The following is a 56,031-nucleotide window of genomic DNA, read 5'->3' as shown; positions in this document are numbered from 1 at the left end:
CGCGCAGGGTCGCACGGTCACGATCGCGACCCTGTTCTGGCACGCCGCCGAGAACGGCTGGCGCCGTCAGGGGCGATCCGGTGCGGCCAAGCAGAGTCGCGCGGAGCGCCAGGCTCGGCCTGATCCGAGCGCGGATCCGCAGGAGGATGCCCGCCCCATCGTGCGCTTCATCGCCGGGCAGGTGCCGGCGGCCGTCGACCGGATGGAGGCGCTGCTGCTCGACTCGCCCGTCGAGATTTTCAACCGGGCCGGCGCACTCGTCCGGCCGGTGCTGGAGGACGTGCCGGCCGCGAAAGGGCGCACCACGACCGTCGCCCGGATGTCTCCGCTCACGACGGTCAGCCTCGCCGATGCAGCCTCCCGCATCATGAACTTCCAGCGCTTCGACGCGCGGGCGCGGGACTGGCTCGATATCAATCCGCCGGTCGAGATGACCGCCACCCTGCTCGCCCGCGAGGGTCAGTGGCGCCTGCCGCCGGTCGCCGGGATCATAACGACGCCGACGCTCCGATCCGATGGCACACTGCTCGCGCGTGCTGGCTACGATCCCGCAACGCGGCTCTACCTCGCCCTCGATCCGAACTTCACCCTGCCGACACTGCCCGAGCGGCCGGGCATGCGAGAGGCCGGCGCCGCCCTGGCGCTGGTCGAGGACCTGCTCAGCGGCTTCCCGTTCGTTGGGCCGGTCGACCGGGCCGTAGCGCTGTCTGGCGTGATGACCGCGCTGGTGCGGGGCACGCTGCCGGTAGCGCCGATGCACGCGATCCGGGCGCACAGCCCAGGCACAGGCAAGAGCTACCTCGTCGACCTGACTTCCGCGGTCGCAACCGGCCGTCGCTGCCCCGTCATTGCGGCCGGCAAGACCGAGGAGGAGACCGAGAAGCGGCTCGGCGCCCTGCTGCGTGCTGCTGTGCCGGTCGTGTCGATCGACAACGTGAACGGCGAACTCGGCGGCGAAATGCTCTGCCAACTGACGGAGCGCCCGCTCGTGCAGGTGCGAATCCTGGGCAAGAGCGAGGCGCCGGAGCTCGAGGTGCGGTCAACGGTCTTTGCGACGGGCAACAACCTGACGCTGGTCGGCGACATGACCCGGCGCGCCCTGGTCTGCTCGCTCGACGCTGAGATCGAGCGGCCCGAGCTCCGCGGCTTCGACTTCGATCCGATCGCCCGCGTCCTGGCCGATCGCGGCGCCTACGTCGCTGCCATCCTGACAATGATCCATGCCTACCGCGTCGCCGGCATGCCGAAGGTCTGCGGCCCTATCGGCAGCTACGAGGAATGGTCCGATATGGTTCGCGCTCCGCTGATCTGGCTCGGCCACGCCGATCCGGTCTCGAGCATGGAGCAGGCCCGAGAGGAGGATCCAGAACTCTCCGCGATCCGAGAGCTGTTCGGCCACTGGCGCGAGCATCTGAGCCTTTCCTCCGGCTACACGACGAACGCCATCATCAAGACCGCTGTCGAGAAGCGGCCGGGCACCAGCTTTGACTACAGCGTACAGGACTTCGTAGCGCCGGAGTTCCGCGACCTGCTGCTGCGCCAGGCCGGCGACGGTGGAGCGGTGAACAGCCGACGGCTGGGCAAGTGGCTGGCCCGGATCAAGGGGCGCGTCGTCGACGGCCACAAGATCGAGATGCGCGAGGATGGAAGCCACGGCAACCGCTTCACGCTGTGCTCCACGGCGGCAAGTCGCGCTGGGGCGCAGTTCTGATGGCACCTCTCCGCACGCTCCGGATGGGGGTTTCGCGGGTTTCGGGGGTTTGTTTTCAGCCAACGCGGCAAACTGTCAGTGAACTCGTACAACGAGTGTGTGTGACGCGCAGGCGAGCGCACGCGACAGTTCATAGGGTGCGGCTGAAACGAACCCCCAATACCCCCCAAACCCCCATGATGTTCGGCCGGAGGTGCGCCTATGCGTCAGCTGAGCGCCAGCCCCTCAGCGGCACGCTTGGCTCTGGCCTAGTGGGCGAACTCGTTCAGCGGCTTTGCGGGCGGCAAGGGAGTCTCATCGATCAATGCGCCCGTCTTGTCGAATATGCCTTCCCAGCCGGCCTGCTCGGTTCGCACGGTCACCCGCGCTCTACCCTCGTCGATCCCAGACCCGGGTTCGATACGGACGATGACGAGACCAAGCTCGTCCAGCCGACGCAACTCTTTCGCATTCGAGCCGAGCTTCGCAGCAAGCTCGTGCGGGTCCACGATCCATTTGTCGTGAAGATCGAATTTCAGGCGCATCTTGATGCCCTCCGTCAGCTCGGCAGCAGAGGCGGGCTGAGACTGACCGTATCACCTTCTGATCAGGTGCAGTCGGAAAGTTATTCCACCACGGAGCGCGCCCATGGCGCCGTCTGAGCACCAAGCCCTGGAGGATGCCCGGCCGTCTTCCGACATCGCCGACCCAGTGCTGGCCGGTCTGCTCGACGAGTTGCGCGACGTGAACGACCGGCTGCAGCGCTACCTCGCCGGCGGCTTGGTGCTCACCCCGCCACCGTCCCACGCCGACCTGATCTGGCCGGACTGCGCGGACGATGAGCGGTTGCTGACTGTCGGGGCGGCTGCCGAACGCGCGGGATGCTCGCCGGATACCGTTCGTCGGTGGTGCAGGGTGGATGGCATCGGACGTCTCTACGGCGCCCGGTGGCGCGTCTCGCGCAGACGGCTGTCAGAGCGGATCGGCGTCTAAAAATCCTTCTCCGTGCACGAGATGCACGAAATGCACGCTTGCTCGTGCACGTTTCGGCTGGCGCAATCACCTCACTCGGGGCGCCATGCGACGGCTCCCGCGGCCGGTCGAACAACGGGAAGTGCACCTCCAGGCCCCAGTCGGTTTCGAGCTGGTCAAGGTGCACGAGGCCGCGATCAATTCAGGGTGGTTCATGGGCGCAAAGCTGAAGCCGAAGCAGATGTCCTCCGCCGACGTTCAGGCGGAACTCGACCGCCTAGAGGCCGAGCGCGTCGCCGCGCTGGCCGAGCACCTGCGCCTCGTCGACGAGCGCGAGGCGGTCCTGCTCGACGGCACCGATGAGGATCTGCGCTGCCACGACGAGGCAATGAACGCGGCCAAGAACCGAGCCGAGCGTGCCGCGCTGAGGCGCGAGCGCCTGCTGCCGCTCTTGGACACGGCCGAGTACGAGGAAGAGCAGGCACGGCGTACCGGCATCTATGAGGCTGCTCGGAAGAAGCGCGACGATGCCGTAAAGGCCGTCGAGGAGTACGAGGAAGCCGCAAGGGCCCTCGCCAAGATCGCGCTGCGGATCACGGCCGGGAACTTCGCGGTGAGCGAAGCCAACCGCGAGTTGCCCGACGGCCGCGAGCCTCTTGCTCCGCCGGAGCCAGACAACGGCAAGCCAGCGACAGGTGTCGAGTACGCGGACGAGCGGATCCAAGTCGCCATCGACACGCGCACCGGCAAAGAGGTCAACGGCTACAACCCGAACGACCCCAACATCGTCCGCAAGTGGCGCAGCACTGGTCGCCAGACCATCGTGAGCCTGCCCTCGCCGGCTGTGCCTCACCGATCCTTCATGCACGGCCTCTGCATCCCGAGCCGGGAGCCCGGCAAGCACCATTACTGAGGATTCCACGATGCACGACAGATCCGAGATGCGAGCGGGCCTCGAATGGGCGCAGCGCACGCTGGGCAGGACGCCCTACGCAGAGACTCCGGAAGCCCGGAAGGCTGCGATCCGCGAAGAGGTCGAGGCTGAGGTCGCCGGCTGGGATGCCGAGCGCAAAGCTAAAGCAGAGCGCGAGGAGGGTCAGCGCATGGCCGAGACTGCCCTGCGCCATGCCCACGCAGTCGAGCGACCCCGCGATACCCGCCCGCAGGAGCCGGTCGGCACTGAACGCCGCGCCCACGACGGCACGGTTTGGGTCCGCAAGGCATGAACGTCGAGCTGAACAGCCCGCATGCCATCTCAAAGCCGCCGGTCGATCCCGGTGATGCCGGAGGCGTCGGTAACGGCACCGAGCGCGAAATTGCGCCGGGCACTCTGCACGAGGCCGCGACTGATGTTGCCGCCCGCGAGGCGGCTGCTCGGCAAGCCGGTCAGCGTGCCGGCCGAGCCAATTTGTGGGGGTGAGCGTGCAGACTTACCGCCGCTCATCATCCCGCATCGGTGGTCCTTTGCCCGCCTTCATGAACCGGCCGAGCAGCAGGCCGAAGACGACCGAGAGCGCGAACCATCGGCTGAGGAACTTGAGCAAGGGGCGCTCTCCTAGGTGCTGGTCAGGGTGTTCGACCCTGTTCCGCCGCCTCTTTCAGGACGCCATCGGCAGCCAGGAGCGAGACGCCAGCGAAATCGCCTCGCCGCCACGCGCGTCGAACCCGACACGTCAGGTCGCGACCGGCGACCATAAGGTCGAAGTATTCGGGCAGGCGAAAGCGACGCGCCACGCTGAGCTTGGCCCCGCTCACCGACATATCCCGGATCACGCATGGGATCTGCTCGCCATCCTCCAGCACGATGGTGGCCAAGCGCAGCGTCTCGTGACGCTCGCCACCGAGCCGCTTGTCGGGGGCCGCGGGTGCGGCGCCATTAGGTTGGGTCATTGGAAGCCGAGGGTAGTGCGCGCGAGATCGGTCGCCCACAACCTATCTCAGACCGCTTTCCAGAGCGTGAAGCGGGTCAGCATGCGATTCCCAGGGTCCTTCCCAAGGGGGGAGAGGCCCGAGGGTCAGCGCGAGGTCGATAGGTCAGTAGCCCTGACGCATCAAAACCCGGCAACAGGCAACACGGCAACAGGCAACCCATGGCAACGGAAACCAAAGCAGCCTTCGCCCGTCGCCACCGCGTGAACCGCTCGACGATCCAGAAGTGGGAGGCGCGCGGTCACCTCGTGATGACGGCAGATGCACGCGTGGACATCGAAGCGTCCGAGCGACTGCTGAGCGAGCGCCCGGCGGTTTACCGAGGCGGGATGGCGAAGGGCAACGTTCCGGCCCAGACCGCAGCTCGTCACCAGCCGGCCGAGGCGAGCAGCGACGGCAACCCCTTCGACATCGCGGTTTGGCGCACGGTGCTCTACCTGCTGCGTCCGCACGCGGACATCGTCGCCGCGGCCGTGCTGGAGGCCGGCGGCTCGCTTGAGGTGGCCTACGCTGCGGCTCGCCTCGCGCATTCGCCTTTCATTGAGGCGGCCGGGCTGACGCTGCAGGCGATGCGCCATCCCGACTTTCAGGGCGACGAGCACGATCTCCGCGCACCCTCTGGCTGGCTCACCGAGCCGAACTGGCAGGCCTACGCTGAGGCGGCAGGCGTCCGTTTCGAGCCGGACGCCCTCGAACAGCACCTCGACGCCAATCCCGTGTGGAATGCCCGCTTCGACGACGATCCGCGGCGCTTCCAGCGGGATCTCGCCCTATCCGACATCACCGGCACAGGAGGCTCGCGTGGCTGATCCCGAACTCATCTGCGAAGTCCGGACCAAGGGCGGCGTCTACCGCAACTGGATCTCCGTCGAGGTGCAACAGGACTTCCGCACTGAGGGATGGCTCCGCCGCTTACGCTTGGTCTGCGCGGAGCCCAGCGCGATCAAGGAGCTGCGGCTTGCCCCGGGCGATCGGGTCGACATCGTCTTGGCTGGCTACAACGTCATCGAGAGAGGCTACATCCGCGACCGGCAGGCGGCTTACGACGCCAACCGGCACGCGGTGCAGCTCGTCGGCTACGGCAAGGCCGGCCTCATCACCGAGGCCAGCATCAACGGCGGGACGGGCCAGTACCGAGGTTACAAGCTCGACGCCATCGCAAACGCAGTGCTGAAGCCCTACGGCCTGAGCTTCCGGGTGCAGAACGGCCCTGACGGCTGGGATCAGCCCTTCCCGAACGTCATGGTTCGCTACGGTGAGACGCCCTTCGATCTGATCGCGCGGCTCTGCAAGCAGCGCGGTCTGTTCTTCTATGCCGATGCCAAGGGCAACCTCGTGGCCGGGCCGAAGACCGCCGACAAGGTCGCGCGCTTTGTCGAAGGCGAGAACATCCTCGCAGCGACCTGCCAGCTGCGCCATCTTGCGGTTGAGGCGCTTATCATCGGCGCTCAGCAGCCCGGTTCCGACAGCCTATCCGGCAAGAAGGCCTCCGAGGTACAGGCGAAGGCCACGGTCCCCGGCGGCACCCCTGGCGCGGTCCAGAAGATCATCGCCGAGATGCCATTGGACGAGCGCGGCGCGCAGCTGCGGACGAATTGGGAGGCTCAGGTCCTGCAATCTTTCGCTCTGCAGCTCAGCCTCACCTACAAGGGCTGGCTACGCCCTGGGATCGGCGGGCTCTGGGAGCCGAGCGACGCTGTGTCGGTGAAGAGCCCCATGCTGTTCCCGACCGAGAGCGGGACCGAGGTGCTGAAGCTGGCGGCCTACACGTACATGCAGGATGCGAACGCTGGCACCGTCACGACGATCGAGATGGTGAACCGGCTGGCCTGGGAGCAGCGCTACGCAAACGCCAAGGAGAACGACGGCTTCTACGACCTCGGCGCGAGCCAGGCGAAGCCGGAGGCGGTGACGTGAAGGGCCATTCGGCCGGCATCCTCGACCTGGGATTTTCGGTGGTGAGCCCTATCCTCGCGGCATGACTACGAAGGCACCGCCCCGCCGTATCACCAGCTACACCGTGAGCGAGTTGCGCGAGATCGCTGACCGCGCGGAGGAAGGGCGTCTGGAAGGCTTCATCGTGCCTCCCGGCGCGGTGGATCTGTACGCCGAAGCGCTGAGAGCGCTGGCAAGGGAGCGACAGCGTGGCTGAGCAACCCACAATCGGCGATCTGGTGAAAGAGAACACCCTCTCCGACGATGCGGTAAGCGCCGCTGTCGATGCCTACATGGCCGATCCGGCAACGACCCTCTTCGCCTTTGGAGAGAGTCACGAGCTCGATCTTGCCGTCGCGATCAGCAGCAATCGATGGGCCTCGGACGTGCTGGCGGACAGCTCGGCAAGCGATGGCTTGAAGCGGTCCGCGGTGCGAACTGCAATCTGGTTGGCCCGGCCGGAGAAGCGGTGATGCTGCCGCTCCACCAAAGCCCGTTTGGCGCGATCGTCATCGCTGGCGCTGTCGCAATCACCGTGATGGGCCTCGTCGTCGCTCTGGAAACTTGCGTTCCGCAATGACCGAGCTGGCCCGGCCGGAGACTCGGTGAAGGATCTGAACGTCAAGCGGGATGCAGGGTTGATCCCGCTCAGGGCGATCATTTTGGCCGCTCTGTCTCTCAGCGGTATGATGTTGTTCTGGCTGCGCCTATGACCGACCCAATCCGCTTTGTACCGCCCTGGCGCGTCGTCGAACTCGAGGATGCCTACCGCATCGAGGATGCGAACGGCCTCGCTATCGGGCACCTGTTCTTCACCGAGGATCCTGATCAGATCGCCCACACCGGCCGTCTGTCGAGAAACGAGGCGCGGCTTGCGGCGGCCAGGGTCGTTGAGATCTCAGACTTCGAGCTAGCTCTGATGCAGCTTCGTGCAGAGCGCGACGAGGCGCAGGGCACGGCGCCCTAGGCGAAGTGGTGAGGCCATGCGCGCGATCGGCAGAGGTCCATCCGTCCCGCGCCGCCTCCGCAACCCGCGCCGGAGCTACGACGTGGAGGGCCGGGAGTGCGAGCCGGCCACGGTCGCCAACGCGCGCCAGAACGGAGCCCGCGGTATCACCGTGAAGTGCGCCTGCAATCACGAGGCGCTGATTCCGTTCGAGCGGCTCCGCCCCGACGAGTACGTGCCGGACGTGGCGTTGCGCTGCCGGTGCACGGCCTGCGGCGGACGTCGGATCGAAAGCTATCCGGACTGGTCGGGCGGCTGGCGCTGGAAGGCGCAGGGCCTATCGCAGCCGCCTCCGACAGGCAGCGCGACTGATCAGTGAGAGGTCCGCTTCCGATCCAGGCCCGCAAGGTGTTGGCGGCGCTCACCGACGAGTTCGCCACGCTGAGCGTGATTGCGCGCCGGGCAGAGTTGCCGACGCGAACCCGCGCCGAGGCGGCTGCGCGGATCTGCGAGGCGCTGGAGCGGCGCGGACTGGCTGAGCGGGGTGGTACGAAGGCGCTGCCGAAGTGGCGGCGGTGCCCAGCGATGATGCGCGGTGTGATGTAAGATGTTGCAAAGACCGCACATCTCGGGCGCGCGACGTGCTGCAACCTTTGCAATTTGTGAAGAGCGCCCATCTGCGTTAAGCTTGGCGTTCTCCATGAGAAAAGCCACCGTGGAGCAAACCACGGTGGCCTCTCAAGGGGTGCCGGCATGGCCGGACCCGCTCTGCACGCCGAGATCATTTCCACGTTCTCGTGAGCTTGTCCAGCCATTCCGACAAAAAAACGGACCAGTGGCAACTACAGAGCACCACCCTAAAGCTCTGATGTATAAGGACAAAAGCTCAATGAGTACGAATTCGGTCACCGCCCCCGCGCAGGGGGAGCTTCCGCTTGAGATCGCTAAGGAAGTCGAGATTGATGGCGTCGGAATGGGCGTCCTCAGCGACGGCACGCCCTACCTCACGCTGCGCGGTCTTGCTCGGATGTGCGGGGTCGAGCACACGAACATCCTCCGCATCGCGAACGGCTGGAATGACGATCCGCCGATGCCGCGCGTCGCTCGGATTAAGGCCACTCTGGCCGAGCAGGGCTTCACGGGTACAACGCCGTACATCCCGGTCAAGCGGGATGGCGTCATCCACCACGCTTTCAGCGACCTCATCTGCATGGCGTTCCTGGAATACTACGCCTTCGAGGCCAAGCCGCCCTCGCAGCATGCCGTCGACAACTATCGCCTGCTTGCTCGAAAGACGTTCCGGAGCTTCATCTACGCGCGGGTTGGATACGACCCCGATGCCGCTAAGCAGGCGATTTGGTCCCAGTTCCACGATCGCATTGATCTGAACTGGGAGAACGTGCCGGATGGGTATTTCAGCATCTTCAAGGAGTCGGCAGGCATCCAGCTTGCTCTCATCCGCGAAGGTGTGGTGCTGGGATCGCATTTCGTGCCCGATGGAAGCATTGGATGCGTGTGGGGCAAGCACTGGAGGGATGCGAAGCTCGCTGACAGTTTCGGTGAGCGCCGCCCGTATCTTCACTACTTTCCGGACACCTACCCGCAGTCCGCCTCCAATCCGCAGCAGGCGCACTGCTATCCCGATGCAGCCCTTGGCTACTTCAAGAAGTGGTTGCGCGAAAAGTACCTGCGGGAAGGGCTTCCGAAGTATCTGAACACTAAGGTCAAGGACAAGAGCTTGCCTGCCGTCTTGGCGACCGCGGCCGTCAAGGCCATCCAGGCAGGGCCGACCGCAACGGTCCGCGCACTCACGCGTCGCTGATCAAGGGAGACTGTCGCGGCGAGCAAATTTGTGCTCGCCGCGGCGGACTGCATGGCATTGCCCCAAGCACGACTGAGCCCGCCACGGCGAGGGGACGGGAAGCCGGGCGGGCTCAGGTGAGAGCGAGCGAGGGGGCGCGCTCTCGATGGCATGATGGCATGCCAAGCGCCAGACGCAAGAAGCCCCGCGAGCCGTAAGGCTGCGGGGCGAGTGCTGAGCATCACCATTGAAAGGGCAAAGCGGCCCCGTCGACAGAGGGGATACAACGATCGGCGAGGCCGCACCGGAGAGGCTTTTGGAGGAAGTTCTCCAGCCCTGCCACTATGCCAAGGGCTACCGGCCAGACCTTCACGCAGGTGAAGCGTGGCAAGAGAAACCCCGCAACCCAGAGGCTGCGAGGTTCTAACGGTCTCACGATGCGATGGGTCTCAGTGGGGCTGCCCAGCGAAAGCTTTGTCGGCGAGGTTATGTCGGATGTCGAAGCCAACCGCCGCACCCTCTACCCCTCGCCGGCCGCAGCCTTCGCAAAAGTGAAGTGCGTGGCGCATGAACAGCGTCTTCTACCGACCTCTGCCGCGCCGGTTCAGGCCGCCTGTAGGCGCGGCACATGTGCCGATTTCAGGCGGCGCTCCATCAGCGCAATCCCAGCCTCAACCATCCGATGCTTCTCAGGCTCGCTGAACTCGCCGAACATGTCGTCGACCGCCTCATACCAGTCGCGCCAACTCGGCCGCGCGTTCTGAGCCAACAGGAACAGCATCATTTCGACCGTTCGCTCTTGCGGCGAGCGGAGAGGCTGAGAGGCAGAGATCATCTGGACTTCTGAGGCTGTAATTTCGGCGGTCCGATGGCCGATTTCAGGACTGTACATCCGAATACAAAGAAGCCCGCCGCGGCGAACCGGGCGGGCTGAGTTTGGAACGACAGCCAGCCGCGGTGCGATGCGGCTGGCCATGCAGTCACACTGGCAGAACTGAAGGTTCAGGTCACCTGCGGCAGGTGAGCAAGAAAATCCCGCTCAGCCTGGGGAGCTGGCGGGCGAAGTCAGTCTGCGTTGTTGCGATCGAGGATCGCCTCACAAACATGCCGGGAATCACGGCATTCGGTATGCTACTTTAGTCTAATGTGCGACGCAGGATCCATATTCGCGAATAGCTCGCAGCTCCAAAGCACCGCACTGCTGCTCAGTTGAAGGTGGGAGAGCGGCCGGCATGATCAGCGCTGGGGGGGGCGGATCAACGGGCAAACAGCCATCATCGCGTTCGGCTTCTGCCTCATCGCCTTCTCGCTTTAAATGCTGCCATATCGTCGCTTTACTCGAAGAGCTACCCACGTAGGAAGCGGCGGAACATTTGGCGAAACTGTCAACCTATGCTTGTCAGTGCAACGAACTTATCACGAACGAACGTAGGGTAAAGAAGCATTTTCCTGAGCATATTTTGCTCTTATGGAATGGTGAAACTGCTTCAGGCTGAACAGTTTTAGCTCACCGAAAACTAGCCACGCGCCCTGCTTCGACAGGGATAGCACCGGCCCCGTCAGTCCTTCTTCAGCAGACCCAGGAAGCGCCGCATGCCGCGGGCGTCATCCGGCGGCTCCGGAACGGTGGTCCCGCGTTGCTCCAGAAACTGTTCAGGCAAGGCTTCACTGCTTTCGGACAGGCCCTTGTCCATCGCTCCCGACAGTTCGCACAGCACTTGAGTGAGCAACGGCGGCCAAGGCTCGCCGTGCTCCTCCAATAGCCGAGCCGCCTTCACGAGCGCAGAGATTTCATAAGTCTGCACCGGGCGGTCCTCGAGCCGCGCCATGAGGATCTGGTCGGCAAGGGCGCTACTCAGGTGAAGAACTTTGCCGATGCGATCGGATTTGTGTGCGCCAGCCGAATTCATTTTAGATTACCCTTCAAGTTCAGGTGCTCAGACCCGGTACCATCGCAAGCCTTGCAAATGGATCGTCCAGCGCCGCCGCAGGAATTGCAGGCGTGCATCTCCCCATCGACGCCCATGAACAGGCCTTCGCCCGTGCAAGGCTCGCAGAGGACCGATCCCTCGCCACCGCAGGCCTCGCAGTTCCGATCCGCTATGGGCGTCATTTCAGATAGCCCTTCGCCTTCAGGTGCTCGGTGAGCACTTTCTCGATCAGGCTGGACAACGAGCGCGTGTCCTCCTTAGCCGCGATCTCAGCGGCGCCCTTCACATCGGGCGGGAGGCGCACCGACACGGGCAGGCTCTTCGGGGTGGTTAGCGGAGGTCTGCCCATTTCGCGCATTAAATGTAGTTGACAGGTAAATCGACTACATTTAAACATGAAAACAGGCTGAAGGGAAGCTGCAACCTCCCTCCGGCCCTGACCACGTGCATCTGACGAGGATCACCACATGGCTACCCGCAATTCTACAGCACCGGCGCGCGCCGGCGAACGCTCCCGCTCGCCTTTCGCCGCTGTTTACGCCAGGCCATTCCCTGAGCTGGAGGATGGGGCCGGCGAGGCCGCCGAGCACTGGCCTGTCATTCGGGCCGACCGCCCTGACACCGCCCACGTCCGCGCCCCGCGTTTCCTCGACGCGGCCGGCGAACTCGTCGCCGTCGTTCTGATCATCGCCGGCGGCACGTTCGCCTACGGCTTCCTGCCGATCGCGTGAGGGAGGCCGGCATGAACGCAGCACAGAAGACGCCACCCTCTCCCGATCGGGAGAGGGGAGGTCTCAAGCAGCGCGTCAGGGCATCGCGAGCCTCAGCTGCTCGCGCGATACAAGGGAGTGCAGCGGCGGATGCCCCGCAGATCTGCACAGCTGGCAAGCTGGGCGAAATGCTCGAGCAGGCCTGGGTGGAGCATGACAAATGGGATGAGCGGAGCACGCCTGCCAATCGGGACGCGTTCCGGCCGATGATCGACGTTGCCTTGCGTCACATCAATGAGTTGGAAATGGCGATCAGCTTCGCCCGGGCGTCGACCCCAGCCGGCATGCTCGCTCAGATTGCGGTGGCCTTTGACGCGGTCGACCTAGCGGCGAACGGATCCTCCTACGAGATCTGCGCTGCGAGCCAGGATCGCGCTGAGCGCTGCCTCTTCTCGATCGCGGCCGCACTCTGCGCCATGACCAACATCGACCGCGAGGGCTTCAGCGCCGGACGCTACTTGCCAATCAGCTGCGACAAGCTCGCCAGCCTCTCGCCGGAGGCAACGCGATGACGAACGTCGTTCGCTTCCCAGCCGCGCGCCGGGTGCCGGCCGCCACGATCCCGCGCCAGGAATTCGCCGCTCTGGCCAAGCGAAACACTCAGCACCGGCGTTCTGGACCCGAGGCAGATACACAATCGCTCGACGTTTTTGCGACCCGTGCCGACACGGTGCCGATATGAGGTTGAGCGCTTGCTGTCGAGGGACTGCGAAAAACTGGAGAAACTGCAATGAAATCAATGGTGCGGACGGCGGGACTCGAACCCGCACGGCCTTGCGGCCGCAAGATTTTAAGTCTCGTGCGTCTACCGATTCCGCCACGTCCGCGCGGGGCCTGCGGTAGCCGCAGGCGCGCGGCAGATCAAGCGGCGGGTTCGGGCCGCCAGCCGTAGAGCCATGCGTAGCGGTCGCGCATCCCGTCGGGTCCGAGGCGGCGCATGACGAGGTCGCGCGCCGCGCCGACGACCCGGCCGGCATGGTAGCTGCGGCCGTTGCCGCGGGCCGTGCGCTGCACCCGGCGCGCCCGCTCGGCCCGCGCCCCCTCGTAGGCGGCGAGCGCCTCCGGGACCGAGCCTGCGGCCAGGCAGGCTGCGAGCACCGCCGCATCCTCGATGGCGAGCGCCGCGCCCTGGGCCAGGAAGGGCAGGACCGGGTGTGCGGCGTCGCCGACGAGCGCGACGCGGCCGCGCGCCATCGGGCGCGCCACGGACCGCTCCACCAGGGACCAGACCAGCCAGGAATCCGGCAGTCCGAGAAGCTCGGCGATCTGGGGGGCGGCGTCGCGGAAATGCGCGCGGAGCACCGCCGGCTCGCCGAGGCGCCCCCAATCCTCGTCGCCCTGCCGCTCCGGCACGATGGCCACGATGTTGAGCCGCTCACCGCCGAGGATCGGGTAATGCACGACGTGGCGCCCCGGGCCGAGCCAGAGCCCGGTCTCGGCACCCTGGAGCGCCCCGGGCGCCGCCTCCCGCGGCACCACGGCGCGCCATGCGGCCATGCCGCCGGGCATGAGCGGCTTGGTGTCGAGGTGGCCGCGGATGCGCGAGCGCAGGCCGTCCGCGCCGACGACGAGGTCGGCGCTGAGGGTCTCGCTCCGGCCGCCGGCGACGCTCTCGAGCGTCAGGGTGGCGGCCCGGTCGCTCTCCGCGAGGCCCGCCACCTCGCGCCCGACGAGGAGGCGGATGCCCGCCCGCGAGCGCGCGGCGTCGAGCAGCAGGGTCTGCAGGTCGGCCCGGTGGATCACATAGTAGGGCGCGCCGTAGCGCTCGCGCACCCGGGCGCCGAGCCGGACAGAACCGATCGTCCGGCCGGTCCGCAGCGCGCGCACCGTCACCCCCGGCGGCTCGCAGGCCGCCCGCCGCAGGGGCGCGCCGAGGCCGAGGCCGATCAGGATGCGGCTGGCATTCGGGGAGAGCTGGAGGCCCGCGCCGACCTCGCTGAAGCCGGTGCGCCGCTCGACCAGGGTGACGGCGTGGCCGGCCTCGCTCAGGGCCAGCGCCGCCGTGAGACCGCCGATGCCGGCACCGACGATGGTGATGTCGAGGCTCACCGGGGTGCGGGCGCCGCCTACTCGGCTGCCGCCCTCGCCCGGTCGTCCCAGACGCAGGCCGCAGGGTCCGCCTGCCCGGCCCGCAGGCTCGGCCGGTAGCGGTAGAGCGTCGAGCAATACTGGCAGATGATCTCGTGGTCGGCGCCCATGTCGAGGAAGACGTGCGGATGGTCGAACGGCGGCAGCGCCCCGATGCACATGAACTCCCGCGAGCCGACCTCGATCGTGCCCACGCCGAGATCGTTGTGGAAGTGCGGTACCGCCTTGTCAGCCATCGCGCCGTCCTGCCCTGCGCCGGCCCCGCTCGGGGCCGGGCCTTGTCCGTCGACGAATCTCGCGCCCCGGAGCGTCGCGCGACCGGGACGGCCATGCCTCTAGCCTCTCCGGGCGCGCAATCCTAGGGGAAAGCGCCGCGCTCCGCCCCTGCACGGGCCCGGGTTGGCGTCGCCGCGCGCAGACCGTACATAGGGTATCCGCCGCAGCCTCCCGCAAGACGTTCCCTCGATGACCCAGCAAGACCAAGTCGCCGCGCAGGGCTCCCGGCGCGCCCCGGAGCCGCCGATCCACGCCGCCGAGGATTTCGAAGGGATGCGCCGGGCCGGCCGCCTCACGGCGGAGGCCCTCGACCTGCTGATGGAGGCGACGCAACCGGGCGTGACCACCGAGCATCTCGACCATCTCGCCTACGAATTCGCGATGGACCACGGGGCCTATCCCGCGTCGCTGTTCTACCGGGGCTACCCGAAGTCGATCTGCACCTCGATCAACCACGTGGTCTGCCACGGCATCCCGAACGACAAGCCCCTGCGCGAGGGCGACATCGTCAACCTCGACATCTGTCTCATCCTCGACGGCTGGCACGGCGATTCGAGCCGGATGGCGTACGTCGGCGAGGTGCCGCGCAAGGCGCAGCGCCTGTGCGAGATCACCTACGAGGCGCTGATGCGCGGCATCGCGGCGATCAAGCCCGGCGGCTCGACGAACGACATCGGCCGGGCGATCCAGGCCTACGCCGAAGCCGAGCGCTGCTCGGTGGTGCGCGATTTCTGCGGCCACGGCCTCGGCCGGACCTACCACGACGCGCCGACGATCCTGCACTACGTCGAGCCGAGCTACGACGTGCCGCTCAAGGCCGGCCAGTTCTTCACGGTCGAGCCGATGATCAATCTCGGGCGCCCGGCCGTGAAGGTGCTCTCCGACGGCTGGACCGCGGTCACCCGCGACCGCTCGCTCTCGGCCCAGTTCGAGCACACCGTGGCGGTGACGGAGACGGGCGTCGAGATCTTCACCGTGTCGCCCAAAGGGTTGCATCAACCGGGTCTGCTTCAGCCGGGCCTGCACCAGCCCGCCCAGCCCACCGCCTGAGGCCCCGTGGGCCGCGCTTCGTCCGAGACGCTGGAGGACGCGGGCGGCCCGGCGCCCGGCCAAGAGGCCGGGCCGCACTATCTCGGGCACCGGGACCGCCTGCGCGCCCGCTTCGCGCAATCGGGCGCCGACACGTTGCCGGATTACGAGCTTCTGGAACTCGCGCTCTTCCGCGCCATCCCGCGCCGCGACGTGAAGCCGCTTGCCAAGGCGCTGATCCGCCGCTTCGGCAGCTTCGCCGAGGTGATCAGCGCGGAGCCCGCGCGGCTTGCCGAGATCGACGGCATCGGACCCGCCATCATCGCCGATCTCAAGCTGATGGAGGCGGCCGGCCATCGCCTCGCCCGCGGCGCCCTCGGCGAGCGCCCCCTCCTCTCCTCCTGGAGCGCGGTCCTCGATTACTGCCGCGCCACGATGGCCTTCTCCGCGCGCGAACAGTTCCGGATCCTGTTCCTCGACAAGCGCAACCACCTCATCGCGGACGAGGTGCAAGGGCGCGGCACGGTCGACCACACCCCCGTCTATCCCCGCGAGGTGGCCAGGCGCGCCCTCGAACTTTCGGCGACCGCCGTCATCCTCGCCCACAACCATCCGTCCGGTGATCCCACGCCCTCCGCGACCGACGTGAAGATGACGCGGGAGATCATCGGCGCGCTTGATCCGCTCAAGATCGTGGTTCACGATCACATCATCGTCGGGCGCGAGGGGCACGCCAGCCTGAGAGGTCTGAAGCTGATCTGATCGCGCCGCATGCGCGGGAGCCGACGCCGTCCGCGGCACTGGCGAGCTTGGCTTTATCAATCGTTCCGCAATAGAGCGCTGTCATGGCAGCGGCAAGGCCCCGATTTCTGCGGCATAACTCCACGACTCTCCATTCCAGACGCGGCGTCACCCTGACATACGGGTGATTGTCTTTCGATCTCCACTTCCGTTAGTGCCTTTCCCTTTGCGTGGCGCGCCTCTTGCCTCTAGCGTGACAGGTCAGGGAGGCGGACAATGGCACGCGTCGCGTTCGATGAGATGAGCGGTCTGGAGGGCAGCCCGGCTGCGATCCGGGAGGCCTACAGTCAGCTCAAGACCTGGCTCGACGCCACGCCGCCCGAGCAGTTCAACACGCGCCGAAGCCAGGCGGAGCTCCTGTTCCGGCGCATCGGCATCACGTTCGCGGTCTACGGGGACAACGAGTCGACCGAGCGGCTCATCCCGTTCGACATCATCCCCCGCGTGCTGACGAAGCCCGAATGGGGCTTCCTGGAGCGCGGCCTCAAGCAGCGCGTGACCGCGATCAACGCCTTCCTCAACGACATCTACGGCGCGCAGGAATGCCTGAAGGCCGGCATCATCCCGGCCGACCTCGTCTACCGGAACGCGCATTACCGGATGGAGATGCGGTCCTTCAAAGTCCCGCACGACCTCTACGTCCACATCGCCGGCATCGACATCGTGCGCACCGGCGAGAACGACTTCTTCGTTCTGGAGGACAATGCCCGCACGCCGTCGGGCGTCTCCTACATGCTCGAGAACCGCGAGGTGATGCTTCGGCTCTTCCCGGACCTGTTCTCCCGGCACCGGGTCGCGCCGGTGGAGAACTATCCCGATGCGCTCCTCGCGACGCTGCGCAGCCTCGCGCCCACCACCGCGACGCGCGACCCGACCGTCGTGCTGCTGACGCCCGGACGCTACAACTCGGCTTTCTACGAGCACTCGTTCCTGGCGGACAAACTCGGCGTCGAGCTCGTCGAGGCGTCCGACCTCTTCACCAAGGACGACACGGTCTACATGCGCACGACCGAGGGTCCGCGCCGGGTCGACGTGATCTACCGGCGCCTCGACGACGATTTCCTCGATCCGCTCGTGTTCCGTCCCGACTCGGTGCTCGGCGTGCCCGGCCTCATGAACGCCTACGAGCGCGGGACCGTGACGCTTGCCAACGCGGTCGGCACCGGCATCTCCGACGACAAGGCGGTCTACAGCTACATGCCGGAGATCGTGCGGTTCTTCACCGGGGAGGAGCCGATCCTGCACAACGTGCCGACCTATCGCTGCCGCGAGAAGGACGCCTTCGCCTACGTCATGGACCACCTGCACGAACTCGTGGTGAAGGAGGTCAACGGGTCGGGCGGCTACGGCATGCTGGTCGGCCCCCACGCGACGAAGCGCGAGATCGAGGAGTTCGGCCGCCGCCTGCGGCACGCGCCGGACGGCTTCATCGCGCAGCCCACCCTCTCGCTCTCGACCTGCCCGACCTTCGTGGCCTCCGGCGTCGCGCCCCGGCACGTGGATCTGCGGCCCTTCGTGCTCTGCGGCGCCGACGAGATCCGCATCGTGCCGGGCGGCCTGACGCGCGTCGCGCTGAAGGAGGGCTCGCTCGTGGTCAATTCCAGCCAGGGTGGGGGGACGAAGGACACCTGGGTTCTCGACGGCTGAACCTGCCAATTTCTTAGGCAGGTCTGCCTGCCTGGAAAAGCATCACCTTCCGCGCCCCAGACCGATCGCCAGCGAAACGACCATGCTCTCCCGAACCGCCGACAACCTCTACTGGCTCTCGCGCTACGTCGAGCGCGCCGAGTTCGTCGCCCGCATCCTCGACGCGGCACACCGCCTCGCCTCGCTTCCGACGAGCTATGGCGGCGGCGAGACGAACGAGTGGGCCTCCGCCCTCGCCTCCGCGGGCGATACCGAGGTGTTCAAGCCGCTCTACGACGGCATCAACGCCGATACGGTGAGCAACTTCCTCGCCTTCAGCCCGCACAACCCATCCTCGATCCGCTCCTGCATCGAGATGGCGCGGGAGAACGCCCGCAGCGTGCGCACGGCCCTCACCACCGAGATGTGGGACACGATCAACGGGGCGTGGCTCGAATTGCGGAACTACGAGGGCCGCGACCTCAACCGCGAGGATTTTTCGCGCTTCCTCGACTGGGTGAAGGGCATCTCGCTGACCTTCGACGGCTCGGCCTACCGGACGATGCTGCGCAACGACGCCTACTGGTTCACCCGCCTCGGCACCGGCCTGGAGCGCGCCGACAACACCGCCCGCATCCTCGACGTGAAGTACCAGATCCTGCTGCCCGCCCACGAGAAGGTCGGCGGCAGCCTCGACTACTTCCAGTGGACCACGATCCTGCGCGAGGTCTCGGCCTTCAACGCCTATCACTGGGTCTACCGGGAGAGCATCAAGCCGCTGCTCGTGGCCGATCTCCTTATCCTCAACCGGCAGATGCCGCGCTCCTTCGCCAATTGCTACGGCATGATCGTGGAGCATCTCGATCTCATGGCCGATGCCTATGGGCGGCGCGGCGCCAGCCAGCGGCTCGCGGGCAACCTGCTGGCGCGCCTGGAGAGCGAGGACATCGACCGCATCTTCACCTCGGGCCTGCACGAGTTCGTCACCGTCTTCATCGGCGAGAACAACCGCGTCGGCGCAGCCATCACCGAGCAGTATCTGGTCTGACACCGGGCAACACGGGTAGAACGTTCCGCATGCGCATCCGCGTCGTCCACGAGACCATCTACAGCTACGAGCAACCGGCCCGCGGCCTGATCCAGGTCTTGCGGCTGACGCCCCGCGACCATGACGGGCAATACGTCCGCCGCTGGCGGATCGAGCCCTCGATCGACGGCCACCTGACCGAGCGGGAGGACGGGTTCGGCAACATCGTCCACTGGTTCTCGCCGGACGAGCCGGCCGACGCCCTGGTGATCCGCGTGACCGGGGAGGTCGATACCAACGAGACGCACGGCATCGTGCGCGGCGCCGTCGAGCGCCTTCCCGACCCGTTCTACCTGCGCGAGACGGACCTCACCGCGCCGAGCGACGAGATCCAGGATCTCGCCCGGCGCGCCGCGGGCGCGGGCGACCCGGCCGTGCTGCCCTGCCTGCACCGCGTTCTCGGCGCGGTCTGCGATGCGATGGCGTTCGAGGCCGGCCCGGCGAGCGCGAGCACCGATGCGGCGCGATCCTTCGCGGCCGGCAAGGGCGTCTGCCAGGATCTCGCCCACGTCTTCATCGCGGCGGCGCGGCACCTGGAGATCCCGACGCGCTACGTCTCCGGCTACTTCCGGCGCGACGACGGCGAGGTGGACCAGAAGGCGGGCCATGCCTGGGCGGAGGCCCTCGTCCCGGATCTCGGCTGGGTCGGCTTCGACCCCTCCAACGCCATCGGCACGACGGAGGGCTATATCCGGGTCGCCACCGGGCTCGACTATCTCGGCGCGGCCCCGATCCGGGGCAGCCGGACCGGCGGCGGCACCGAGACGCTGGACGTGCGCCTCCGAGTGGAGCAAGCACAGGCGGCAACCCAATCCTGATCCGGGCGGCGTCGCGGACGACGTTCAGGGAAGTACCAAGCCATGACCTACTGCGTCGGGGTCCTCGTGGAGCACGGGCTCGTGATGATCGCCGATACCCGCACCAATGCGGGGCTCGACGACATCTCCACCTATCGCAAGCTGCATCACTTCAACGTGCCGGGCGAGCGCGTGATGATGCTCGCCTCGGCCGGCAACCTGTCGGTGACGCAATCGGTGCTCAGCCTGCTCGCCGAGGGCGTGCCGGCGGATGAGGAGGGCGAGGGGCCGATGCGCTTCATCGAGGCGCCGACCATGTTCCAGGCCGCCCAGCTCGTCGGCCGCGCGATCCGGCATGTGCGCGCGATCGAGCGGGAGGGCTTCGCCGCCGCCAACCTCCGCTTCGAGGTCTCCTTCCTGTTCGGCGGCCAGATCGGCGCCGAGCCGATGCGGCTGTTCCTGATCTACTCGGCGGGCAATTTCATCGAGTGCAGCGGCGACGCGCCGTTCCTGCAGATCGGCGAGCACAAATACGGCAAGCCGATCCTCGACCGCGCCGTCACCTACGCGACGGACCTCTACGACGCGCTGAAGGTGAGCCTCGTCTCGATGGACTCGACGATGCGCTCGAATCTCGGCGTCGGCCTGCCGATCGACGTGGCGGTCGCGCGGCGCAACGCCCTCGACCTCGAGGTGAGCCACCGGATCGAGGCGGGCGAGCCCTACTTCCACGACCTGCGCGAGCGCTGGTCCGCAGCATTGCGGGCAGCCCACCGCGCGATCCCGAGGCCGCCCTACGGGCCGGCGGCGCGGTAGCGCCGGGGTCCGGCGATCAGCGGGCCGACACCGTCTCGGCCCGCGCTTCCCAGGATGCGATCAGGGTTCGCGCCTCGGCTGCCGGATCGTCGGAGCGCATCAGGCCGCCCATCACCGCGAGGCCGGCTGCGCCCGCGGCCCGACAGAGGGCCGCCTCGCGCTGCGTGACGCCGCCGAGCGCGAGCACCGGGACGCCGTGTCCCGCTGCGGCCGCGATGCCGGCGGGGCCGAGGGCGGGGCCATAGCCCGGCTTGCTCGCGGTCTCGAAGATCGGGCTCAGCGTCGCGTAATCGATCCCGGCCGCGGCGAGCCCTGCGATCTCCGCCGGAGCGTGGGCCGAGACGCCGACCAGGGCTTCGTCCGGCAGCAGGCGCCGGGCCGCCGCGACATCCTCCGGCGTCGAGCCGCCGGGCAGGTGAACGCCGTCCGCCCCGATCGCGGCCGCGAGCCCCGCGTCGCGGCCGATCACGAGGGTGCCGCCGGCGTCCCGGATGAGAGCGAGGAGATCCGAGGCGAGGCGCCGCCGCTCGGCCGGTTCGAGATCCCCGTCCCGCAGCCAGAACGAGCTTCCTCCGCCCGTGAGGATCCGGCCCACGGTCTCGACGAGGCTGCGCCTGTGGCCGTGCCGATCCGTCACGACGAGGAGCGGCGACGGCAGCTTTCTCACGAGCCGACGAGGCCGAGCTGCGGGCTCGACGGGTCGGCGCGGCCCCGCCGCGGAATGCGGCCGGCGAGATGGGCGAAGCGGCCGGCCTCGACGGCGTGGCGCATGGCGCGGGCCATCCGGACCGGATCGTCGGCCTTGGCCACCGCCGTGTTGATGAGGCAGGCCGAGGCTCCGAGCTCCATCGCGACCACCGCGTCGGACGCCGTACCGATGCCGGCATCGACGATGACGGGCACGCTGGCGCGGCGGCAGATGAGCTCGATATTGGCGGGGTTCGCCACGCCCATGCCGGAGCCGATCAGCGAGCCCATGGGCATCACGGCGGCGCAGCCGATATCCTGCAGGCGCTGGCAGACGACTGGATCGTCGTTGCAATAGGGGAGCACGACGTAGCCGTCGTCGACGAGATGGCGGCAGGCTTCGATCAGCTCCGCGACGTCCGGGTAGAGGGTCTCGCGGTCGCCGATGACCTCGACCTTGATCCAGTTCGTGTCGAGGGCCTCGCGGGCGAGCTCCGCTGTCATGATCGCGTCGCGCGCCGTCTCGCAACCCGCTGTGTTCGGCAGGAAGCGGTAATCCTTGAGGATGCGAACGGTATCGGACCCGTGGCCCTGGAGGGAGACGCGGCGGATCGAGGCCGTGACGATCTCGGCGCCCGAGGCGGCCACCGCCTCGCGCATGATCGCCTGGGTCGGATAACCCGCCGTGCCGATGAGGAGGCGCGAGCCGAGGCTCACGCCCGCGATGACGAGCCTGTCCTCCTCGGACGGGCGCAGCGGCGTCACGGTGTCGGATGGTGTCATGTGTCAGCCTCCCTGCATGGCGCGCACGATCTCGACGCGGTCGCCCTCCCGGACGGGCGTCTCCGCCCAGTCCTTGCGGCGCACGACGCGGCCGTTCAGCGCGATGGCGATGCCCTGCGGGCTCTCGATGCCGGTCTCCTCGGCCTCGAAGCGGAACAGGGCCTCGATGTCGGCGGCCTCGCTCTCGCGGGGCTGTCCGTTGACGGTGAGCTTCATGCTGTCGCCCTGATGCCCTGGCTGTCCCGGAACCGGCCGAGGCCGAAGGCCCGCGCGTAATCGGGCAACGCGCCGTCGAGCACGAGCGCCGTCACGGCGTCGGCGGTGGCCGGGTTCAGGAGATAGCCGTTGCGATGATGGCCCGTCGCCGCGACGAGGCCCGGCGCCAGCACGTCGATGATCGGGGCGTCGTCGTCCGAGGTCGGCCGGTAGCCGCTCCAGACCGCCTCGACCTCCATCTCCTCGACCCCCGGCAGCACCCGGCGCGCGCCCTCGAGCAGCGCGTAGAGGCCGCCCGCCGTGACGCCGGCGCGGAAGCCGCAATCCTCCACCGTCGCGCCGACGATGAGATGTCCGTCGCTCTTGGGCGCAAGGTGCACCTGCTCGGTCCAGACCATCCCGGAGAGCGTACCCGTGCGCCGCGTGGTGCGCAGCGCGAGCGACTGCCCCTTCAGGGGGCGCACCGGCAGCGCCAGTGCCTCCGGCAGCAGGCCGCCCTCGCCGCTCCAGGCTCCGGTCGCCAGGATCACGGTCTCGGCCGTGATCGTCCCCGCCTCCGTGCGGGCACCGACGACGCGGCCGCCCGCCCAGTCGAGGACGGTCACGGGCGTCCCCTCGACGATCGTGACGCCCGCGCGCGCACTGGCCGCGGCGAGGGCCGCCATCACGAGCGTCGGGTCGACCTGATGGTCGAGGGGGCAGGCGATGCCCGCCGTCACGGTCGGGCGCAGCATCGGCTCGCGGCGACGCACCTCCGCACCGCTCAGCCACTCGGCAGCGACGCCCGAGCGGCGCTGCAGGTCGTAGCGGAAGCGCAGGCGCTCCACCTCGTCCCGGCCGATGGCGACGACGAGCGTGCCGTCCTGCCGATAGTCGATCTCCAGGCCGGAGGCCGCCTGCAGCGCGTCGCGGAAGTGCGGCCAGCGACGCAGGCTCTCGAGGGCGAGCGGCAGCAGCGCGTCCGAGCTGGGCTCGTGCTCGGCGGCGGGCGCCAGCATGCCGGTCGCGGCGAGGCTCGCCCCGGCGCCGAGGGTTTCGCGCTCCAGCACGGTGACCGAGCGGCCGGCCTCGGCGAGGCGCCAAGCGATCGAGAGGCCGATGAGGCCGCCGCCGACGACGAGGATGTCGGCGCGCGCGGGCAGGCCGGCGGACGCCGCGGGCCCCTGCCCGGCGCGGCGCAGTCCGATGGGTGAGATCGGCACGGATGCCAAGGATTCCCCTCCGCGATGGCCCGCAGAGATTGGTGTCCTTCAGCTTCTCTCGGAAGCAACCGGGCCCTTGTCGGAAACCCGCGGTCCAATCCCTACGCCGGTATGAGCCGGATCAGGTTCGAAGGATTTCCGCGCCGCCGTCCTCGCGAGGACGGCCCATCGGTTTCTCAGCCCCTTGCCGGGGATCTCCCTGGAACACCTGAGATTTGGACGCTCGACCGCCCCGGGTCAAGCCCGCTTCAGGCAGGCGGCGGGCTTGGCGGCGGGGCGGAAGACCGCCATGGGCTCGGGGAAGCCGTCCAGGCTGTGGATGCCGAGGGGCTCCGGATCGCCCCACAGGAAGTCGACGAAGGGCTTCGACATGAGGAGCGGCTCGCCGAGCGTCCGGTTGAGCCGGGCGAGCCGGCTCGCGAGGTTCACGTCGCGGCCGATCACCGTGAAGTCGAGGCGCGCGCCGGAGCCGACATTGCCGTAGGCGGCCTCGCCGTGATGGAGCGCGATCCCCGCGGCCACCGGATTCGCGAAGCGGCCGAGCCCGTTCGCCTCGTCGAGGGCCGCGAGCGCGGCCTGCGCCGCGGTCAGCGCGCCCTGGGCGGCGCCGCCGAGGTCGTCGCCCGGCTCGCGGAAGATCGCGAGCAGCCCGTCGCCCAGATATTTCAGGATCTCGCCGCCCTCCCGCTCGATCGCGGGCACGAGGCAGTCGAAGAAGATGTTGAGGAGGTCGACCGCCTCCTCGGGCGTCATCTCGGCGGAGATCTGCGTGTAGTCGCGCATGTCGGCGAACAGGATCGCGGAGCGGATGCGCTGGACGTGACCGCGGCGGATGGCGCCCGAGAGGATCGCCCGGTGCGGCTCGTCGCCCACGTAGATCCGCAGCACGTGGTCGAGCTGCTTGTTGACGAGGCGCATCTCCATCACGGCGGCGAGCGTCGGCATCACGAAGCGCAGGATCGCGATGTGGTCGTCGCGGAACCCCTCCTCGGAGCGGGTCGCGAAGGTGATGCCGTTGCGGGCCCCGTTCGTGAAGATGAGCGGCGCCACGAGATAGTGGCGGTAGCCCGCCGCCTTCAGCTCGGGGATGATCGAGTAGGCGTCGTCCGCGGTCTCCGCGAGGTCGAGGATGAGCCAGTCGCCGGTCTCATGGACGGTGTAGAAGGGGCTCGCCCGGTACGCCTTGTCCGAGGCCTCCCCGTGCGGGAACAGGCGCACGGTCGCGCCCTCCTCGCGGCTCCAGGTGCGGCCGACGCCGGCATATTCCGAGTGCAGCGTGTCGATGGCGGTGCTCGCCCGGTCGACGGGCACGTCGAGCGCGTTCAGGCGCTCGGCGAGGCCGGCGAGGAGATCGTCGGCGGCGAGCGTCCGGGTCCCCTCGCTGAGCAGCCAGTCGCGCAGGCCGACGCAATCCTGGAGATGGCCGAACGGCACGCCCTCGGCCTCCGAGCCATCGGCTTCGGCGGTCGGCGAGGACGGCGACTTTCGGGAGCCAGACTCGAGCATACGGCCAAGGTGGTGGTGGGACGCGCGGGCGACAATGGCCGCGCAGGGATTCGCTCGCGGCGCACGGACATTACCGACGCGCGGCTGAAACCAGAAATAGAATCGGGAAAGCAGAATTCCGGCTTCCGAGATCGGACCCGCCGATGCCCGGAAGGTGGCAGATCTCGGGTGGCCCCGAGATCTGCTGGAGAGGAGCGCCGCGTCGCGGTCTCCGCTCAGTTGTCGAGGAAGCTCCTGAGCTTCCGGCTCCGGCTCGGGTGCTTGAGCTTGCGCAGGGCCTTCGCCTCGATCTGGCGGATGCGCTCGCGGGTCACCGAGAATTGCTGGCCGACCTCCTCGAGGGTGTGATCGGTGTTCATTCCGATGCCGAAGCGCATGCGCAGCACCCGCTCCTCGCGCGGCGTCAGGGAAGCGAGGACGCGCGTCGTGGTCTCGCGCAGGTTCGACTGGATCGCCGCGTCGATCGGCAGGACGACGTTCTTGTCCTCGATGAAGTCGCCGAGGTGGCTGTCCTCCTCGTCGCCGATCGGAGTTTCGAGGGAGATCGGCTCCTTGGCGATCTTGAGGACCTTGCGGACCTTCTCCAGCGGCATCGCCAGCTTCTCGGCCAGCTCCTCCGGGGTCGGCTCGCGGCCGATCTCGTGCAGCATCTGGCGCGAGGTGCGGACGATCTTGTTGATCGTCTCGATCATGTGCACCGGGATGCGGATGGTGCGGGCCTGGTCGGCGATCGAGCGGGTGATCGCCTGCCGGATCCACCACGTGGCGTAGGTCGAGAACTTGTAGCCGCGGCGGTACTCGAACTTGTCGACCGCCTTCATCAGGCCGATGTTGCCCTCCTGGATCAGGTCCAGGAACTGCAGGCCGCGGTTGGTGTACTTCTTGGCGATCGAGATCACGAGGCGGAGGTTGGCCTCGATCATCTCCTTCTTGGCCTGACGGGCTTCGCGCTCGCCCTTCTGGACCATGTTGACGATCTTGCGGTACTCGCCGATCTCCAGCCCCGTCTCCGAGGCCAGCGTCAGGATCTGCTCGCGCAGGTCCCCGACCTGCCGCCCGCCCTTCTCGACGAGGTTCTTCCAGCCCTTGCCGCCGAGCGTGCCGACCCGCTCCATCCAGTTCGGGTCGAGCTCCCAGCCCTGGTAGTGGCGCAGGAATTCGTCGCGGGCGACGCCGTGGCTCTCGGCGTAGCGCATCAGCCGCCCCTCGTGGGAGATGAGGCGCTTGTTGATGTCGTAGAGCTGCTCGACGAGCGCCTCGATGCGGTTGTTGTTGAGCGAGAGCGACTTCACGTCCGCGACGACGACGTCCTTCAGCTCGGAGAGCTTCGATCCCTGGGAGGCCGTCGAGCCCTCGCCGGACGCCTTCCGGGCGGCCTGCTCGTTCTGGAGCTTGCGAAGCTTGCGGTAATTGTCGGCGATCGCGTCGAACGTCTCGAGGACGCGCGGCTTGATCTCGGCCTCCATCGCGGCGAGCGAGACGTTGTTCTCCATGTCGTCTTCGTCGTCGCCGCCCTCGGGCGCCGCGGCCGGCTCGCTCTCCTCGCTCTCCTCGCCCTCGGCGATCTGGGGCGCGTTCTTCCCGTCGGGACCCGCGTAGGTCGCCTCGAGATCGATGATGTCGCGCAGCAGCACCTTTCCGTCGACGAGCTCGTCGCGCCAGATGATGATCGCCTGGAACGTGAGCGGGCTCTCGCAGAGGCCCGCGATCATCGCCTCGCGGCCGGCCTCGATGCGCTTGGCGATCGCGATCTCGCCCTCGCGGGAGAGGAGCTCGACCGAGCCCATCTCGCGCAGGTACATGCGGACGGGATCGTCCGTGCGGTCGGTCGGCTCCTTGGTGGTCTCCGAGCGCACGGCGACGGCGCGCGCGGGCGAGACCTCGGCCACTTCCGTGCCCTCGGCCCCCTCCTCGTCCTCGGCGGCCTCGCCGTTGGCGGGCCGCTCTGTCGCCGCCTCGTCGGTCTCCTCCGCCTCGACGACGTTGATGCCCATCTCCGAGAGCTGGGCGAGCACGTCCTCGATCTGGTCGGGATCCGACTGACCGTCCGGCAGGACCTCGTTGACTTCCTCGTAGGTGACGTAGCCGCGCTTCTTCGCGAGCTTCACCATCCGCTTTACCGAGGCATCCGTCAGGTCGAGGAGCGGCCCGTCGGTCTGTTCCGCCGGAGCGGCGTCCGTCTCGTCCCGTTCAGTTGCCTTCGTCGCCATGATCAGCCTATTGTTTTCGTGGCGGTGCGATGCGGGAGCTTTCGGGCCGCTCCGCGCCATCGACGCCGCAATGCGCGTGAACCACGACCGGTTCGCGACCCGGCCGCTTCGATCCTCAACCCGGTATGCAAGCAAGACGCTTGACCGATTGTTAACTATGCGGCGGCGGAGCGTCGCTCCGACGCCTTTGCACCAGCTTTACGGCGCGGTCGAGTCGGTCGTCTCCGGCACATCCGTCTCGGCCTCCGCTCCGGCCACCACGGCCAAGCGTGCCTTGACATCGCAGAGCCACGCAAAATTGGCCTCGGTTTCCTCTTCGACCAGCGCCCGCTCAGCCTGGCGGAGTTCGCTATGTAGCGCTCCCGCCTTGCGGTGCAAGATCATAGCCTGACGCAATGCGTCTTCGAGACGCACGGGATCGGCGTGCGGATCGAGGGCCCATCGGTCGCCGGGACGGACCCGGAACGCGAGCCGCTCGACCGCCTCCTCGAGGCCGGCGCGCGTGATCTGGCTCTCGACGAGGGAGGCATCCGCCTCCGCCGCCTCGGCCGCGCGGTCGAGGAGGAAGGAGCGCAGCGTGACCGCGTCGGCATCCTCGAATTCGAGTTCGGCCAATTCCTCGACGTTGAGGCCGAGGAGTTCCGGATGGGCGACGAGGCTGCCGACGATCATCGCCTCCCGGAAGTTCCCGCCCCCCGCGAAGCCCGAGGATCGCGCCAGCAGCGCGCTCGGGGCCGCGGTGAGCCGGGGCGAGGCCGGCGGGTCGCCGGGTCGCCCGCCGCGGCGCTGGAAGCCGTTCGCGCGCCCGCCCTGCTGGAAGCCCGGACGGGCTTGGGCGGCGCGCGGGGAGAGCGCCCGCAGCCGCTCCTCGATCTCGTCGCGATAGTATCTCCGGACGGTCTCGTCGCGGATGATCGCGATCATCTCGCGCAGGCCCTTGGCGAGGCCGGCGCGGCGCTCCGGCGTGTCGGTGGGGCCGGCCTCGACCGCGCGGGCCCAGAGCACCTCGACGAGGGGCTTGGCCGCCTCCAGCACCCGGTCGATGGCGGAGGCACCGCCCGAGCGCAGGAGATCGTCCGGATCCTGCCCCCCCGGCAGAAGGGCGAAGCGCAGGGACTTGCCGGGCTCGAGCATCGGCAGCGCCACGTCGAGCGCCCGGAAGGCGGCGCGCTGGCCGGCCTTGTCGCCGTCGAAGCAGAGGATCGGCTCGTCCGCCTGCCGCCAGAGCAGCCCGAGCTGCTCCTCGGTCAGCGCCGTCCCGAGGGGCGCCACCGTGTTGGCGTGGCCCGCCATCGTCATGGCGATGACATCGACGTAGCCCTCGACGGCGATGATCGTGCCGCGCTCGTGGGCCGCCTTGCGGGCCTGGTGCAGGTTGTAGAGCCCCTGCCCCTTGTGGAAGAGCGGCGTCTCCGGCGAGTTCAGGTACTTCGCCTTGGCGTCCGCCTGCATCGCGCGGCCGCCGAAGGCGATGACGCGGCCGCGCACATCCGCGATCGGGAACATGATCCGGTCGCGGAAGCGGTCGTAGGGGACGGCGACGTCCTCGCCCGCGTAGAGCAGGCCGAGCTCGGCCATGAGGTCCTTCGGCACGTCCTTGCCCGCGAGGAAGTCGCGCAGGCCGTAGCGTTCCGAGCCCGCATAGCCGAGGCGGAAGCGGACGCGGATCTCCGAGCCGAGGCCCCTCTTGTCGAGGTAGGCCCGGGCCTGGGCGGCGGCGGGCGCGCGCAGCTGCTCCTCGTAATAGGCGGCGGCGAGCTCCATCACCTCGATCGCCCCGCGCCGCCGCGTCTCCATCTCGCGGGCATTCTCGGTCGGCGCCGGCAGCGCGACCCCGGCCTCGCCGGCCAAGCGCTCGACCGCTTCGGGGACGCTCAGCCCTTCCGTCTCCATCAGGAAGGTGAAGACGTCGCCGTGCTTGCCCGACGAGAAGCAATGATAGAACTGCTTCTGGTCGTTCACGTAGAAGGACGGCGTCTTCTCGGAATTGAAGGGCGAGAGCCCGCGCCACTCGCGGCCGGCCTTCTTCAGGCGTACGCGCCGGCCGATCACGTCGGAGGCCGGCAGGCGGGCGCGGATCTCATCGAGGAGGTGTGGCGGGTAGCGCACGCTCAGGTCCGGTTTGACGAGCCGGACACCTTATCGGATCGCATTGGCTGAGTCCCAGCACCCTGCCGATCATGCCCGTGATTCACGCCTTGGCGTTGAGCGCATCCTTCACCAGCCCGCTCGCCTTCGCGAAGTCCATGCGCCCGGCGTACTTCCCCTTCAGGGCGCCGATGACCTTGCCCATGTCCTTCGCGCCGGCGGCGCCCGTCTCGGCGATGGCGGCCTCGATCGCGGCCTTCGTCTCGGCCTCGTCCATCTGCTGGGGCAGGAAGGTCGCGATGATCGCCGCCTCGGCGCGCTCGTTCCCGGCGAGTTCGGGGCGGCCGCCCTGGTCGTAGACGCCGGCCGATTCGTTGCGCTGCTTGATCATCTTCTGCAGGAGCGCCAGCACCTCGTCCTCGGTCGCCTGGCCCTTGCCGGCGCCGCGGGCCTCGATGTCGCGGTCCTTGATGGCCGCCTGGATCATCCGCACCGTGGCGAGCTTCGCCTTCTCGCCGGCCTTCATGGCCTCCTTCATCTCCGCGGTCAGGCGCTCGCGCAGGGACATCGGTCTCTCCAATTCGAAAAGCTGTTGGGTGGCCTGCGATTCCCGGCGGTTGAGCCGTCGGCCCGCCGGGGCCACATTGACCCTGACGCGGGCCGCTCGCTAAGAGCGCCCGAGATATCACGCCACCCGAACGCGCAGGGCCGCCTCCCGGCCTCGGGTCGGCCGGACATAAGCGAGATCACGCCGATGCTGCAAGACGATGGCGCGCCAGCGCATTCGAGTCCCGCGCCCGAGCCCTGGGCCGAGCCCCTGGCCACCGCCCTCCTCGTGCTCGCCGACGGCACGATCCTCGAAGGCTTCGGCATCGGCCAGACCGGCGTCGCCGAGGGCGAGGTCTGCTTCAACACCGCCATGACGGGCTACCAGGAGATCCTGACGGACCCGTCCTATGCGGGGCAGATCGTCACCTTCACCTTCCCGCATATCGGCAATGTCGGCACCAACGACGAGGATCTGGAAAGCCTCGACGCGGCGCCGGCCTCTGGCGTGCGCGGCGTCGTGATCGCCTCCGCCGTGACGCAGCCCTCGAGCTGGCGCTCGTCGAGCCATCTCGACGCGTGGCTGCGGGCCCGCGGCATCGTCGGCATCACGGGCGTCGACACCCGCGCGCTCACCGCCCGCATCCGCGACAACGGCATGCCGAACGCGGTGATCGCCAACGATCCGGAAGGGCGATTCGACCGGGAGGCGCTGAAGGCGCAGGCCGCCGCCCTCGCCCCGATGGAGGGCCTCGACCTCGTGCCGCCGGTGACGAGCCGCGAGACCTCCTCCTGGACCGAGACGGTCTGGGCGGTGCAGGGCGGCTACGGCAAGCGCGAGCTCGGCCAGGGCTTCCGCGTCGTCGCGATCGATTACGGGGTGAAGCGCAACATCCTGCGGCTGCTGGCGGAGGCCGGCTGCGACGTCACCGTGGTGCCGGCCACCACCAGCGCCGAGGAGATCCTCGCGCTCAAGCCCGACGGCGTCTTCCTCTCGAACGGTCCCGGCGACCCGGCCGCCACCGGCACCTACGCCGTGCCGGTGATCCGCAAGCTCCTCGACGAGCGGGTGCCGACCTTCGGCATCTGCCTCGGCCACCAGCTCATGGGCCTCGCCCTCGGCGGGCGCACCGTCAAGATGGCGCAGGGCCATCACGGGGCGAACCATCCGGTGAAGGACAAGACCACCGGCAAGGTCGAGATCGTCTCGATGAACCACGGTTTCGCGGTGGACCCGGCAACCCTGCCCGGAAACGCGGTCGAGACCCACGTCTCGCTCTTCGACGGCTCGAATTGCGGCCTGACGCTGAGCGACCGGCCCGCCTTCTCCGTGCAGCACCACCCGGAAGCCTCGCCCGGCCCGAAGGACAGCCACTACCTGTTCGAGCGCTTCGTCACCCTGATGCGCGAGAACAAGCCCGAGACCGAGATGGCAGGGCGCTGACCGGACGCGCGTCATAAAAAACCCGGGATTGCCCCGCATCCCATCGTCCGCGCCCGTCAACGGCGATGCAGCAACGCATCGTCGGCGGGGCGGACAACAGATCGGGGCTGTCGGATGACCTTGGACGAAGCGCGCGACGACTTCTCGCGGCTGCATCGCATCTTCACCTTCCATCTCGGCGTCGCGGTCGGCCTGTCCTGGCTGACCACGCTCTACGCCGCGTGCTACGCGCCGTGGGTCCGCAACATCCGCGCCCTGCTCGACCCGACCGGCCTCGACCGCGTCGAGAGCACCCTCTCCTTCCTCTTCGTCCTGCCGGCCGTGCTGACGGTCGCCTGGCTCTCGGTCTATTTCGGCCGCGAGATCATGCGCCGGACGCAGACGCTGCCGAATCTGACCCTCGAATTCGCCGCCGCGGCGATGGTCGCCTTCGGCGTGTTCTACCTCTCGATCGACCGGGCGGTCGCCGCCCTCTACATCGGCCTCTGAGGCCGGCGCCGAGGCGGTTTTCCGGGCGCACCCGCCAGGGGTGCGCCCGACGCGCGCCCGCTCTCCGATCCGGCTCTTTCAAACGCGCACGCCTGCGTGTAAACGCGGGGCCGAACGACAATCCACGCCGCCTGCGCCCGCCCCGTTGCCGCTCCGCTTCCCCGGCGCCGCGCGCGGACGGGCGCGCGTGCCTGTATGAAGGCGTCCGATGCCCAAACGCACCGATATCTCCTCGATCCTGATCGTCGGTGCGGGTCCGATCATCATCGGACAGGCGTGCGAGTTCGACTATTCCGGTACCCAGGCCTGCAAGGCCCTCCGCGAGGAGGGCTACCGCATCGTGCTGGTCAACTCGAACCCCGCCACCATCATGACCGACCCGGACATGGCGGACGCGACCTATGTCGAGCCGATCACGCCCGAGATCGTCGCCAAGATCATCGAGAAGGAGCGTCCCGACGCGATCCTGCCGACCATGGGCGGCCAGACGGCGCTGAACTGCGCCCTCTCCCTCCCGCGCATGGGCGTGCTCGAGAAGTTCGGCGTGCAGATGATCGGCGCGACGGCGGAAGCCATCGACAAGGCCGAGGACCGGCACCTGTTCCGCGACGCGATGACGAAGATCGGGCTCGAGACCCCGAAATCGGCGCTCGCCAACGCCTCGGCCGCCAAGAAGGCCGACCGTGAGAAGTACCTCGCCGAGGTCGCCGGCATCGAGGCGGCAAATCCCGAGCCGGCCGCGCGGCGCGCCGCGCTCACCGAGTTCGAGAAGAAGTGGCAGCGCGGCGAGGGCGACCGGCGCAAGCGCTACGCCGAGCACGCGCTGGGCCAAGCCCTCGTGGCCCTCGCCGAGGTCGGGCTCCCGGCCATCATCCGCCCCTCCTTCACCATGGGCGGCACGGGCGGCGGCATCGCCTACAACCGCGAGGAGTTCCTCGACATCGTGGAGCGCGGCATCGACGCCTCGCCGACGAACGAGGTGCTCATCGAGGAGAGCGTGCTCGGCTGGAAAGAGTACGAGATGGAGGTCGTCCGCGACCGGGCCGACAATTGCATCATCGTCTGCTCCATCGAGAACATCGACCCGATGGGGGTGCATACGGGCGATTCGATCACCGTCGCCCCCGCGCTGACGCTCACCGACAAGGAATATCAGGTGATGCGCGACGCCTCCCTCGCGGTGCTCCGCGAGATCGGCGTCGAGACCGGCGGCTCGAACGTGCAATTCGCGATCAACCCCGAGAACGGGCGCATGATCGTGATCGAGATGAACCCGCGCGTCTCGCGCTCCTCGGCCCTCGCCTCGAAGGCGACCGGCTTCCCGATCGCCAAGGTCGCGGCCAAGCTCGCGGTCGGCTACACGCTCGACGAGATCGCCAACGACATCACGGGCGGCGCCACCCCGGCCTCGTTCGAGCCGACGATCGACTACGTCGTCACCAAGATCCCGCGCTTCGCCTTCGAGAAATTCCCCGGCGCCGAGCCGACGCTCACCACCGCCATGAAGTCGGTGGGCGAGGCCATGTCGATCGGCCGGTGCTTTGCCGAATCGCTGCAGAAGGCGCTCCGCTCCCTGGAGACGGGGCTGACCGGCCTCGACGAGATCGAGATCGAGGGCCTCGGCAAGGGCGACGACCACAACGCCATCAAGGCCGCCATCGGCACGCCGACGCCGGACCGGCTCCTCCAGGTCGCGCAGGCGCTCCGCCTCGGGGTCAGCCACGAGGAGGTCTACGCCTCCTGCAAGATCGACCCGTGGTTCCTCGAGCAGCTCCAGGCCATCGTCGATCTCGAGAACCGGGTGAAGGCGCACGGCCTGCCCGGGACCCCGGGCGCCTTCCGGCAGCTCAAGGCCGCCGGCTTCTCGGACGCGCGCCTCGCGGTGCTGGCCGGCCTCGAGGAGGCGGAGGTGCGCGCCAAGCGCCGCGCCCTCGACGTGCGCCCCGTCTTCAAGCGCATCGACACCTGTGCGGCCGAGTTCAAGGCGCCGACCGCCTACATGTACTCGACCTACGTGGCCCCCTTCGCGGGCGCGGTGGTCGACGAGGCGCAGCCCACGAACGCCCGGAAGGTGATCATCCTCGGCGGCGGCCCGAACCGGATCGGCCAGGGCATCGAGTTCGATTATTGCTGCTGCCACGCCTGCTTCGCGCTCTCCGAGGCCGGCTACGAGACCATCATGGTCAATTGCAATCCGGAGACCGTGTCGACCGACTACGACACCTCGGACCGGCTCTATTTCGAGCCGCTGACCGCCGAGGACGTCCTGGAGATCATCGAGACCGAGCGCCAGGCGGGCACGCTCCACGGGGTCATCGTGCAGTTCGGCGGCCAGACGCCGCTGAAGCTCGCGCGCGCGCTGGAGGCGGCCGGCGTGCCGATCCTCGGAACCTCGCCCGACGCGATCGACCTCGCCGAGGACCGCGACCAGTTCAAGCGCCTCCTCGACAAGCTCGGGATGAAGCAGCCCAAGAACGGCATCGCCTACTCGGTCGAGCAGAGCCGGCTGGTCGCCGCCGATCTCGGCCTGCCCTTCGTGGTGCGCCCGAGCTACGTGCTCGGCGGGCGGGCCATGGCGATCATCCGCGACGAGACGCAGTTCGCGGACTACCTCCTCGACACGCTGCCGAGCCTGATCCCCTCCGAGGTCAAGGCCCGCTACCCGAACGACAAGACGGGCCAGATCAACACGGTGCTGGGCAAGAACCCGCTCCTGTTCGACCGCTACCTGTCGGACGCGGTCGAGGTCGACGTCGACGCGGTCTGCGACGGCAAGGACGTCTACATCGCGGGCATCATGGAGCACATCGAGGAGGCGGGCATCCACTCGGGCGATTCCGCCTGCTCGCTGCCGCCCCGCTCGCTCTCGCCCGAGATCATCGCGGAGCTGGAGCGCCAGACGAAGGCGATGGCGCTGGCCCTCCAGGTCGGCGGCCTGATGAACGTGCAATACGCCATCAAGGACGGCGTCATCTACGTGCTGGAGGTGAACCCCCGCGCCTCCCGCACCGTGCCCTTCGTCGCGAAGGTGATCGGCGAGCCGATCGCGAAGATCGCGGCTCGCATCATGGCCGGCGAGCCCTTGGCAGGCTTCGGCCTCAAGCCGAAGACGCTCGCGCATATCGCGGTCAAGGAGGCGGTGTTCCCCTTCGCCCGCTTCCCCGGCGTCGATGTGCTGCTCGGGCCGGAGATGCGCTCGACCGGCGAGGTGATCGGCCTCGACGGCGGCTTCGGGGTCGCCTTCGCCAAGAGCCAGATCGGCGCGGGCGCCTCGATGCCGACGACGGGCACCGTCTTCGTCTCGGTGCGCGACGCGGACAAGGCGCGGATCCTGCCCGCCGTGCGCACGCTCAAGGATCTCGGCTTCGCCATCCTGGCGACCGGCGGCACCCAGAAGTTCCTCGTCGAGAACGGGGTTCCGACCGAGCGCATCAACAAGGTGCTGGAGGGCCGTCCGCACGTGGTCGACGCCATCAAGAACGGCGACATCCACCTCGTCCTGAACACCACCGAGGGAGCAGGTGCGCTGTCCGACTCGCGCTCGCTGCGCCGGGCGGCCCTCTTGCATAAAGTCCCGTACTACACCACTCTAGCCGGCGCGATGGCGGCGGCCGAGGGGATCAAGGCCTACCTCGAAGGCGATCTTCAGGTGCGCGCCTTGCAGGAATACTTCGCGGCCTGAGCGGTAAGAGTCGCGGGTGCCATCGCACCCGCGGTTCGAGACGGTTCGGGATTTGACCTCATCTGGCCCGGAGGGAGCGATCTGGCTCCCGGCCGGGCTTCTTCATTGTGGCGCGAGACGATGACGATCGACAAGGTTCCGATCACGGTGCGTGGCTTCGCGGCTCTCGAGGAGGAGCTGAAGCATCGCCAGCAGGTCGAGCGGCAGAGGATCATCCAGGCGATCGCCGAGGCGCGGGCGCTGGGCGACCTCTCCGAGAATGCCGAGTACCATGCCGCCAAGGAGGCCCAGTCGCACAACGAGGGCCGCGTGCTGGAGCTGGAGAGCATGATCTCGCGCGCCGAGATCATCGACGTTTCGAAGCTGTCCGGCAACAAGATCAAGTTCGGCGCCACGGTGAAGCTCTTCGACGAGGACACCGAGGAGGAGAAGACCTACCAGATCGTCGGCGAGCCGGAGGCGGATGTCCGCTCGGGCCGCGTCTCGATCACCTCGCCGATCGCCCGCGCGCTGATCGGCAAGGGCGTCGGCGACACCGTCGAAGTGACGACGCCGGGCGGCGGCAAGTCCTACGAGGTCGTCGGCGTGCAGTACGGCGGCTGAGGCCGTGCCGATCTCCTCATCGCGGGCGGCCGCACGGGCCGTCGGGCTGGCGTTGACGGCGGCCCTCGGCCTCGGGGCCGGGCGCGCCGCGGCCGATGATTTCCCCAGCCTCAACGGCGAGCGCTTCGCCGATGTCCGCGTCGACGTTCGCCCGCTGATCGCGCAGGGGAACGGCCTGCAGGCGGAAGCCCTGCGGGCGGACCTCACGGTCGCGCTCCGGCGCGCCTTCGCCGGGCGGCTCGGCGGCCGCGGGCCGATGCTCGTCGTGCTGGTCCGGGGCCTCTCGCTGCCGCCCTATGCCGGTGCGCAGGGCGGGGGGCGCGGCGGTCTCGGCGGCGGCAACCAGACGGATTACCTCGACGGCGAGGCGCTCCTGATCGGGCGCGGCGGGGCCGTCCTCGGTCGGCACCCGCAGCTCACGGCGACCCCGTCGAGCTACGGCGGTCCCTGGTACGATCCGGTCTCGGAGCGCCGCCGCGTGACCGCGGTGGCGAACATCTACGCCGAGTGGCTGCGCCGCCAGCTTCCCGCCGAATGACGTGACGACCGTGATCGACCGGAACCCGCCGGCGCCGCCCGTCCCCGACCTGCGCGGCGCGCGCGCCTGGATCGTCACCGACGGCAAGGCGGGGGACGAGAACCAGTGCATCGGCATCGCCGAGACGCTCGGCCTCGCCTACGAGATCCGCCGCATCCCGGCCCGCGGCCCCTTCGGCTGGACGGCGCCCTGGGGCCCGATCGACCCGCGGGAGGCTCCCGGCCGCGGCGCGCTCGCGGGCCCGTTCCCGGACCTGATGCTCGCTTCGGGTCGCCGGGCCGTGCCCTACCTGCGCGCGCTCCGCCGCGCCACGCGGGGCCGGACCTTCACCGCCTTCCTCAAGGATCCGCGGACCGGCCACGACAGCGCGGATTTCATCTGGGTGCCCGATTACGACGATCTGCGCGGGCCCAACGTCTTCACGACGCTCACCGCGCCCCACCTCGTCACGGCCTCGCGCCTCGCGGCCGCCCGCAGGCACCCCGATCCGCGCCTCGTCGCCCTCGACGGGCCCCGGATCGCTGTGCTGATCGGCGGCGATTCGCGCCACCTCAGCTACCGCCAGGCGGACATGAAGCGCCTCGTCGAGTCCCTGCGCCGGCTCGCGGCCGGGGACCGGCGCCTGATGGTGACGGTCTCGCGGCGCACGCCCCAGCCCCTGAGCGACGCGCTGCGCGCGCTCGTCGGCGAGACGGGCGGCTTCTTCTGGGACGGGACCGGCGAGAACCCCTACGTGAGCCTGCTGGCCCTCGCCGAGGCCATCGTCGTGACCTCGGATTCCGCGAACATGGTCAGCGAGGCCGTGAGCACCGGCGTGCCGGTCCTGCTGTTCGACCTTCCCCGTACCTATATCCGCCATCGGCGGATGTTCGCCGGGCTCGCCATGGCCGGGGCGCTCAAGCCCTTCATCGGTCATTTGGAGCCTCTGTCGTACAAGCCGATCGACGCGACGCCGGTGATCGCGCGGGCGCTGGCTGGCGCCTACGCCGCCCACCGGCACAGGCTCGACGGCTGACGGCCTCAGGAGACGAAGACGTATGGCTCACACCCACGCCAAGCTCGTGATCATCGGCTCGGGGCCGGCCGGCTACACGGCCGCGATCTACGCCGCCCGCGCCATGGTCGAGCCCCTGCTCATCTCCGGCTTCCAGCCGGGCGGCCAGCTGATGATCACGACCGATGTCGAGAATTACCCGGGCTTCGCCGAGGCGATCCAGGGTCCCTGGCTGATGGAGCAGATGCGGCTCCAGGCCGAGCATGTCGGCACCCGGATCGTCTCCGAGTACATCACCAAGGTCGACCTGAAGACGCGGCCCTTCCGGCTCGAGGCGGATTCCGGCGAGACCTATTCCTGCGACGCGCTGATCATCGCCACCGGCGCGCAGGCGAAGTGGCTCGGCATCCCGTCCGAGGCGAAGTTCCAGGGCGGCGGCGTCTCGGCCTGCGCCACCTGCGACGGGTTCTTCTTCCGCGGCAAGGAGGTCGTGGTCGTCGGCGGGGGCAACACCGCGGTCGAGGAGGCGCTCTACCTCGCCAACCTCGCCAAGAAGGTCACCGTCGTCCACCGGCGCGACGCCTTCCGCGCCGAGCGCATCCTGCAGGAGCGCCTGTTCAAGCATCCGAACGTCGAGGTGCTCTGGAACAGCGAGATCGACGAGATCTGCGGCACCCTCCATCCGGCCCCGAACGTCACCCACGTGCGCCTCAAGGACACGCGGACGGGCGCGGTGAGCGAGCGGCAGACCGACGGCGTCTTCGTCGCGATCGGCCACACCCCGGCGACCGCAATCTTCGAGGGACAGCTGCCCATGCGTCACGGCGGCTATCTCACGGTGCGGCCCGGCACCGCGGAGACGGAGATCCCCGGCGTCTACGCCGCGGGCGACGTCACGGACGACATCTACCGTCAGGCGATCACCGCCGCCGGCATGGGCTGCATGGCCGCGCTCGAGGCCGAGAAGTTCCTGGCGAACCTGGAGGTCGGCGAGAGCCCGCAGCAGGCCGCCGCCGCCGAGTGATTCGAGGCGGCCGGTGCGTGCCCCTCCCCGCCCCCGCGGGGGGGGATTGCCACGTTGTCCCGCCAAGGAACGATTTCGTGTCAGGCGACACCGTTTCCTTGAGCCGTCAACAAAATCTTCGCAAATCGACTTGCGTTATGGTGCAACCAAATCGCAAGAGGGAAGTCCTATCCTGACGATGTCGGCGCAGGCCGACATCGTCTCGTCCCGGATCGTCGGCCGGCGCATCATCGATGAACCGCGGCGGTTGCTTGGCGAGGGATGGCGACGCCGGATCGTGACCGGCGTCAGCGGACGGTCTCCCGGGACGCCAGCGTCCCCGGCGCCGCGCCGCCTTCGGGGAGTTCGACGGTGGACTGGGACAAGATCCGGATCTTCCTCAACGTGGCGGAAGCCGGCAGCTTCACGCGGGCGGGCGACGATATCGGCCTCAGCCAGTCCGCGGTGAGCCGCCAGATCAGCGCGCTGGAGCGCGAGCTGCGCGCGCCCCTGTTCCACCGGCACGCCCGCGGCCTGATCCTGACCGAGCAGGGCGACCTGCTCTTCCGCGCCGCGCGCGACATGAAATTGCGCCTGGAGAACACCAAGGCCCGCCTCGTCGAGACGAGCGAGCGGCCGACGGGCGATCTCAAGGTGACGACGACGGTCGGCCTCGGCACGTCCTGGCTGGCCCAGCGCGTCTCGGAGTTCCTCGACCTCTACCCCGATGTCCGCGTCGAGCTGATCCTCACGAACGAGGAGCTCGACCTCGCCATGCGCGAGGCGGACGTGGCGATCCGGATGCGGCGCCCCGCGCAGCCCGACCTGATCCAGCGCCGGCTCTTCACGGTGCATTACCACGCCTTCGCGAGCCAGGATTACATCAAGCGCTTCGGCGAGCCGAAGACGATCGACGACCTCGACGAGCACCGCCTCGTCTCGTTCGGCGGCAACGAGCCCTCCTACCTGCTGGCCGCCCACTGGCTCGCCAGCATCGGCCGCGAAGGCCGCGAGCGCCGCCCGGTCCATTTCACCGTCAACAACATCGCCGCCCTGCAGGTGGCGATGGAGACCGGCGTCGGCATCGGCATCCTGCCGGACTACGCGGTGGACGGGACCACGAACCTCGTCCAGGTGCTCGGCGAGAGCGACATGCCGAGCCTGGAGAGCTACCTCGTCTATGCCGAGGAGATGCGCTCGGTCGCCCGCGTCCAGGCCTTCCGCGACTTCCTCGTCACGAAGGCGCAGCGCTGGACCTACTGACGGTTGCAAGACTACGACCAGTCCTGAAGTCGGGATCGGAATGTAAAGATCGCTTTTCCGGCCTCGCAAGTCTGATTTTCGGAACCGGTCGTTAAGTGCAGTGTCTCTACGATGAGCGCGAGCCGGCCTGCTCGCACGTCGAGACTGACGATTCCTTCGGATTGCAGCGCCCGCTCATAACGAGCCAGCGGAGAGCTGCCCTCATGCCGACGAGCATTTCGACGAGCGCGTTGCCCAAGCCGAGCGACCGTCGGGCAGCGCAGACCGGCGGCTCGACGAGCGTCGCTGCACGGACAGCCGCGCCCGAGACCCGGGGCGATGCCAAGGTGGCGCGCAACGCCGGCCCGGCCTTCTCGGTGAACCTGTCGGATCAGGCCAGGGCTGCGTCGAGGACGAAGGCCGCGCCCGACTCCGCGCTCCCGATCGAGGCCGATACCTCTCTCGCCGGACTAGCCCAGCGGAAGACCGATGCCCTGGCCGAGCGGCTCGTCACGGTTTTCAAGGACCTCGGCATACCGCTCGACGACGCCACGACCTTCAAGCTCGACAGCTTCGGCAAGGTGACGACGGACAGCCCCTACAAGAAGAAGCTCGAGAAATTCTTTGCCGACGATCCGGACGCAGCCAAGGCCTTCAAGGAGGTTGCCACGCTCAACGCGATGCGGGCCGCCCAGCAGGCGCTCGAGGTCTACGCGGAGGAGAAGCGCCAGGCCAGGACGGACGACGAGAAGGCGCGGGCCTTCGACAGCTACACGGCGCACCGGGCCGCCATCCAGAACCTCTCCGGCGAGATGTCGTTCAAGGATGGCAAGCTCACCTCGGCGTCGATGACCTACATCGCGGCCGTGTCCGAGGCGAAGGGCGTCTCGATATCGGATCGGAAACCGCAGCGGGCCGGTCTCCTCGCCTGAGGCATCCCTCGACCTCAGACGAACAGGCGCTCCTTCTCCAGGCCCTTGTAGAGGTCGGCGACCTGCTCGCCGTAGCCGTTGTAGATCAGCGTCGGCACGCGCTGGTCGGTGCCGAGCACGCGCTCGCTCGCCTGGCTCCAGCGGGGATGCGGCACGGCCGGGTTCACGTTGGCCCAGAAGCCGTATTCGGAAGCCTGCAGGCCCTCCCAGAAGGTCTTCGGGCGCTCGGCGACGAACGACACCTTCACGAGCGACTTCGCGGACTTGAACCCGTATTTCCACGGCACCGCGAGGCGGATCGGCGCGCCGAACTGGTTCGGCAGCGGCTTGCCGTAGACGCCCGTCACCAGGAAGGCGAGGTCGTTGTTCGCCTCGGCCATGGTCAGGCCCTCGAGATAGGGCCAGGGATAGAAGAATTGCCGCTGGCCGGGCGCCATGCCCTTGTCGAGGAAGGTCTGGAACTGGACGTATTTCGCGCCCGAGCCGGGCTTGGCGAGCGCCACCAGCTTCGAGAGCGGGAAGCCGGTCCAGGGCACCGCCATCGACCACGCCTCGACGCAGCGGTGCCGGTAGAGCCGCTCCTCAAGACCGACCTTCCGGATGAGGTCGTCCACGCCGATCTCGAAGGGCTTCTCGACGAGCCCGTCGATCTTGATCGTCCAGGGGCTCGTCTTCAGGGCGTTGGCGGCCGGGAGCACGGTCTTCGAGGTGCCGAACTCGTAGAAATTGTTGTAGTCGCCGCTGTAGCGCTCGGGCGTCACGGCCCGGTCGAGCGTGTAGCCCTCGTTGCGTCGGGCCGGGTAGAGCGCCTCCGCGGCGAGGGCGGGGTTGCGCCCGAGGGAGGAGGCGGCGACGAGGCCGGCCGCGCCGCCGAGGAGCGCCCGCCGGTTGAGGAACACGGCCTCCGGCGTGGCCCGGTGCTCGGGGATCTCCCAGCCGCGACGACGCATGATGTGCATGGCGCTCCCTTGCCTGTCTCGACGCCCCGCTCCCGGGGCGCACAGCTGACGCGTCCCGTTCATTCGTCAACGGCGCCCGAAAGGTTTCAGGCCCGCGACAGATTGGCCCCGCCCGGCCTGGCTCAGGCGGCGCCGGGCGGCATGTCCCGGAGCGCGCGGCGCAGCACCTTGCCGACATTCGTCTTCGGCAGCGTCTCGTGGAAGACGACGCTGCGCGGCACCTTGTAGGGCGTCAGCTGGGTGCGGGCATGCGCGCGGATGACCTCCTGCGTGGCGCTCCTGTCCCGCAGCACGACATGCGCGACGACCATCTCCCCCGATTCCGCCGAGGGGGCGCCGACGACCGCGCATTCGAGCACGGCCGGGTGGCTCGCCAGCACGTCCTCGACCTCGTTCGGGTAGACGTTGAAACCGGAGACGATGATCATGTCCTTCATCCGGTCGACGATCCGGATCTGCCCGTCCGCCAGCATCACGCCGACGTCGCCGGTGCGGAAGAATCCGTCGGCGGTGGTGGCCCGGTCGGTCTCGTCGGGCCGCTTCCAGTAGCCCTTCATCACCTGCGGCCCGCGCACGCAGATCTCGCCCGGCTCTCCGAGCGGCACCGGCATCCCGTCCTCGCCGCGGATCGACACCTCCGTCGAGGGCAGCGGGAAGCCGATCGTCCCGGACCACTCGCTGAGCCGGTGCGGGTTCACGCAGACGACCGGCGAGGTCTCGGAGAGGCCGTAGCCCTCGACGATCGCCTGACCGGTCGCCTCCTTCCAGCGGCTCGCCACCGCCTTCTGCACGGCCATGCCGCCCGCCACCACGTAATCCACGTGGGAGAAGTCGACCGTGCCGATCTGCGGATGATTGTTGAGCAGGTTGAACAGCGTGTTCACGCCCGAGAAATGCGTGAAGTGGCTCTTGGCCAGCGTCTTCACGAAACCGTCGGCGTCGCGCGGGTTCGGGATCAGCAGGCAGGTGCCGCCGAGCCGCATGAAGAAGAAGAAGCAGCAGGTCAGCGCGAAGATGTGATAGAGCGGCAGCGCCGTGACCATGGTCCGACGCTCGGCGGTGTCGGAGGCTCCGAACCAGAGCTGGCACTGCTCGACATTGGCCATGATGTTGCGGTGGGTCAGCATCGCGGCCTTGGCGACGCCCGTGGTACCGCCCGTGTACTGGAGGAAGGCGAGGTCGTCCGGCGCGATCTCGACCCGCTTCCGGCGGAGGTTCCGGCCCGCCTTCACCGCCGCCTCGAAGCGCGTCGTGATCGCGGCCGGGAGCCGAAAGGGCTTCACCGCCTTCTTCACGTGGCGGGAGGCGAGATCGATCACCCGACCCTTCAGGCCGAGCCCGTCGCCGGGGCCGGCGACGACGATACGGTCCAGATCCAGGTCTGGCAGGGCCTCCGCGACGGTGTGGCCGAAATTCTCCAGCACGATCAGCACGCGCGCGCCGGAATCGTTGAGCTGCGCGATCAGCTCGCGGGGCGTGTAGAGCGGGTTGACGTTCACGGCCGTGCAGCCGGCGATGAGGACGGCGAACAGCGCCACCGGGTAGGCGGCGACGTTCGGCATCATGATCGCGACCCGGTCGCCCTTGCCGAGCCCCTGCCCCTGCAGCCAGGCCGCCAGCGCCTCCGACCGCGCGCCGAGATCGGCATAGGTGATCGAGGTGCCGAAGCTGATGATGGCCGGCCGGTCGGCGTAGCGCCCCATGCTCGTCTCGAACAGGTCGGCCAGCGTGCCCAGCCGCTCGACGTCGATCTCCGGGGGCACGCCGGGCGGATAGGCAGCCAGCCAGGGCCGCTCGGCACGGATGTCTTGGATCACGGCGATCCTCCCTCTCGTCTCGGCGGCTCGCGGCTGCCCAGGGCTTTGCCCCATTGCGCAACGGATTAGCGGGATCGCGCCGGATTGATCAAGGCATTTCGGGAATAAGTATGCCCGCGCAGCGCGGTGATCGCGCTGTGTGGGAGCAGGGCGGCGACGAGCAATCCGGCGATGATTCCGAACTGCGGTATGGTCAGGGGGCGCCGCGGCCAGAGCCCGATCCCGGCCTCGCGGGCGAGGCCGAGGATTGCGAAGGCGAGCCAGAGGGCAAGGAAGCGCAGGATCAGCCCACCCAGATGGGCGGGAAGCGCGCGCCGCCAGCCGACGCGAGGGCGGTGCCCGCGATTCGTCATCAGGACGGCGAGGCCGAGCACCGTGCCGAAGAGCGAGGCGGCGGCGGCGGTGCCGAGCGCGTAGGCGAGCGGGAACGGCATCTGGTTCAGGAAGCCGATGCCGCCGGTCGCGAAGCCCGCGCGCAGCACGAGCCCGCCGAAGGTCGGGTGCAGGCAGGCGGCGAGGACGAGGCCGAGGCCCGCGAGCCCGCCGATCAGGCGACGCGGCACGGAGGCCGGGCCGGGCCCGAAGGCGACCGCGAGGATGCGCGCGAGCGCGTAGACGATCGCGAAGGCGAAGAGGGGATACTGGTCGAGGAAGAAGCCGTAGAAGCGCGCCTGAACGGAAGGCGGCAGGGCAGAGCCCTGGTCGAACCCCGTGACCGCGACGAGCGCGGTGGCGAGGAGCGAGGCGGCGAGCGGCGCGAAGGCGACGAGGGCCGGCCCGGCCCCTTGGGTTGCTTCGGGATCGCTCACGGCGCCGTCCCTCCCGGCATCGCCGCCTCCGGTTCGAGGGACAGCCCTACTTCGCCTCGTAATGCTCGCGCACCAGCCGGTCGAGGAGGCGCACGCCCCAGCCCGCGCCCCAGCTCCGGTTGATCTCGGTGGCGTTCGAGGACATGCCGACGCCCGCGATGTCGAGATGCGCCCAGGGCACGTCGTTGACGTAGCGCTTGATGAAGGAGGCCGCCGTCGCCGCGCCGCCGTGGCGCCCGCCCGTGTTCTTCATGTCGGCGAATTTCGAGTCGATCGCCTTGTCGAAGGAGGGCGCGAGCGGCATCCGCCAGACCTTCTCGCCCGTCGCCTCGCCGGCCGCGGTGATCCGGGCGGCCAGCTCGTCGTCGTTCGAGAACAGGCCCGCGATGTCCTGGCCGAGGGCCACGATGATCGCGCCCGTCAGGGTCGCCAGATCGATCATGAATTTCGGCTTGTAGGCGCCCTGGATGTGCCAGATCACGTCGGCCAGCACGAGGCGGCCCTCCGCGTCGGTGTTGATCACCTCGATCGTCTGGCCGGACATGGAGGTGACGATGTCGGAGGGGCGGTAGGAGCCGCCGTCGGGCATGTTCTCGACGATGCCGATGGCACCGACCACGTTCACCTTCGCCTTGCGGCTCGCGAGCGCGTGGAGCGTGCCGACGACGGCTGCCGCACCGCCCATGTCGCCCTTCATGTCCTCCATGCCGCCGGCCGACTTGATCGAGACGCCGCCCGAATCGAACACGACGCCCTTGCCGATCAGCGCCACCGGCGGCTCAGACCGGTCGGCCGCGCCGTTCCAGCGCATCACCACCACGCGGGGCTCGCGCACGGAGCCCTGCGCCACGGCGAGGAGCGCGCCCATCCCGAGCTCGCGCATCCGGGCGGGCTCCAGGATCTCGATCTCGACGCCGAGCTTCGACAGGGCCGAGGCGCGCCGGGCGAATTCCTCGGGGTAGAGGACGTTCGGCGGTTCGTTGATCAGGTCGCGGGCGATGAGCACGCCCTCGGCCACGGCGTCGGACGCCTTGGCGGCCTCGGCAGCCGCCTCATGCTCGGGCAGCAGCAGGTGCAGCGTGGTGCCGCCGTTCTCGTCGGCATCGGGCTTCTTCTTCGTCTTGTAGCGGTCGAAGCTGTAGCTGCGCAGGCGCGCGCCGAGGGCGAACTCGGCCGCGTTCTCGGGCGTCACGGCGCCCCCGTTCGCGCCGAGCACCACCCGCGCGGTGCGCCCCGAGACCTTGCCGGCGGTGAAGCCGCCGAGCACCGGCCAATCGGTCTTGGCGCGGTCCTTCTCGGAGCCGAGGCCGATCACCACCAAGCGGTCCGCCTCGATCCCGGCCGGTGCCGGCAGCACCAGGGCGGAGAGCGAGCGGCCCTTGAACTTCTCGGCTGCGGCGGCGCGGGCGACGAGATCCGCTCCGCCGGCGCCGATCACGTCCCGCGCCGCGGAGCCGAGGGCGAGGTCGTCCCCGACGAACACCACCAGATCGCCGCGACCGGCGGAACCGAGCGGGCCGAAGGTGATGGTGATAGCGTCCGCCATGTCGTTGCTTTCCGTCAGCCGATGATGTCTCTGGGCGCGGGCTCGCCCGGGCGCGCCGCGGGCCGGCCCTCTGCCTGTGTAGCCTCTGAGGCGCAGAACGCAACGCGGCGCCGGGCCTCCCCGGGTCGCGGCGGGGCGCCCTCAAACCGCCCTTTTCGGGGCGCTCTCAGCGGAAGAGCCGGCGCGGGGGCGGATGGCGGGAGCCGCGGATTCGGCGGCGCGATCACGGTCGCGCGAGGACGAGGGCGGGCGACCCATCGGGACCCCATGACGACCCCATGACGCAGATCGAGCGCTACATATTCCGGATCGCGCTCTCCGCCTTCCTCGCCTGCCTCGTCGGGCTGACGGGCACGATCTGGGTGACGCAGGCCCTGCGCGAGCTCGACCTGATCACGGCCAAGGGGCAGACGCTCCTCATCTTCCTGCTCGTCACCGGCCTGTCGCTGCCGACGCTGATCGCCGTCATCTCGCCGATGGCCCTGTTCATCGCGGTCATCTACGCGCTGAACAAGCTGAACGGCGATTCCGAGCTGATCGTGATGTCGGCGGCCGGCATGAAGCCCCGTTCCATCCTGCGCCCGTTCCTCACCCTCGCCTTCGCGATCGCCTTCCTCACCGCCTTCCTGACGATCCAGGTGATGCCGTCGAGCTTCCAGGAATTGCGGGACGTCGTGACCCGGGTGCGGGGCGACCTGATCGCGAACGTGCTCAAGGAGGGGCAGTTCACGAGCCTCGAGAACGGCATCACCTTCCACTTCCGCGAGCGCGGCCAGGGCGGCGCCCTGCTCGGCCTGTTCATCCAGGACAAGCGCGAGGCCGGCAAGACGAAGGTCTACCTCGCCGAGCGGGGGCAGGCGATCGAGGTCGACGGGCAGAGCTACCTCGCCCTGGAGAAGGGCAGCGTCCACCAGCAATTGAAGGATTCGCGGGATTCCTCGATCCTCACCTTCGAGCGCTACACGATCGACCTCGCCGCCTTCGCGCCGCCGGATGCCGAGATCGTCTACAAGCCGCGCGAGCGCTCGACGACGCAGCTCCTCTTCCCCGACCGGAGCGAGCGCTACTACCTCGCCCAGAAGGGCCGCTTCCGCGCCGAGCTGCACGACCGGCTCTCGGCCTGGCTCTACCCGATCGCCCTCACCTTCCTCGCCTTCGCGGCCCTCGGCGACCCGCGCACCACGCGCCAGGGCCGCGGCCTGTCGGTGGCCGGCGCCATCGTCGCCGTCACGCTCCTGCGGATCGCGGGCTTCGCGGCGACGAGCGCGGCCGCGCGCAGCGCCGGGGCTGTGGTGGCGATCTACGCTGTGCCCCTCCTCGCGATCGGTCTGTCCGCGCTCGTCATCTTCCACGGCCCGGCCGTGCGCGCGTCCGGCGCGCGCCTCGCCGCCGGGTTCCGGCGTCTGCGCGCGCGCGCGCCGCGGCTGGCGGCGGGCTGAGGCGGATGCTGATCGGCGCGACCCTCGGGCGCTACTTCGCCCTGCGCTTCCTGCGCACGGTGCTCGGCGTCTTCATCACCGTCTTCGCACTCGTCTACACCCTCGACTTCGTGGAGCTCCTGCGGCGCGCCGGCGATGCGGAGGGCGCCACGGCGGGGCTGATGGCGCAGCTCTCGCTCTTCCGGACGCCGACCGTCGCCGAGGGCGTGCTGCCCTTCGCCGTCCTGTTCGGCTCGATGGCGACCCTGCTGCAGCTCTCGCGCAAGCTCGAACTGGTCGTTGCCCGCGCCGCTGGCATCTCGGCGTGGCAGTTCCTGCAGCCGGGCCTTCTCGTGGCGCTCGCCATCGGCGCCTTCACCATCGGCATCTACAACCCGGTCTCGGCGATGCTGAAGCAGCGCTCGACCGTGATCGAGGCCAAGATCTTCGCCCGCTCCACCAAGGCGGGGTCGGGCAAGGATCTGTGGATCCGCCAGAAGGGCCTCGACGGGCAGGCGATCGTGCGGGCGGAGACGGCCATCGAGGGCACCACGACGCTCGCCGGCGTCTCGGTCTTCACCTTCGACGAGGCGGGCTCCTTCGTCTCGCAGATCGAGGCGGCGCGGGCGACCCTGCACGACGGCTACTGGGAGTTGAGCGAAGCCCGTGTGCTCGCGCCGGGCGTGCCGCCGGAACCCTTCAACACCTATCTCATCGCCTCGCCGCTCGATCCGGGGCAGGTGCAGCAGCGCTTCACGCCCCCGGATTCTGTGCCTTTCTGGCAACTTCCCGAGACCATCGCGCGGACGGAGCGGGCGGGGTTGGATGCGACCCGGTACCGACTCCAGTATGATGTGCTCCTGGCCAGGCCGATGCTCTTCGTCGCCATGGTCCTCGTGGCGGCAACCGTTTCCTTACGGTTCTTCCGCTTTGGTGGTGTCGGCAAGCTCGTGCTCGGGGGCGTCGCGGCGGGCTTCGCCCTCTACGTCGCCCGTCAGGTCATGGAGGGGCTCGGCGCCTCGGGGATCGTGGCGGCGCCGGTGGCGGCGTGGTTTCCGGCCGTGGTAGGGAGTCTTCTCGGTACGCTCACGCTTCTGTACCAGGAGGACGGCTGAGGCTGCGGCTTCTGACGGCAGGCGAGGAACGACCGTGGCAGGAGTTGGGACGCGCGTTGCGTAGGGTCGCCGACATTGCATGGACCGCCGGCTTGCTGGCGCTGATGACGGCCGCCACCCCCCTGGCGACCGCGACGCAGGCGGCTGCCCAGAAGGCGGGCGCGCGCGGAGCCGCCCCGGGCGCGTTGCAGGGCAAGCCCGGCGACAAGCTCCTCGTCGAGGCGGACGAGCTCATCTACGACAACGACCGCAACACGGTGACCGCCCGCGGCAATGCCGAGCTGCATTACGGCCCCCGCACCCTGCAGGCCGACAGCGTCCGCTACGACCGCGGCGCGAGCCGCGTGATCGCGGAGGGCAATGTCCGCCTGACCGACCGGGACGGCGCCGTCGTCACCGGCGACCGGATGGAGCTGACGGACGATTTCAAGAACGGCTTCATCGACTCGCTGCGCGTGCAGCAGACGGTGGAGCAGCGCGGCGAGGTGGTGCGCACGCGCTTCTCGGCGCCCCGCGCCGAGCGCATCGCGGGCGAGCAGACGAGCTTCGACTACGGCACCTACACGGCCTGCGAGCCGTGCAAGGACAATCCGGAGAAGCCGCCGCTCTGGCAGGTGCGCGCGGCCAAGATCATCCACAACAACGAGACCCACACGGTCTATTTCGAGGATTCGCGGCTCGAGCTCGGCGGCATCCCGGTCGCCTACCTGCCCTATTTCGAGGCGCCCGACCCGACGGTGAAGCGCAAGACCGGCTTCCTGACGCCGCGCTTCGTCACCTCGACCGCCCTGGGCACGGGCGTCGCGACGCCCTTCTTCTTCAACGTGGCGCCGAATTACGACCTCACCCTGACGCCGGCCTTCCTGAGCCGCCAGGGCGTGCTGGGCCAAGCGGAGTTCCGGCACCGGCTGGAGACCGGCAGCTACAACCTGCGCCTGAGCGGGATCTTCCAGACGACGCCGAGCGCCTTCCTGCCCGGCCCTCTCGGCGCGGGCGACCGGGATTTCCGCGGCTCGGTCGAGACCCGCGGCCGCTTCTACATCAACGACCGCTGGACCACGGGCTGGGACGTCGTCGGCGTCACGGACAAGTGGTTCCTCGACAATTATCGCATCCGCAACCAGAGCATCGTCACCGACTATTTCCGCGAGGCGGTCTCGACGGCCTACCTCAACGGCCAGGGCGACCGCTCGTGGTTCGAGGCGCGGGGCTACTACTTCAAGGTGCTGTCGAGCTTCGACTGGCAGAAGGAGCAGCCCGTCGTCGCGCCGGTGATCGACTACGAGAAGCGGATCAACGGGCCGGATCCCCTCGGCGGCGAATTGCGCTTCGAGGGCAACATCACGAGCCTCACCCGCGAGGCGACGGATTTCCAGGGCCTGCCCCGCTCGAACGCCTACCTGTTCAGCCCGAGCGTCAACGGGATCAACTACCCGCTCTACGACACGTGCAGCACCTTCACGCGCTCGACCTGCCTGATCCGGGGCCTCGCCGGCACCAACACCCGCGCCTCGGCCCAGGTCTCCTGGCGGCGCAGCTTCATCGACCCGCTCGGGCAGGTGATCACGCCCTTCGCGTATCTGCGCACCGACGCCTTCTTCGTGAACCCGAGCCTGTCCGGCTACCAGAACGCCCTGGTGCCGACGATCGCCAATATCGGCGAGGGCTCGTCGGGGCGCGTCATGCCGGCGGTCGGCGTCGACTACCGCTATCCCTTCGTCTCCGATGCCGGCCGCTTCGGCGTCCACACGCTGGAGCCGATCGCCCAGGTCATCGCGCGGCCGAGCGAGACCCGCATCGGGCGCCTGCCGAACGAGGATGCGCAGAGCCTCGTCTTCGACGACACCTCGCTGTTCGAGTGGGACAAGTTCTCGGGCTACGACCGCGTCGAGGGCGGCGTGCGCGCCAATCTCGGCGGCCAGTATTCGGTGGTGACGCCGGCCGGCTGGTACGCCAACGTCCTGTTCGGCGAATCCGTGCAGATCGCGGGCGTCAACTCGTTCCGGCGCGGCGACATCGCCAATGTCGGCCTCGAATCGGGCCTGGAGAACCGGCGCTCGGACTTCGTCGGCCGCTTCCAGCTCTCGCCGAACCAGCATATCAGCCTGATCACCCGCGCCCGCTTCGACCAGGCGGATTTCGGGGTCAACCGGTTCGAGAGCGGCGTCACGGCGCGGTTCTCGCCCTTCCTGCCGCTGACGGTCTCGGCCTTCTACTCGTTCTACGAGGCCCAGCCCCTGCTCGGCTTCAACAACCACCGCGAGGGCATCACGGCCTCGGCGACCTACCACATCACGCCGAACTGGTTCCTCACGGGCTCCGCGCTGGTCGACCTGACGCACTATCTCGACGCGCGCGACTCCTACAACGACGCCCTGCGCAGCTACCTCGCCAACCCGATCGGCCAGATGCCGCTCGCGCCCAGCAGCAACCGCTTCTACCTGTCGGGCATGAGCCTCGGCGGCGGCTACCAGGACGAGTGCACCACGATCTCGCTGAACTACATCATCTCGCCGATCGCCACCGCGCTCGGCGTCCGCGAGCGCAACCAGACCGTGCTCCTGCGCGTCGAGCTGAAGACGCTCGGCGAGGCGGACCTGCGCCAGAACGTCGGCACGCCGATCACCGCCGACGGCATCGCGGCGGTGCGCTGAGCGTTGAACCCGACGCGACGGGCTCCGGATGAGCCGGGCCGCGCCGGGGAACCGGCGGACTCGATCCCGACGAGGCGGGCTGACCGACCGATGACGGCATGATGCAGGATCGCCCTCCCCTCGCCCTCACCCTCGGCGATCCCGCCGGGATCGGGCCGGAACTCGCCCTCGCCGCCTGGCGGGCGCGGAGCGCGAATCCCGGCGTGCCGCCCTTCTTCCTCGTCGCGGACCCGGCCTTCGTCGAGCGCACCGCCTACCGGCTCGGCGAGACCGTGCCGGTGGCGGAGATCGACCCCGAGACGGCGGCCGAGGTTTTCCCGCGCGCCCTGCCGGTGGTGCCCCTGCCGAGCGGGACGCCGATCGAGGCGCTGCCGGCCAAGCCCGATCCGGCCCATGCCGGCGCGACGATCGAATCCATCACCGCGGCGGTCGCCTTCGTGCAGGCCGGCCGCGCCTCGGCGATCGTGACGAACCCGATCGCGAAATACGTCCTCACGCAGGTCGGCTTTGCCCATCCGGGCCACACCGAGTTCCTGGCCGCCCTGGCGGCGGGACCCGGCGCCGAGCCTCCGCTCCCCGTCATGATGATCTGGAGCGAGGGGCTCGCCGTCGTGCCCGTCACGATCCACGTGGCGCTGCGCCGGGTGCCGGACCTCCTCACCGCAGATCTCGTCGAGCGCACCGCCCGCATCGTCGCGGCCGACCTCACGGCGCGCTTCGGCATGGAGCGCCCGCGCCTCGTCCTGGCGGGCCTCAACCCCCATGCGGGCGAGGCCGGGACGATGGGCACGGAAGACCGCGACGTGCTCGCACCCGCCGTCGAGCGGCTGCGCGCGGAGGGGCTCGACATCCGCGGGCCGCTGCCCGCCGACACGCTGTTCCACGCCCGCGCCCGCGCCACCTACGACGTGGCGCTGGCCCCGACCCACGATCAGGCCCTGATCCCGATCAAGACGATCGCCTTCGACGAGGGCGTCAACGTCACCCTCGGCCTGCCCTTCATCCGGACCTCGCCGGACCACGGCACCGCCTTCGACATCGCCGGCCAGGGCATCGCCCGGCCCGACAGCCTGATCGCGGCCCTGCGCCTCGCCGACCGGCTCGCGGGCCACGTCGCCGCGCGCCGGCCGGCCCGGGCGGTCGCAGACGTGCTCCCGATCAGCGACTACCTGAACCGGCCCCGCCCGAGCCGCCCGACCCATTTCGACCCGACCGACGAGCTATGAGTGCCTCGGACGGGCTGCCGCCCCTGCGCGAGGTCGTGCGCCGGCACGGCCTGGAGCCGAAGAAGGCCCTCGGCCAGAACTTCCTCTACGACCTGAACCTGACGGGGCGCATCGCCCGGGCGGCGGGGCCGCTCGACGGCGTGACCGTTGTCGAGGTCGGCCCCGGCCCCGGCGGCCTGACCCGGGCCCTGCTGGCGGAGGGTGCCGCCCGCGTCGTCGCGATCGAGCGCGACCCGCGCGCCCTGCCGGCGCTCGCCGAGATCGCGGCGCATTACCCGGGCCGGCTGGAAGTGGTCGACGCCGACGCGCTCGCCTTCGACCCGCGCCCGCTCCTGGGCGATGGCCCCGCCCGGATCGTGGCGAACCTCCCCTACAATGTCGGGACCGCGCTCCTGACCGGATGGCTGGAGGGCGAGGCGTGGCCATCCTGGTGGGATTCGGCGACGCTGATGTTCCAGCGCGAGGTCGCGGAGCGGATCGTCGCCGACGAGGGCGCCCGCGCCGATTACGGGCGCCTCGGCGTTCTCTGCGGTTGGCGCACCCGGGCCGACATCCTGTTCGACGTGGCGCCCTCCGCCTTCGTGCCGCCGCCGAAGGTGACGTCGAGCGTGGTGCGGCTCGTTCCGCGGGCCAACCCCCTGCCCTGCCGCGCGGGCGCGCTCGAAGCGGTCACCCGGGCGGCCTTCGGCCAGCGCCGCAAGATGCTGCGCCAGAGCCTGAAGGCCCTCATTCCGGAGCCCGCCGCCCTCCTGGCCGCCACGGGAATCCCCGAGACGGCGCGGGCGGAGGAGGTGCCGGTCGCCGGCTTCGTCGCGCTCGCCAACGCATGGGACGCGCAGAGAAAAGCCGGCGCCGCGTGAGCGGCGCCGGCCATCGGAAGGTGGTCGTTTCGGACGGTCAGGCCGTCTGCTGGATCGCCGAGAGCATCCAGGGGCGGCCGGGGCCGCGCACGAAGGTCCAGACCTCGGTGGCCTCTCCCGGCTCGGTCTCCACGACGCGGTTCGTGTTGCGGTCGAGCTTCGCGTCCTTGAGCGAGTAGCGCATCGCGACCGTGGCGTACTCGGCCTGACCCTCGCCCCAGGCTTCCGCGAGGTCGCCCTGCAGGAGCTTGACGTCCGAGATCCGGTTGACGATGCCGCGGGCGGCGTTGGCGCGCAGCTCCTCCTCGAAGTAGCCCGCCATCTCCGGCGTCGCGATGTTGCGCAGGGTCACCATGTCCTCGCGGGAATAGGCATCCTGCACGTCGCCGAGGATCCGCTCGAAGACCTGGTAGTCCTGCGGGCCGATCTGCACCGGGCGCTGCTGGGCGGGGCGCTGCGCGCCGCCGCCCATCAGGCCGCCGAGGCCGCTGGACGCCATGCCGGCAGGGCCGGGCTGTCCGCCACGCGGGTCGGGGCCGTTGTCGAGGCTCTGGCGGGCGTAGGGCGCGCCCGCGCCGGCCGGCTGCTGGCGGCGGCGGAAGAAGCGCACGGCGAGCACGATCAGGCCGACGATGAGACCGACCTGCAGCAGCAGGCCGAGGAACGAGGCGATGCCGCCGAGGCCCCCGAAGAAGCCGCCGCCGATCAGCGCGCCGAGAAGGCCGGCGCCGAGAAGGCCCGCGAAGAAGCCGCCGCCGAAGCGGCGCCCCTGGCTCGGGGCCTGCATGCCGGGATTCGACATGCCCGGGCCGGGCTGGGTCTGCGAGCGCTGGATCGGCGCGGCGGTGCCGGGCGCCGTGGGGGTCGCGGACGGTGCGTTGAAGGTCCGGCTTCCGCGCGAGCCGACGGAGCCGCCGCCGCCCGGACGGGCCTCGACGACCGGCGCCGCGACCGTCAGCGCTGCAGCGAGCGCCAGGAGGGCCGCGGTGCGCTTGCGGCGCGTGTGGGAGGTGAGCATCGATACGCCTCTGCGAGAGAAAACGTGGTGGCGTGAGCGCCACCGACGATATGGGAACGCTCGAGCGGGAATTTTAGTCCGGTTTCGCCTCACCTTTCGGTGACAAAGCCGGCCCGGCGACGGCCGCCTCGGCAGGTTTCAGGCCGCGGCGGGGAAGATGAGGCGGACGCTCGTCCCCTCTCCCTGCCGGCTGTCGATCGCGACGGTGCCGTTCTGGCGCTTCATCAGGCCGTGGACGATGGCGAGCCCCGCGCCCCGGCCGGCCTCGCGGCTCGTGGCGAAGGGGGCGAGCGCGCGCGCCAGCATCTCCTGCGACATGCCGGTTCCGGTATCGCTCACGAGGATGCCGACGGCGCCGTCGGACGGGCGCTGGATCGTGCGGTCTCCCACCGGCACAGGGAAGGTCGCGATCGTGATGGTGCCGCCCCGCGGCATCGCCTCGCAGGAATTGGCGACGATGTGGGCGAGCGCCAGTTCGAGCTGCGTCGGGTTGCTCAGCGCCCGCGGCAGGTTCGGGCTCGTCTCGACCGCCAGGGTGATGCTCGGCGGCAGGGATTCCCGCAGGCGCCCGGCGATCTCGGCGACCACCGCGTCGAGATCGACGGCGCGGACCTCCGGCGCGATCCGGCGGGAGAAGGCGAGAAGCTGGCGCGTCAGCACGGCGGCGCGTTCGGCGGCGTCCGTGGAGCGGGTCACCGCCCGCTGGATGAAGGGCTCCTGCTTGTCCGCGAGGCGGCGCTTCAGCCCGTCGATGTAGCCGATCAGGATCTGGAGGAAGTTGTTGAACTCGTGCGCGACGCTGTTGGTGAGGAGGCCGAGGGCCTCGCGCTGCCGCGACAGGGCGAGCGCGCCCTCCATCTCGCGGCGCCGGGTCACGTCGACGATCTGGCCGAGGCGGAGGGGGCTGCCCGCGACCGGCGCCTGGGTCAGGCTCGCCCAGAAGGTGCTGCCGTCGCCGGCCATCGCCAGGAACTCGGCGCCGCCGCCCTCGCCCGCGGCCGCGCCGGGCCACAGGCTCGCGATGCCGCGCCCGCGCACCTCCGCCGCGCTGCGGCGGGCGAGAGCCAGGAAGGCTGGGTTCGCGTAGACGATCGGCGCGCCGTCGCGGCGCGGGTCGGTCAGGATGGCGGGTACGGCGGCGGCGTCGAGGAGCGCGACCCAGCCCGGCTCGATCTCGGCCGCGCCGCTCACGTCCTCAGGTCCGGGCTCTCGCATCGCGCTGTCGGCCTCGACGGGCCCTGAGCCCACGGTGCACTCACCGATAGCGGGAACCGCAGGGCGGGTCGAGAGAGGCAGGGGCCGCGGGACCGGCGCGGGGCGGGCGCTACTGCCGCACCCACATCACCCGGGCCATCCAGGCGATGTCGCCGACCCCGACCACGCGATCCTCATGGTCGGGATTGAGGGAGGCGAGCTCGATCGTGCGGGCCGTGCGGCGGCGCATCTCCTTCGCCAGCACCTCTCCGGAGCCGAGGCGAACCACCACCCGGTCGCCCTTGCGCAGGCTCGCGGTCGGGGAGACGATGAGCACGTCGCCGTCCCGGTAGAGCGGGGCCATCGAGTCGCCCTGCACCTCCAGCGCGAAGGCCCGCTCCTCCCCGATGTCGGGGAACTCGATCTCCTCCCAGCCCGGGCCGCCGGTCGGCATGCCCTCCTCGTTGAAGAGCCGGCCGGCGCCGGCCTGCGTCATGCCGATGAGCGGGATCATCGAGCGCGGCGGCCCCTCCCGCGGCTCGATCAGGCGCAGGAGCTCGTCGAGGCTCGCGCCGGTGGCGGCGAGCACCTTCGAGATCGACTCGGTGGAGGGCCAGCGCTTGCGTCCGTCCGGGCCGATCCGCTTCGACCGGTTGAAACTCGTGGCGTCGAGCCCCGCCCTGCGGGCGAGGCCCGAGGCCGAGAAGCCGTGGCGCTCGGCCAAGCGATCGATCGCAGTCCAGATCTGCTCGTGGG

The 56,031-nt window shown here is 69.1% G+C and carries 58 protein-coding genes, 1 tRNA gene and 1 riboswitch (1 of these 60 only partly in view); of the genes, 35 read left to right on the top strand and 24 right to left on the bottom strand.

The annotated features are described in order from the left end of the window. A protein-coding gene (locus E1J50_RS02880; protein ID WP_132250217.1) for a PriCT-2 domain-containing protein crosses the window boundary here: on the top strand, positions 1-1,711 show its 3' portion. The gene continues 893 nt to the left of window position 1, outside the view; the window shows 1,711 of its 2,604 coding nt (coding positions 894-2,604); its start codon lies beyond the left edge, outside the window; it ends in the stop codon at positions 1,709-1,711. A 248-nt stretch (positions 1,712-1,959) separates the two neighbouring features. Here E1J50_RS02880 and E1J50_RS02875 read toward each other — a convergent pair whose 3' ends face one another. Then, positions 1,960-2,235 carry a DUF6522 family protein gene (locus E1J50_RS02875; RefSeq protein WP_132250215.1) on the bottom strand — a complete coding sequence of 92 codons (276 nt, stop codon included), beginning with the start codon at positions 2,233-2,235 and terminating at the stop codon, positions 1,960-1,962. A gap of 103 nt (positions 2,236-2,338) precedes the next feature. On the opposite strand from E1J50_RS02875, the gene E1J50_RS02870 reads away from it, so the two are divergent. From E1J50_RS02870 to E1J50_RS02855, 3 genes are all read left to right on the top strand, one after another. Then, positions 2,339-2,683, top strand: coding sequence for a helix-turn-helix domain-containing protein (locus E1J50_RS02870; protein WP_132250213.1), 345 nt, complete (start codon positions 2,339-2,341; stop codon positions 2,681-2,683). An 85-nt stretch (positions 2,684-2,768) separates the two neighbouring features. Continuing rightward, the gene (locus E1J50_RS02860) at positions 2,769-3,575 is read left to right on the top strand and encodes a hypothetical protein (protein ID WP_165937756.1); all 807 of its coding nucleotides are present in this window, start codon (positions 2,769-2,771) and stop codon (positions 3,573-3,575) included. A 10-nt stretch (positions 3,576-3,585) separates the two neighbouring features. Beyond that, entirely contained in the window at positions 3,586-3,888 is a 303-nt protein-coding gene (locus E1J50_RS02855) for a hypothetical protein (RefSeq protein ID WP_132250209.1), read from the top strand. A gap of 29 nt (positions 3,889-3,917) precedes the next feature. Here the strand turns inward: E1J50_RS02855 and E1J50_RS02850 are convergent, their stop codons facing one another. Beyond that, positions 3,918-4,109, bottom strand: a complete 192-nt coding sequence (locus E1J50_RS02850; RefSeq protein WP_132250207.1) for a hypothetical protein — start codon at positions 4,107-4,109, stop codon at positions 3,918-3,920. Between the two features lie 119 nt (positions 4,110-4,228). After that, positions 4,229-4,477, bottom strand: a complete 249-nt coding sequence (locus E1J50_RS02845) for a PilZ domain-containing protein (protein WP_165937755.1) — start codon at positions 4,475-4,477, stop codon at positions 4,229-4,231. Positions 4,478-4,752: 275 nt separating this feature from the next. Between E1J50_RS02845 and E1J50_RS02840 the strand changes: the two genes are divergently transcribed. The 8 genes from E1J50_RS02840 to E1J50_RS02810 all read left to right on the top strand — a co-directional run bounded on the left by E1J50_RS02840 (position 4,753) and on the right by E1J50_RS02810 (position 9,294). After that, a complete protein-coding gene (locus tag E1J50_RS02840) occupies positions 4,753-5,400 on the top strand; it encodes a hypothetical protein (RefSeq protein WP_132250203.1) in 648 nt (215 codons plus the stop codon). Then, the gene (locus E1J50_RS02835) at positions 5,393-6,508 is read left to right on the top strand and encodes a contractile injection system protein, VgrG/Pvc8 family (protein WP_165937754.1); all 1,116 of its coding nucleotides are present in this window, start codon (positions 5,393-5,395) and stop codon (positions 6,506-6,508) included. Before E1J50_RS02840 ends, E1J50_RS02835 begins: the two co-directional genes overlap by 8 nt. A gap of 61 nt (positions 6,509-6,569) precedes the next feature. Continuing rightward, a complete protein-coding gene (locus tag E1J50_RS27090) occupies positions 6,570-6,743 on the top strand; it encodes a hypothetical protein (RefSeq protein ID WP_165937753.1) in 174 nt (57 codons plus the stop codon). Further along, positions 6,736-6,999, top strand: coding sequence for a hypothetical protein (locus E1J50_RS02830; RefSeq protein WP_132250199.1), 264 nt, complete (start codon positions 6,736-6,738; stop codon positions 6,997-6,999). The genes E1J50_RS27090 and E1J50_RS02830 overlap by 8 nt, the downstream gene beginning before the upstream one ends. Positions 7,000-7,235: 236 nt before the next feature. Further along, on the top strand, positions 7,236-7,493 hold the full coding sequence (locus E1J50_RS02825; protein ID WP_132250197.1) for a hypothetical protein: 258 nt from the start codon (positions 7,236-7,238) through the stop codon (positions 7,491-7,493). 16 nt (positions 7,494-7,509) lie between these two features. Beyond that, on the top strand, positions 7,510-7,851 hold the full coding sequence (locus E1J50_RS02820) for a hypothetical protein (protein ID WP_132250195.1): 342 nt from the start codon (positions 7,510-7,512) through the stop codon (positions 7,849-7,851). Between the two features lie 32 nt (positions 7,852-7,883). Then, positions 7,884-8,078 carry a hypothetical protein gene (locus E1J50_RS02815; protein WP_207919137.1) on the top strand — a complete coding sequence of 65 codons (195 nt, stop codon included), beginning with the start codon at positions 7,884-7,886 and terminating at the stop codon, positions 8,076-8,078. A gap of 283 nt (positions 8,079-8,361) precedes the next feature. Beyond that, positions 8,362-9,294: a BstA C-terminal domain-containing protein gene (locus E1J50_RS02810; protein ID WP_132250191.1), complete on the top strand. Its 933-nt coding sequence runs from the start codon at positions 8,362-8,364 to the stop codon at positions 9,292-9,294. Between the two features lie 583 nt (positions 9,295-9,877). On the opposite strand, the gene E1J50_RS02805 is transcribed toward E1J50_RS02810, so the two are convergent. The 3 genes from E1J50_RS02805 to E1J50_RS28300 all read right to left on the bottom strand — a co-directional run bounded on the left by E1J50_RS02805 (position 9,878) and on the right by E1J50_RS28300 (position 11,514). Further along, positions 9,878-10,249 (bottom strand): hypothetical protein, encoded by a 372-nt coding sequence (locus tag E1J50_RS02805; RefSeq protein ID WP_132250189.1) that lies wholly within the window; start codon positions 10,247-10,249, stop codon positions 9,878-9,880. A gap of 583 nt (positions 10,250-10,832) precedes the next feature. Then, on the bottom strand, positions 10,833-11,183 hold the full coding sequence (locus E1J50_RS02800; RefSeq protein ID WP_132250187.1) for a hypothetical protein: 351 nt from the start codon (positions 11,181-11,183) through the stop codon (positions 10,833-10,835). Positions 11,184-11,382: 199 nt separating this feature from the next. Then, complete coding sequence (locus E1J50_RS28300; protein ID WP_281024543.1) at positions 11,383-11,514, bottom strand: hypothetical protein; 132 nt, start codon at positions 11,512-11,514, stop codon at positions 11,383-11,385. 157 nt (positions 11,515-11,671) lie between these two features. Here E1J50_RS28300 and E1J50_RS02795 point away from each other — a divergent pair, with 157 nt between their 5' ends. The 3 genes from E1J50_RS02795 to E1J50_RS27085 are packed head-to-tail and all read left to right on the top strand — an operon-like array spanning position 11,672 to position 12,656. Beyond that, on the top strand, positions 11,672-11,935 hold the full coding sequence (locus E1J50_RS02795; RefSeq protein WP_132250185.1) for a hypothetical protein: 264 nt from the start codon (positions 11,672-11,674) through the stop codon (positions 11,933-11,935). A gap of 11 nt (positions 11,936-11,946) precedes the next feature. After that, a complete protein-coding gene (locus tag E1J50_RS02790; protein WP_132250183.1) occupies positions 11,947-12,486 on the top strand; it encodes a hypothetical protein in 540 nt (179 codons plus the stop codon). Next, entirely contained in the window at positions 12,483-12,656 is a 174-nt protein-coding gene (locus tag E1J50_RS27085) for a hypothetical protein (RefSeq protein WP_165937752.1), read from the top strand. Before E1J50_RS02790 ends, E1J50_RS27085 begins: the two co-directional genes overlap by 4 nt. A 58-nt stretch (positions 12,657-12,714) precedes the next feature. On the opposite strand, the gene E1J50_RS02785 is transcribed toward E1J50_RS27085, so the two are convergent. The 3 genes from E1J50_RS02785 to E1J50_RS02775 all read right to left on the bottom strand — a co-directional run bounded on the left by E1J50_RS02785 (position 12,715) and on the right by E1J50_RS02775 (position 14,298). After that, positions 12,715-12,801, bottom strand: a tRNA-Leu gene (locus E1J50_RS02785). A 34-nt stretch (positions 12,802-12,835) separates the two neighbouring features. After that, a complete protein-coding gene (locus tag E1J50_RS02780) occupies positions 12,836-14,023 on the bottom strand; it encodes an FAD-dependent oxidoreductase (protein ID WP_132250181.1) in 1,188 nt (395 codons plus the stop codon). Positions 14,024-14,040: 17 nt separating this feature from the next. Further along, positions 14,041-14,298 carry a zinc-finger domain-containing protein gene (locus E1J50_RS02775; RefSeq protein WP_132250179.1) on the bottom strand — a complete coding sequence of 86 codons (258 nt, stop codon included), beginning with the start codon at positions 14,296-14,298 and terminating at the stop codon, positions 14,041-14,043. A gap of 229 nt (positions 14,299-14,527) precedes the next feature. On the opposite strand from E1J50_RS02775, the gene map reads away from it, so the two are divergent. From map to E1J50_RS02745, 6 genes are all read left to right on the top strand, one after another. Then, positions 14,528-15,388, top strand: a complete 861-nt coding sequence (gene map / locus E1J50_RS02770; protein WP_132250177.1) for a type I methionyl aminopeptidase — start codon at positions 14,528-14,530, stop codon at positions 15,386-15,388. A 30-nt stretch (positions 15,389-15,418) separates the two neighbouring features. Next, positions 15,419-16,129, top strand: coding sequence for a RadC family protein (radC, locus tag E1J50_RS02765; RefSeq protein ID WP_245516402.1), 711 nt, complete (start codon positions 15,419-15,421; stop codon positions 16,127-16,129). Between the two features lie 255 nt (positions 16,130-16,384). Further along, on the top strand, positions 16,385-17,815 hold the full coding sequence (locus E1J50_RS02760; RefSeq protein ID WP_132250174.1) for a circularly permuted type 2 ATP-grasp protein: 1,431 nt from the start codon (positions 16,385-16,387) through the stop codon (positions 17,813-17,815). A gap of 82 nt (positions 17,816-17,897) precedes the next feature. Then, positions 17,898-18,842 carry an alpha-E domain-containing protein gene (locus E1J50_RS02755; RefSeq protein ID WP_132250172.1) on the top strand — a complete coding sequence of 315 codons (945 nt, stop codon included), beginning with the start codon at positions 17,898-17,900 and terminating at the stop codon, positions 18,840-18,842. A 29-nt stretch (positions 18,843-18,871) separates the two neighbouring features. Next, the gene (locus E1J50_RS02750) at positions 18,872-19,699 is read left to right on the top strand and encodes a transglutaminase family protein (RefSeq protein WP_132250170.1); all 828 of its coding nucleotides are present in this window, start codon (positions 18,872-18,874) and stop codon (positions 19,697-19,699) included. Positions 19,700-19,741: 42 nt separating this feature from the next. Then, the gene (locus tag E1J50_RS02745) at positions 19,742-20,494 is read left to right on the top strand and encodes a proteasome-type protease (protein ID WP_132250168.1); all 753 of its coding nucleotides are present in this window, start codon (positions 19,742-19,744) and stop codon (positions 20,492-20,494) included. Positions 20,495-20,510: 16 nt separating this feature from the next. On the opposite strand, the gene E1J50_RS02740 is transcribed toward E1J50_RS02745, so the two are convergent. From E1J50_RS02740 to E1J50_RS02705, 8 genes are all read right to left on the bottom strand, one after another. Continuing rightward, the gene (locus E1J50_RS02740) at positions 20,511-21,161 is read right to left on the bottom strand and encodes a thiamine phosphate synthase (protein ID WP_132250166.1); all 651 of its coding nucleotides are present in this window, start codon (positions 21,159-21,161) and stop codon (positions 20,511-20,513) included. Continuing rightward, positions 21,158-21,964 (bottom strand): thiazole synthase, encoded by an 807-nt coding sequence (gene thiG / locus E1J50_RS02735; protein WP_132250164.1) that lies wholly within the window; start codon positions 21,962-21,964, stop codon positions 21,158-21,160. The genes E1J50_RS02740 and thiG overlap by 4 nt, the downstream gene beginning before the upstream one ends. Positions 21,965-21,967: 3 nt before the next feature. After that, a complete protein-coding gene (gene thiS, locus E1J50_RS02730) occupies positions 21,968-22,180 on the bottom strand; it encodes a sulfur carrier protein ThiS (RefSeq protein WP_132250162.1) in 213 nt (70 codons plus the stop codon). After that, positions 22,177-23,382, bottom strand: coding sequence for a glycine oxidase ThiO (thiO, locus tag E1J50_RS02725; protein WP_425374903.1), 1,206 nt, complete (start codon positions 23,380-23,382; stop codon positions 22,177-22,179). The genes thiS and thiO overlap by 4 nt, the downstream gene beginning before the upstream one ends. An 80-nt stretch (positions 23,383-23,462) precedes the next feature. Continuing rightward, positions 23,463-23,592, bottom strand: a riboswitch (TPP riboswitch). A gap of 27 nt (positions 23,593-23,619) precedes the next feature. Then, positions 23,620-24,888, bottom strand: coding sequence for an adenylate/guanylate cyclase domain-containing protein (locus E1J50_RS02720; RefSeq protein WP_132250158.1), 1,269 nt, complete (start codon positions 24,886-24,888; stop codon positions 23,620-23,622). 215 nt (positions 24,889-25,103) lie between these two features. Next, the gene (rpoD, locus tag E1J50_RS02715; RefSeq protein ID WP_132250156.1) at positions 25,104-27,098 is read right to left on the bottom strand and encodes an RNA polymerase sigma factor RpoD; all 1,995 of its coding nucleotides are present in this window, start codon (positions 27,096-27,098) and stop codon (positions 25,104-25,106) included. Positions 27,099-27,296: 198 nt separating this feature from the next. Continuing rightward, positions 27,297-29,207, bottom strand: coding sequence for a DNA primase (gene dnaG / locus E1J50_RS02710; RefSeq protein WP_132250154.1), 1,911 nt, complete (start codon positions 29,205-29,207; stop codon positions 27,297-27,299). A gap of 82 nt (positions 29,208-29,289) precedes the next feature. After that, positions 29,290-29,754 carry a GatB/YqeY domain-containing protein gene (locus E1J50_RS02705; RefSeq protein ID WP_132250152.1) on the bottom strand — a complete coding sequence of 155 codons (465 nt, stop codon included), beginning with the start codon at positions 29,752-29,754 and terminating at the stop codon, positions 29,290-29,292. A 186-nt stretch (positions 29,755-29,940) separates the two neighbouring features. Between E1J50_RS02705 and carA the strand changes: the two genes are divergently transcribed. The 9 genes from carA to E1J50_RS02660 all read left to right on the top strand — a co-directional run bounded on the left by carA (position 29,941) and on the right by E1J50_RS02660 (position 40,659). Further along, positions 29,941-31,176 carry a glutamine-hydrolyzing carbamoyl-phosphate synthase small subunit gene (gene carA / locus E1J50_RS02700; protein WP_132250150.1) on the top strand — a complete coding sequence of 412 codons (1,236 nt, stop codon included), beginning with the start codon at positions 29,941-29,943 and terminating at the stop codon, positions 31,174-31,176. Positions 31,177-31,290: 114 nt separating this feature from the next. After that, positions 31,291-31,665, top strand: coding sequence for a hypothetical protein (locus tag E1J50_RS02695; protein ID WP_132250148.1), 375 nt, complete (start codon positions 31,291-31,293; stop codon positions 31,663-31,665). A gap of 208 nt (positions 31,666-31,873) precedes the next feature. Further along, a complete protein-coding gene (carB, locus tag E1J50_RS02690) occupies positions 31,874-35,347 on the top strand; it encodes a carbamoyl-phosphate synthase large subunit (RefSeq protein ID WP_132250146.1) in 3,474 nt (1,157 codons plus the stop codon). A 126-nt stretch (positions 35,348-35,473) separates the two neighbouring features. Beyond that, positions 35,474-35,950, top strand: coding sequence for a transcription elongation factor GreA (gene greA / locus E1J50_RS02685; RefSeq protein WP_207919138.1), 477 nt, complete (start codon positions 35,474-35,476; stop codon positions 35,948-35,950). A 10-nt stretch (positions 35,951-35,960) separates the two neighbouring features. After that, on the top strand, positions 35,961-36,488 hold the full coding sequence (locus tag E1J50_RS02680) for a hypothetical protein (protein ID WP_425374904.1): 528 nt from the start codon (positions 35,961-35,963) through the stop codon (positions 36,486-36,488). 10 nt (positions 36,489-36,498) lie between these two features. Then, positions 36,499-37,503: a mitochondrial fission ELM1 family protein gene (locus tag E1J50_RS02675; RefSeq protein ID WP_245516401.1), complete on the top strand. Its 1,005-nt coding sequence runs from the start codon at positions 36,499-36,501 to the stop codon at positions 37,501-37,503. A 22-nt stretch (positions 37,504-37,525) separates the two neighbouring features. After that, complete coding sequence (trxB, locus tag E1J50_RS02670) at positions 37,526-38,506, top strand: thioredoxin-disulfide reductase (RefSeq protein ID WP_132250140.1); 981 nt, start codon at positions 37,526-37,528, stop codon at positions 38,504-38,506. A 351-nt stretch (positions 38,507-38,857) separates the two neighbouring features. Then, entirely contained in the window at positions 38,858-39,748 is an 891-nt protein-coding gene (locus E1J50_RS02665) for a LysR family transcriptional regulator (RefSeq protein WP_109891460.1), read from the top strand. A gap of 203 nt (positions 39,749-39,951) precedes the next feature. Then, the gene (locus E1J50_RS02660) at positions 39,952-40,659 is read left to right on the top strand and encodes a hypothetical protein (protein ID WP_132250138.1); all 708 of its coding nucleotides are present in this window, start codon (positions 39,952-39,954) and stop codon (positions 40,657-40,659) included. A gap of 14 nt (positions 40,660-40,673) precedes the next feature. On the opposite strand, the gene msrP is transcribed toward E1J50_RS02660, so the two are convergent. From msrP to E1J50_RS02640, 4 genes are all read right to left on the bottom strand, one after another. Then, complete coding sequence (msrP, locus tag E1J50_RS02655; RefSeq protein WP_132250136.1) at positions 40,674-41,618, bottom strand: protein-methionine-sulfoxide reductase catalytic subunit MsrP; 945 nt, start codon at positions 41,616-41,618, stop codon at positions 40,674-40,676. Between the two features lie 122 nt (positions 41,619-41,740). Beyond that, on the bottom strand, positions 41,741-43,489 hold the full coding sequence (locus E1J50_RS02650) for an AMP-binding protein (RefSeq protein WP_425374902.1): 1,749 nt from the start codon (positions 43,487-43,489) through the stop codon (positions 41,741-41,743). Between the two features lie 11 nt (positions 43,490-43,500). Continuing rightward, entirely contained in the window at positions 43,501-44,244 is a 744-nt protein-coding gene (locus E1J50_RS02645; protein ID WP_207919136.1) for a hypothetical protein, read from the bottom strand. A gap of 46 nt (positions 44,245-44,290) precedes the next feature. Continuing rightward, entirely contained in the window at positions 44,291-45,790 is a 1,500-nt protein-coding gene (locus E1J50_RS02640; RefSeq protein WP_132250132.1) for a leucyl aminopeptidase, read from the bottom strand. 278 nt (positions 45,791-46,068) lie between these two features. Between E1J50_RS02640 and lptF the strand changes: the two genes are divergently transcribed. From lptF to rsmA, 5 genes are all read left to right on the top strand, one after another. After that, positions 46,069-47,229: an LPS export ABC transporter permease LptF gene (lptF, locus tag E1J50_RS02635; RefSeq protein WP_132250130.1), complete on the top strand. Its 1,161-nt coding sequence runs from the start codon at positions 46,069-46,071 to the stop codon at positions 47,227-47,229. 5 nt (positions 47,230-47,234) lie between these two features. Further along, on the top strand, positions 47,235-48,323 hold the full coding sequence (gene lptG / locus E1J50_RS02630) for an LPS export ABC transporter permease LptG (RefSeq protein ID WP_132250128.1): 1,089 nt from the start codon (positions 47,235-47,237) through the stop codon (positions 48,321-48,323). Between the two features lie 56 nt (positions 48,324-48,379). Continuing rightward, positions 48,380-50,977 carry an LPS-assembly protein LptD gene (locus E1J50_RS02625; RefSeq protein ID WP_405029777.1) on the top strand — a complete coding sequence of 866 codons (2,598 nt, stop codon included), beginning with the start codon at positions 48,380-48,382 and terminating at the stop codon, positions 50,975-50,977. Positions 50,978-51,075: 98 nt separating this feature from the next. Then, positions 51,076-52,203, top strand: coding sequence for a 4-hydroxythreonine-4-phosphate dehydrogenase PdxA (gene pdxA / locus E1J50_RS02620; protein WP_132250126.1), 1,128 nt, complete (start codon positions 51,076-51,078; stop codon positions 52,201-52,203). Next, positions 52,200-53,063, top strand: coding sequence for a 16S rRNA (adenine(1518)-N(6)/adenine(1519)-N(6))-dimethyltransferase RsmA (rsmA, locus tag E1J50_RS02615; RefSeq protein WP_132250124.1), 864 nt, complete (start codon positions 52,200-52,202; stop codon positions 53,061-53,063). Before pdxA ends, rsmA begins: the two co-directional genes overlap by 4 nt. Positions 53,064-53,100: 37 nt before the next feature. On the opposite strand, the gene E1J50_RS02610 is transcribed toward rsmA, so the two are convergent. The 3 genes from E1J50_RS02610 to E1J50_RS02600 form a co-directional block, all read right to left on the bottom strand. Then, on the bottom strand, positions 53,101-54,081 hold the full coding sequence (locus E1J50_RS02610) for a TIM44-like domain-containing protein (RefSeq protein WP_132250122.1): 981 nt from the start codon (positions 54,079-54,081) through the stop codon (positions 53,101-53,103). 138 nt (positions 54,082-54,219) lie between these two features. Then, entirely contained in the window at positions 54,220-55,296 is a 1,077-nt protein-coding gene (locus tag E1J50_RS02605) for an ATP-binding protein (RefSeq protein ID WP_132250272.1), read from the bottom strand. A gap of 109 nt (positions 55,297-55,405) precedes the next feature. Beyond that, positions 55,406-56,031: S24 family peptidase (locus E1J50_RS02600; RefSeq protein ID WP_132250120.1), on the bottom strand; the 626-nt coding region annotated here is incomplete at its 5' end.

The sequence above is a fragment of the Methylobacterium segetis genome (assembly GCF_004348265.1).
GTDB classification, from domain to species: domain Bacteria; phylum Pseudomonadota; class Alphaproteobacteria; order Rhizobiales; family Beijerinckiaceae; genus Methylobacterium; species Methylobacterium segetis.
Note: the sequence above shows the minus strand (reverse complement) of the source record. Positions and strands in the feature narration are given on the sequence as shown.

Coding starts and splice junctions, on each gene's coding strand:
- E1J50_RS02825 (WP_132250197.1), top strand. CDS start 7,236: ATGACCGACCCAATCCGCTTTGTACCGCCCTGGCGCGTCGTCGAACTC.
- E1J50_RS02790 (WP_132250183.1), top strand. CDS start 11,947: ATGAACGCAGCACAGAAGACGCCACCCTCTCCCGATCGGGAGAGGGGA.
- trxB (WP_132250140.1), top strand. CDS start 37,526: ATGGCTCACACCCACGCCAAGCTCGTGATCATCGGCTCGGGGCCGGCC.
- pdxA (WP_132250126.1), top strand. CDS start 51,076: ATGATGCAGGATCGCCCTCCCCTCGCCCTCACCCTCGGCGATCCCGCC.
- E1J50_RS02840 (WP_132250203.1), top strand. CDS start 4,753: ATGGCAACGGAAACCAAAGCAGCCTTCGCCCGTCGCCACCGCGTGAAC.
- msrP (WP_132250136.1), bottom strand. CDS start 41,618: ATGCACATCATGCGTCGTCGCGGCTGGGAGATCCCCGAGCACCGGGCC.
- E1J50_RS02745 (WP_132250168.1), top strand. CDS start 19,742: ATGACCTACTGCGTCGGGGTCCTCGTGGAGCACGGGCTCGTGATGATC.
- rpoD (WP_132250156.1), bottom strand. CDS start 27,098: ATGGCGACGAAGGCAACTGAACGGGACGAGACGGACGCCGCTCCGGCG.
- E1J50_RS02820 (WP_132250195.1), top strand. CDS start 7,510: ATGCGCGCGATCGGCAGAGGTCCATCCGTCCCGCGCCGCCTCCGCAAC.
- E1J50_RS02605 (WP_132250272.1), bottom strand. CDS start 55,296: ATGCGAGAGCCCGGACCTGAGGACGTGAGCGGCGCGGCCGAGATCGAG.
- E1J50_RS02850 (WP_132250207.1), bottom strand. CDS start 4,109: ATGATGAGCGGCGGTAAGTCTGCACGCTCACCCCCACAAATTGGCTCG.
- lptF (WP_132250130.1), top strand. CDS start 46,069: ATGACGCAGATCGAGCGCTACATATTCCGGATCGCGCTCTCCGCCTTC.
- E1J50_RS02720 (WP_132250158.1), bottom strand. CDS start 24,888: ATGCTCGAGTCTGGCTCCCGAAAGTCGCCGTCCTCGCCGACCGCCGAA.
- E1J50_RS02760 (WP_132250174.1), top strand. CDS start 16,385: ATGGCACGCGTCGCGTTCGATGAGATGAGCGGTCTGGAGGGCAGCCCG.
- E1J50_RS02800 (WP_132250187.1), bottom strand. CDS start 11,183: ATGAATTCGGCTGGCGCACACAAATCCGATCGCATCGGCAAAGTTCTT.
- E1J50_RS02650 (WP_425374902.1), bottom strand. CDS start 43,489: ATGGGGCAAAGCCCTGGGCAGCCGCGAGCCGCCGAGACGAGAGGGAGG.
- thiG (WP_132250164.1), bottom strand. CDS start 21,964: ATGACACCATCCGACACCGTGACGCCGCTGCGCCCGTCCGAGGAGGAC.
- E1J50_RS02805 (WP_132250189.1), bottom strand. CDS start 10,249: ATGGCCAGCCGCATCGCACCGCGGCTGGCTGTCGTTCCAAACTCAGCC.
- E1J50_RS02640 (WP_132250132.1), bottom strand. CDS start 45,790: ATGGCGGACGCTATCACCATCACCTTCGGCCCGCTCGGTTCCGCCGGT.
- carA (WP_132250150.1), top strand. CDS start 29,941: ATGCTGCAAGACGATGGCGCGCCAGCGCATTCGAGTCCCGCGCCCGAG.
- E1J50_RS02610 (WP_132250122.1), bottom strand. CDS start 54,081: ATGCTCACCTCCCACACGCGCCGCAAGCGCACCGCGGCCCTCCTGGCG.
- E1J50_RS27090 (WP_165937753.1), top strand. CDS start 6,570: ATGACTACGAAGGCACCGCCCCGCCGTATCACCAGCTACACCGTGAGC.
- E1J50_RS02705 (WP_132250152.1), bottom strand. CDS start 29,754: ATGTCCCTGCGCGAGCGCCTGACCGCGGAGATGAAGGAGGCCATGAAG.
- thiS (WP_132250162.1), bottom strand. CDS start 22,180: ATGAAGCTCACCGTCAACGGACAGCCCCGCGAGAGCGAGGCCGCCGAC.
- map (WP_132250177.1), top strand. CDS start 14,528: ATGACCCAGCAAGACCAAGTCGCCGCGCAGGGCTCCCGGCGCGCCCCG.
- E1J50_RS02795 (WP_132250185.1), top strand. CDS start 11,672: ATGGCTACCCGCAATTCTACAGCACCGGCGCGCGCCGGCGAACGCTCC.
- rsmA (WP_132250124.1), top strand. CDS start 52,200: ATGAGTGCCTCGGACGGGCTGCCGCCCCTGCGCGAGGTCGTGCGCCGG.
- E1J50_RS02695 (WP_132250148.1), top strand. CDS start 31,291: ATGACCTTGGACGAAGCGCGCGACGACTTCTCGCGGCTGCATCGCATC.
- carB (WP_132250146.1), top strand. CDS start 31,874: ATGCCCAAACGCACCGATATCTCCTCGATCCTGATCGTCGGTGCGGGT.
- E1J50_RS27085 (WP_165937752.1), top strand. CDS start 12,483: ATGACGAACGTCGTTCGCTTCCCAGCCGCGCGCCGGGTGCCGGCCGCC.
- E1J50_RS02755 (WP_132250172.1), top strand. CDS start 17,898: ATGCTCTCCCGAACCGCCGACAACCTCTACTGGCTCTCGCGCTACGTC.
- E1J50_RS02870 (WP_132250213.1), top strand. CDS start 2,339: ATGGCGCCGTCTGAGCACCAAGCCCTGGAGGATGCCCGGCCGTCTTCC.
- E1J50_RS02810 (WP_132250191.1), top strand. CDS start 8,362: ATGAGTACGAATTCGGTCACCGCCCCCGCGCAGGGGGAGCTTCCGCTT.
- E1J50_RS02875 (WP_132250215.1), bottom strand. CDS start 2,235: ATGCGCCTGAAATTCGATCTTCACGACAAATGGATCGTGGACCCGCAC.
- E1J50_RS02860 (WP_165937756.1), top strand. CDS start 2,769: ATGCGACGGCTCCCGCGGCCGGTCGAACAACGGGAAGTGCACCTCCAG.
- E1J50_RS02660 (WP_132250138.1), top strand. CDS start 39,952: ATGCCGACGAGCATTTCGACGAGCGCGTTGCCCAAGCCGAGCGACCGT.
- lptG (WP_132250128.1), top strand. CDS start 47,235: ATGCTGATCGGCGCGACCCTCGGGCGCTACTTCGCCCTGCGCTTCCTG.
- E1J50_RS02855 (WP_132250209.1), top strand. CDS start 3,586: ATGCACGACAGATCCGAGATGCGAGCGGGCCTCGAATGGGCGCAGCGC.
- E1J50_RS02775 (WP_132250179.1), bottom strand. CDS start 14,298: ATGGCTGACAAGGCGGTACCGCACTTCCACAACGATCTCGGCGTGGGC.
- E1J50_RS02750 (WP_132250170.1), top strand. CDS start 18,872: ATGCGCATCCGCGTCGTCCACGAGACCATCTACAGCTACGAGCAACCG.